The sequence below is a fragment of the Streptococcus suis genome (assembly GCF_019794615.1).
Lineage (GTDB): Bacteria > Bacillota > Bacilli > Lactobacillales > Streptococcaceae > Streptococcus > Streptococcus suis_AI.
Map to the genome: position 1 here is coordinate 1 of NZ_JAIMDU010000005.1, position 57,671 is coordinate 57,671.

Below are 57,671 nucleotides of genomic sequence, written 5' to 3' on the forward strand. Positions count from 1 at the left end.
TTTATAGCAAAAAATTTTGCAATCATAGAGAATATGATGAGTCGGAGTAATATTTTGAAATATATTTGATTTAAAGAGGAGACCTAGTATCAATGGTAACTTTTCTAAAGTAGTACAGATACCAAAAGATGAGGCACTTAATTTAGGGAAATGACCTGCTTCAAAAAGGTAGGTTTGATATTGAAGACCGAGCAATAGCAAGTTAGTGGGAGAGAATATGGTAAAATTTGAACTTGTTACATCAGAAAATGGCACCTATACTTATCATTATTATCCTGAAGGTGATTTTATATCAGAGCCAGGTGTCATTGAATTAAATTTAAAAAATGAGAGTATCTATCTAGTTAAGTTAGCTGATAGGGACTTTGAACGGTATGTTACTGCCGAGGAAAGAAATAGCCTGATAAAATCTCTCAATGATATGATTGCTGAGGAAGGCGGTAATGATTTTGAAGAATATGTTTCTGAGGGGTACACCAGAAGATTTTATGCAGATCAGGCTATCTCTGGTATTATAGACGGTTTAGAAAAAGGTAATCCACCAGAGAATGGCATGAGAGCTTGGTATTGAAAGTGGTACAAACTAAAAGGAGCATAAGACTCCTTTTTAGTTTGTAGAGTAGCTTTGTCTTTATTGTGACAAATTACTTGAGGAATGGTGTGAAAGTTGTCTTTTTAATTTTACAGTAGTAGCTCAAGCTTTAAGCCGTTTCTGCTTGACGTGGCAATCAGATAGTAACTCACTCAATTTATAAATTAAAGTTTTTCAGAACGTATAGTTGACAGAGGTGTAACACTTGTGTTAATATGAATGAGAGGTGATAGATGTGGCTACAGATAAAAATCGTATTATGATTAGTTTAGATGATAAGAATCTTGAGAAATTGGAATTGCTCATTGAAGATGCTCGTGATAGGCGAGGTATGAGATTGACAAAATCGCAGATTATTGAACTATTACTGAATACAGTTGATTATTTTGATGATATTATGGGAGCAATCTATTCAAAAAAATAAAATATATTTTATTTTTTTGAATATTGGTGTTGCACTAGTGATAAAAAGGTGTAGAAATGGTTGTTTATATAAAAGATAGCAGTAGATTAAGTGAAGTATCTATTAATAAGTATAATGCTCAAGTAGGCGCTCATTTATTAGGAGAAGAAGTAGTGTTATATAGTGATTTTAGTGAATTAGAAACTTTAACCCGTGAAGATCTCATTATTGACTATATTGCTGAGACGAGATTATTGTTGTCTTGGATGGGAATAGATATACCAGTTATTGACTACCCAGAGGAGCTTTCTGAATTTTATGGTCGCACTATCCGAGAGGGACTTATGGGAGAGATTGTCAATATTCCTGATAATTGGGGCAAATTTATTAAGCCCAAAGCTGGTTCAAAGGTTTTTACAGGAAGAGTAGTTAATGGGACCCGAGATTTGGTTGGTATTGGATTACCATTTGACTATCCTATTTGGATTAGTGATATTGTAGAATTTGTTGCAGAGTGGCGCTGTTTTATACTTAATGGAGAGGTACTGGATGTTCGTCCATATACAGGTGACTATCATGCCCAGTACGATGCCAGTGTTATTGACAAAGCGGTTGCTGCTTGGGGTAGTGCACCTAGGGCTTATGGTTTAGATATTGGTGTTACTAAGGATGGTCGTACATTAGTTGTTGAAGTAAACGATGGTTATGCTCTCGGAAATTATGGTTTATCACCTTTAAAATCCATTAAATTTTCTAGAGCTAGATGGGAAGAAATGGTTGAACCGTATTTTAGCAAAAATCCAGTTTTTGACTTTTCTTTGGTAAATAAATAGATATTTTCGTCAATATGAAAAGGAGTGTATGGCTCCTTTTTAGTTTATTGAGTAAACGGTCTTTAGGTAAACATATTTTCTGATGAGCTTATTGTTCTCGATAGGCTCAATATTGAATTGAATGTAGTGATCTCGGTTGTCTTCGGCATTATCCTCATTGAGCTTGAAGAAATTTATGAAAGCATATAAATAAGAACAGTAAATCGAACTGCTCCTATTTTTCTGCTAAATATGTTGTAGTTTTCTTATATGTATAATGGTAGATTAGCGGATTCTCATCTACGGTACTTACCTCAAATATGAAGAAGTGATCACGGTTATCTCTTGCCTTTTCCTTATTTAGGACAAAGTAATTCTTACGAGAAGTCGCCATTGTTTTGATGATATCATCAGTCAGGAAGGTCAATGGAATATTCATATTGGAGTAGCGGTAGAAGTCACGTTCAAAATCTTGGTAGCTCTCGCTGTAATAGTCCATTTGAAGGTGATTACGCTGAAACTCAAGCTGATTCATAGAGCACCTCCTCTACAAGTTCAATACTAATTATGTCGTTCAATTTCAAATTGATGTGACCTGTTGTAGTTTTTATCAAAATGAAATCTTTGTTCAGACTTGGTATTGTCCCAGTGTAGGAAACTCGCTTGTTTTTTTCAACGACATGAATGCGTGTGTGCAATTGCCCAGTGTACACTTGACTGAGGAGTAATAATTTCTTCTCTAGTGATAAATCAGACATATACGTTACTTTGTTTGCATCATCAGAAAGAGCAGATGTATGCTCAGATAGGAAAAATCCCATCCATTTTTGCATCTTAGTATCCTGGTACTCTCTTGCTGACTGAAATGGCAAGTATGAACGATCAATCATTTTAATCCCTCCAATCCACCAGCGGAATGACCGCCGATAAGTTTACTGCGTTCTATATTTCTGGAACCTTCGGTTAGGACGGTTCCTTTTTGAATAGCTAAAAAGCCAAACTGTTCTCTGACAACATCAATTGCTGTCTGAAGTCTATTTTCTTTTTCAATTTGTTCTACATCATCAAAAAGTGACAGTAGAGTAAAGTTTTCATCTACAAAGCCACCATAAGACACACCGATTTGCCTCACTGCACCAGAGGTGTATTTCTTTCGGAATAATTCAAGTACATGACCAACCATTGTTTTTGGAAGATTTGCTGGGTCAATTTTTTTCTGAGCATTAATTGATTTTTTCATCTCAGTTCTAGAATAGCCAATATGAATAGAAACGACAGTAGCTTTTTTATGTGCCGAGCGAAGACGGTTAGCAACTTGGTCAGCCATTTCAGCTAATACGATTTCAATTTCTCTTTGGGTTCTGTAATCTCTAGGAAGTACTTGAGAATTACCCAATCCTCGTGATTTTGGTTTATAGGGGTCATGGACGTTGCTCTCGTCAACTCCATTTGCGTGAAACCAAAGCTGAACTCCGACTTTACCGAATTCTTTTTTGAGAATATCGGGATTGAAATTGGCCAGTTCTTTGATTGAATGAATACCAAGTTTTTGTAAATGAATCTCTGTTTTATTGCCAATCCCCCAAAAGTCTGATAATTTTGGTATGGACCATACTTTGGTTTCTACATCTTGGTATGACCAGTTAGCCCTCATTGTAGCAGTTTTCTTAGCTTCATTATCTAGAGCTAGTTTAGCTAGCAGGGGGTTGGAATTGCTCATGCCTACAGTTGAGATAATACCTGTTTTACGGTAAATATCTCTCTGAATCATAGCGGAAACATTATCTAACTTATCTTTCCTTGACATTGACTTATCAGAAATAAAGTAAGAAAGTGAGCTAGTAAGGTCGATAAAACCTTCATCAATTGAATAGGGGAGAATGTCATCTGGAGCAGCATAGTCTTGAAAGATATGTTGAATCTCTAGATTCTTCTCAATATATCTGTCCATTCGAGGAGGAACGATGAGTGTACGCTTTGCCCAGTGTTCGATGAAAGATTTATACTTCGGTGTTACCTCAATGTCCTGCTTCCATGCATTCTGATAGCTGAATTTACGAGTGTTTATATCAAATGGCAAGTCGTAGGAACGCCCTACATTTGCTTTTCCAAATACTTTCTTAAACATGGGAGAAGAAGCTAGTATTAATCCTGCTGAGTTATCTGCTCGGCTCATGACACATAATGATGTGTAGAGTGGATGCAAACCTCTATCCACACATTCTACCGAAGCGTAGAAGGACTTCATATCGAGGAAGGCTATGTCACTTTGAGGTTCTATAGAGTAGTCAATATAGCCCATAAGATTATCTCCGTTTGAGTTTCTCTAGCTCTTCGATAAGTTCACCGATGTAATCAGTGATGTCGTATTCGAACTTATCAGGAGTGAAGATAATGCGTTCATCCTTTATGTAAATCATTTCTTTAACATTCATTGGAATTGTCATCCTCCTCAGTCATTGCGATCAAAATAGAATCCTCTATTAAAAAAGCGTAAGGATAGATTTTTGCATCCTCATTTTGAGGAATAAGAATTTCATCGAATCCTTCATTTTCTAGCCGCTCTTCAAAGTTGTCCATATTGAAAATTTCAACTTTACAATCAGGATTGAAACCGTATGTTCCAAGTTCTAAAATATCTTTCAATTTCATGACTATACTCCCTCGACAGGCATAAAGTGACCTACAACTAGACCAACAATTTTCGGCTCATCTTCATAAGGGATGAACTTTTCAGGATAGTCCTTATTCAGGGAAACCATTCTGAACCCATATTCTTCGCGGTAGAGTTTTTTGATATAAACTGAGTCATTCCATGATAATGCATAGACAGCTCCATCATAATCGAATCCGTTCGAGCGAATAAGCGCGACTTCACCACTCTTATAGACAGGCTCCATAGAATCTCCCTCAATCCAAGCTGCAAAGTCGTAACCGTATTGTTCCTCATCTGAGTAGACTGTTTCAGTTTCAAACTCGTCAAAGAATCCTTCTCCGAGACCAGCTGAGAGTTGGATATCTGATAGCACTTGGACTGAGAAGAGTGGAGTTACTTTAGAGGTTTGTTGGGAAAGAAGAAGCTCCTCTACAAAGTCTTCTGCCTTTATCTGATTATCAGGAGATAACTGAAGATAGTTATTGACGATATAGTATTCAGATTCAAAATAAGTGACAGGGACATCAAGGATAGCAGCGAGGGCAATGAGGTTTTTTTTGTTAGGGACGCTCTTTCCATTTTCCCAATTATGAAACGCAGTTCTATTAACTCCAATTTTAGAAGCAATTTCGGATTGTGATAACTTTTTTTCATTTCTTCGATTTTTCAGACGTTCTTTTGAAAACATAAAAACCTTCTTTGTTAAATTATAGATTAACAAAATTATAACAAATTTGGACAAAAAAGCAATAAGTAAAATAATTTGTATTGTATTTTAGATGATTGTGATAAAATACAAGAAATACACTCAATTGAATGGACTAAATAAAGGATAGGAAAGAGTTCTATGAGAAAGAAAAATGAGCTACCTTCTAATTTTTATAACGATATGAATGATATTCTGAAAAAATTTTCACACACGAACAATGTTGAGGATTGTAAAATTGCCATGAGAGATTACATACAACCTCACTGCCTCGATTGCTCAATTGAAAAACTAGATGAGGCTTTTAAACAAATACGTCGTGACTTAATTGAAGAACAACTACCAGAAGATGAATTGACTGCAAATTATTGGCATGAAATAGTGGATATATTAAATAAACCATTTGGAATCTCGAATAAAATTGAAGGAAACGGGATAAGTGAGGAGGATTTTGAAGAGATAGTAAAATATGCTAATATGCAATACAAAAATGCTTTTAAAAAATTGCGAAGTATCGAAAATTAACAAAAGAAAGTGGAAACTTCAATCGTTCGAAGTCTCCACTTTTTTCTATTTTTTTATTGCTCGATTACAATATCTTCTGCCACTAATGTTTCAAAGTTCACTATTTCCTCATTTAATAATTTTTCTGTGGATATTGGTAATGCATAGACATATACTTTGTCACCAACCTTAAATTTTATGTCACTGACTCTCATTTTTTTGCTGTACTGAATTTTGACTTCATTATCATTTTCATCTTTAATTTTAAGTTCAATCCAGATGGAATTGTTATTAACATTCATATTAATAACAGTTCCATAAACAAAAAATTTTGCAAAATGCTTTGGGAATGCAAATCCATTCGACTTTGATAGGTTGAAATAATTTGATATTTCCGTTTGCACTACAGTTAGATTATCAGCAAAATAATGTTGATTCTTAAATTTATTCGAATTAATAACATTGTTCAAATGTCCTTCGATGTAAACATTCGTACCTTTAATTGGATATAAAATATTTGGATCATATCTGAGTGTTAAATATGTATGTTTACGACCTGCACCATTTCGAATGAATAAGATAAATGATGGTGCGCAATCTTTATCGTTAATTTCAATAATTTTTCCTCTTGCGAAAATAGTGTTTCGGTTTATGTTTTGTAGATTATTTTGATTCCTCATATTATGTCCTCCATTACTTCAATATTCTACAAATACATTATGTCAGAAACAATAAATCAAAAAAATTGTTACAAAATGTAATTTGTTACAGTAACAGATAAACGCCAATGTGATAAATTTAAAACAGATACAGCCATTAGCGCTAAACGGTTATATTCGATTGGCATTCCAGAGGAAATAGCTTTTGATTTATTTGACCCACGCAGAACATAAAGTTCGTCGCGTAGGTCATAAATGAAGTTTCTACGCTGTTTTTCGTATTGACTTGGTGATTCATTTTTTAATTTCTGATGTCCTTCTTCCCATTTTTTGATTAGGAAATTTGAAAGTGTGTGTTTCATTTTTGGGTTTTGTTGAATCTTTTTAAGGTAGAAGAAGTAGCTATCTCTTGAATGTTGAGCACGTAGCGCATGTAAATTAATCTGGTTATTCATCTCTTCTTCTTTGAATACTAATTCGTTTTTCCCGATTCCTTGAAAAGTTTTCCTTACTATTTCAGCGTCTTTAGGCAATATATATTGCATCTGTTTCTTTCCCCCTTTTCCCCTTTTAACATAAACATAACAATTGCCATATTCATCTTCTTTAAAATCTGAACCAGTAAGGTGTTTGAGTTCGTTACGACGAATTCCAACGACTTTCTGAAAGTTTAAAAGGCGAGAGAAGCGAGAGTTCAATTCTTGTTTTTTCCCTTGTTCATTAGCCTCATGTTTTCGTCCTCTAACTATTTTATCGCTTGTTCGTTTTTGTTTTTTGATGCGATTGAGGTTGATTCCGGAAGCTTTTGCGATTGGAGCGAGGTATGTATGAATAGTTGCGGGAGTGTACTGTTTTGGATCTTGTTGAAGATCATCATGATATTTTTGAAGAACTTCTTCTGTAATATCAGAAATTTTCTTTATTCCATTAACCTTAGCCCATTTAGAAAAACGAGTAGCAGAACGTTTGTATGAAGTTCGAGATGTATTGTTTGTAACATTTTTAGTTGCTGAGACGAATATATCATGTTTCAAAGAATTCCTTTTTCTTGGCATTCTCTTTCTCCTTTCTTTCTTAAAAATGCTTGTTACTGTTAAATTGCCTCCCACCCTTTTTAATTACGAGCTGGGTATGCTCCGATAATTTTCGTTGAGGCTGTCCTTTTGGACTATCGTTTTCAATATTCTTCAGTAGCACCGTTGAATATCTCAAAAATTATCGTTAAGTCATTGAACTGGTTATTTTTATATCGAACTTTCGTAATTTACTTTGTATTAAACACTTTTTTCTGTACTATATTTTTTGATAAATGGTTATTCTGTACTCATTTCATTCGTAGAATAACCATTTATTTCACTATTTTTTCACATTCTCATTATGGTCAATGACACCCAATAACAAGAGAAGTCTGTGCATTTGAAATTTCATTTTTCACCGAGTCCAGTGTTGATAATCAAATGATACAGTATTCCACCTCCAATCTCTATTACATCAATTTTATTCAATAGTATTATGTCATTTTTTGAAAAAAATAAAAAAACGAGTAGATAATGTTCGCTCGCTTGCAAGTATGTTCTGCACGTTTTTTTATTTTCACGTGAAAGTGGCATAATATAGTCAAAATAGGAAGTGAGGTTCAGTTTATGAGTGGATAAAAATAACTAAATATAGCGAGGATTTAAGAAATTTAAAGAAAGGAAAGTAATGTATGAAAAAATTATTAGAATCTAATGAGGTACTCATTAAGCATATAAAACACGAAATATTTTCTGCAGAAGAAGAAGCTGCAGAAAATGGGAGAAGAACAGATTTTTCTTTGATACCGTACGTAACAGATGATTACTATGAATTACAATTAGAAAATGATGGTTCCAATATCGTGGTAAAGGTATTTGATGAAACAGAAGAATCAGATGCGCTTGTCATTATTGAAATGACTTATCCAGCTTATGACCCATCGATAACTTCTTTCTCGTTTTCAAATATGGAAAAGGATATTCAACATTTCCTAAATGCTCTGAAAGTTATTTTTACACATTATTGTAATGGTAACTGGTATGTTGCGATTTCAGCAATTCAAGCTTTGGGATTTGATAATTTTCTGGAAGGAAATAAAAAATCTATTTTATCATCTTAACTGCTTCTACTTGAAAACAAAATTAGTTAATATTTCAACTTGATTTTATTAATCTTGCTTTTTCAAATGAATGATCAATAAATTACAGTTATTCTTTAATATGATAATACAAAAACGCTCCAGTTTGATTACTAGAGCGTTTTATGTGTAGCAGGAGAAGAGACGATTATCTTCAAATTGTGAGGACAATAATATATTAGTTTATTGTGTAATCAATGTGTTTCGCTTTATTAAAAATATTTTTTTCTATATATAAATTCCAAGAATGTTGGACTATCACCCATGAAATTCGATAAAAACTATTATGAATAATTAAAGTTATTGAGAATTCAATCCATATATTATGAAAGACTATTTGTTGCTACAAATTTGAATAAAAAAATTTTTTATCAAGATTTTCATACGATTGTGGCATAATTGCTTTTGAGAAAAGAAAGTGGATTTTAATATGAATTCAAAAAATAATAAAAATCTGTATGAGATGAAATACAGTAACGGCAGTGGATGGGCTGATAAGCAAACTCTTTTAAAAATTTGGTCTGGATTATCAATACATACCTTGAATAGATGGCTACGTGAAATGAGAGCAAGTAAAAAATTTCGTGATGCCGTTATTAATCCTTCACATAAGACAATGTTTGTTAAAATTGATCGCTTTGAAGAATTTCTAAGATATAAACATCGAACGAAAATAAAACGATAAAGCAAAAAAAAGAAAAAAATGGTAAAATAGTTTGGTTAGCTATCTATTTTATCGTTTTTAAAGAAAGGAATAATATGTATTTAGAAACGAGAGTAGATAAAAATGGAAATGAAACCTATGTTGTGATAGAACGTTATACAGATCCGATTACAAATAAGATTAAAAGAGCTTCCGTTTCCTTTAAACAGAATAGTCCAAAGGCTATTCGACAAGCAGAACGTGAATTGTTGGACAAAATTGACAGAATCGTCAATGAATTAGAATCAAAATATAAATCGAAAAAAATAACTACGTTTGGAGAGTTAATTGAACATTGGTTTTCAACTTGGTCTACAACTGTCAAACCTAACACCGTTAAACGTGAAAGATTGGTATTAAACAGACTTTCCGAGATGCTTCCTAACGACATACTTTTAGAAGTTATTACTCCACTTTTAATAAGAAATAGTTTAGAAGAATATCGAGTTAAATATAATGCTAGTCATTCAACGATGCAACATATTAAATCAACCTTGAATAAAATTTTTGATTATGCAGTCCTGCATTCTGTTATTCCCTATTCTCCATCCAGAGTTATTAAACTTTATGCTTCAATTTCAGATAAGAAAGAACGCAAAGAACGTAAAGAAGCAAAGTTTTTGACAGAAGCAGAAGTCCAAGTTCTGTTTTCAGAACTAAATAAGCGAAGGAATAAAAATTACTTTGATCTAGCAATTTTTCTGGTAGGTTCAGGCTGTCGAATTGGAGAAGCCTCTGCGTTGCGTGAGACAGATTTTGATTTTGATAAACAAAGTGTTGAAATTTCAAAGTCACTACAATCGCATGACCTGAAAGTTGAAGATTTTTATGATGATTCAACAAAAACTACGGCTGGTGAGCGGACAATCTTACTTCCAGATTTTGTTATGGAGGCAGTTCAACGAGTTTCCATTCGTAATAAAGATTTTCAAACACATATGACAACCCATCCATCCGAGGCATTTTGGGAAAATGATTATCTTTTTAAGACAGAGTATGGTTCACCAATCACCTCGCAAAGTTTTCGAGCTATTCTGACACGAATCAATAAAGATTTACGAAAAAACTGTGAAGCTCGGTATGGTTTTAAATGGAACAAAAACGTTGTACCACACAGTTTCCGTCATATTCATATTTCAGCTTTGAGAAATAATAATGATGTACCATTAAAAGAAATTCAATTAAGAGTTGGACACGTTGAAGTAGAGACAACTAATGGATATACACATCTTGAAGTTGGGACTCAAGAAAAATCAGTTCAAGCAATCACAACTTATTTTAATAAGCTTGATTTTGCCCAATAACTGCCCAATTCTTATAAAAAATATCAAGTTAGGCTCATAAAAGCCCAAAGTAAAGGAGTTTTAATCCCATGGCAACAATTCAATGGTTCCCGGGCCACATGTCAAAAGCGCGCCGTCAGGTGCAGGAAAACATCAAGCATGTTGATTTCGTGACTATTTTGGTCGATGCCCGCCTGCCTTTATCCAGTCAAAATCCAATGTTGACTAAGATTGTTGGTGACAAGCCCAAGCTCATGATTCTCAACAAGGTCGATTTGGCTGACCCTGTTCGAACCAAAGAATGGCAGAGCTACTTTGAAGGTCAGGGCATTCGTACCCTTGCCATCAACTCAAAAGAGCAAGCGACGGTGAAAAAGGTGACCGACGCAGCCAAGAGTCTGATGAAAGACAAGATTGAACGTCTCCGCGAAAGAGGGATTCAAAAAGAAACCCTGCGAACCATGATTATCGGTATTCCAAACGCAGGCAAGTCCACCCTTATGAACCGTCTGGCTGGAAAGAAAATCGCCGTTGTTGGCAACAAACCAGGTGTGACCAAAGGTCAACAGTGGCTCAAGTCAAACAAGGACCTTGAAATCCTTGATACACCAGGTATTCTCTGGCCTAAGTTTGAGGACCAGGAAGTTGGACTTAAGTTGGCTCTGACTGGAGCCATCAAGGACCAACTTTTGCCTATGGATGAAGTGACTATTTTTGGTTTGGACTATTTCAAGGCCAACTACCCAGAACGCTTGCAAGAGCGGTTCAAGGGCATGGATTTGGAGCAGGAAACCCCTGAACTCATCATGGATTGGACCAAGAAATTGGGCTTCCGTGATGATTATGACCGTTTTTATAACCTCTTTGTCAAGGATGTTCGGGACGGGCGTTTGGGCACTTATACATTAGACAGGGTGAGTGACTTAGATGGCAACGATTAAGGAAGTGACTGCTCTGCTTGCTCAGGTGGACAGTTTAGACAGCTCTGTCTGGTTGGAACTAGCTCAGGATGATCGAGCTGGGGTTCAGGCTGCCATCAAGAAACGCCAAAAGGAGTTGGAAAAAGAAGCAACAGAAGACGCTCGCTTAGAAGCTATGCTATTCTACGAAAAAGCCCTTTATGAAAATGGGGTGGAGTTAATCGCTGGCATCGACGAAGTCGGCCGGGGGCCTCTAGCAGGTCCTGTGGTGGCTGCAGCGGTTATCTTGCCCAAGGGTTGCAAAATCCGCTACCTCAACGACTCCAAGAAAATTCCAAAGTCCAAGCACGAGGCTATTTACAATGAAATAATTGAGCATGCTGTAGCAGTCGGTGTGGGCGTCAAAGATGCAGCTGTCATCGACCAGGTCAACATCTACGAGGCGACCAAGTTAGCTATGTTAGAGGCTTTGGGAAAGCTGAACCAAGAGCCTGAACACCTCTTGATAGATGCAATGAAGTTGGATACCTCCATACCGCAAATCTCTATCATCAAGGGGGACGCCAATAGCCTGTCTATCGCAGCGGCCTCTATCGTGGCCAAGGTGACGCGGGACAAGATGATGGCGGATTATGACAAGGAGTTCTCAGGCTACGGCTTCGCAAAGAATGCAGGCTATGGAACGGCAGAGCACTTAGGAGGATTGAACAAGCTAGGCATCACGCCCATTCACCGCAAGACCTTTGAGCCCATTAAGTCTATGGTAGCAGGGGGAAACTAGTCTTGACAGTCTTTTTCTGCTTATTTTTAGCGGCGATCGGTTTGTTTGCTCTCGTCTATTTCTGGGAGCGGCGGTCAATTTTTATCTCACTGTTTGCCTTGAACATCCTCGTCTGGGCCTTGGCATGGATTATCTCAACAGGCATTCTCGAAAACAATGAAATCTTGCGCTTGCTGGCTATAGCCGTGGCGATGGTGCTTTTTTAGCCTTGTTAAGTGGTCCATTTGTCTTGCTTTTCACACTTTATCTAAATGGATTTCAGATTTTGAAGAGAGAAGGGGTTCGCTTCCATAATTTCCTATCCATGGGACTGGCGGTCGCCCTGACTTTCTATCTCTTCATCGCTCCCTTTGTGGTTCAATCCCTTTCAGGCATCAGCTTTTTCAATATGGTGTTCGTCTACATTGGTTTTTTGGTGTCCTATGCCATTATCATCAGCATGCTCTATACCACGTCTAGCTTTGTCAATTTGGTCAATCTCTTCTCAGGCAAGCTTGATTATGTGGTGGTCTTAGGTGCAGGCTTGATTGGTGACAAGGTAACGCCACTTTTGGCTTCACGGATTGAAAAAGGCATAGCGATCTACCAGAAGCATCCTGGCAGCAAGCTGATCATGTCAGGCGGACAGGGTCCTGATGAACTTCTGGCAGAGGGGCAGGCCATGGCTAACTATGCCTTGGAACAGGGTATTCCTGCGGAAGATATTGTGATAGAAAACCAATCAACCAATACCGAGGAAAACTTGAAATTTTCCTATGCCCTGATGAAACCTGGCAGTCGCTTTGCACTTGTAACCAATTACTATCACGTTTTCAGAGCTCTGCTATTGGCACGACAATTGAAAATCAAATGTATCGGCTACGGCGCAAAAACCAGATTTTACTTTAGCCTTAATGCTTTCATTCGGGAATTTGTTGGGTACTTGGTTATGAGCCGAAAGACGCATCTAGTTGTAATCGGTATTGTTTCAGTGATTTATCTGTTTGGAATGATCATCAGTTTAATGCATTAAAAAACAGCCTCTAGTTTTCTAGAAGCTGTTTTCTTATAACATAAAGTAGACAATGGCGATATATTGCAGTGCCGAAGCTAGTAGGATAAAGAGATGCCAAATCATATGGAAATAGGGCTTTTTCTTGGCGTAGAAGAGGGCGCCAATGGTATAAGATAAACCACCAGCTAGCATTAGAATTCCGAAAACAAGTCCAGTCTTTTGCAGAATAGCTGGCAGAATAAAGACAACCAACCAGCCCATAAAGAGATAGAGAAAAAGGCTGAATTTTTCATTGATTTTTTTGGCAAATATTTTGTAGAGAATACCAAAAATAGTTAATCCCCACTGCAAACCAACAATTAGATACCCCAACCAACCACCGACCAAGGATAGGGCAACAGGTGTGTAGCTTCCAGCGATAGCAATGTAAATCATGCTGTGGTCGATAATCCTTAGGATGTATTTGTGAGTAGAAGCGTAGGGCATGGAGTGGTAGATGGAAGAGGATAGGAACATGAGAAATAGGCTGATGACAAAGATAGACATGCCAACTACCGCTGTCACATTATAATCTTGAAAGGAATGAATAGCTGTGACAGGAAGCAAAGCAAGCATCAATAGAGCTCCAACCGCATGTGTGACACTGTTAGCAACCTCCTCTCCAAAGGATAGTTGCAGGCTCAATTTCAAACTAGGATTCATAGTTACTCCTTTCTAACTCCATCGTGAGTTGACGGGTTTTGTAATATAGTTTAACAGACTGGCAGGCATAACGAATGATGTCAGGAGTTTCATCGCTCTCCTCATTTCGCATACAGTCAACAAAATGATTGTATAAGGTTTCAGAGTTGTTCGAGTGGAGAAGAAGATTTAAGGTCTGACTGATTTCTTGAATGGAAAAGACATTTTTTAAGATAGTCAATGCTATCAAGCGGGCAACTTGCTGTTTTTGATATTTTTTCTTAACAGGTTTTTCAATCTGTTTGTGTTTGACATAGTTATTGATCATTGCAGCAGTTAATACCCTTCGAAAATCAACATTATCCCTTGTCAACTTGCCTTGATGAACCCCAGTTCTATCATCACCTTCGTTTCCTAGGCTACTGTAATATAAACTCTTCTGTTCAAGGCTTTCCTGAGAATTGACTACTTGATTGACATACAGCAGAACTTGGTCCAAATACAAATCTAAGTCAGGTAATTCATGCCAGTAGGGGAGGGTTTGTTTCATAATCATTTACTTTCTCTTATCTAGTATTCATAACTAGATTGTAAGACAATCCTTTTCTATTGTCAAGAAAAAAAGTATCTGCATTCGGAAATGACAGATACTTTTTTCTTAAGTTGGTACAACAATTTTTTCTGGCAAGGCCATTTTGTATAGCGAATAAGCGCCATCCAAATTTTTTACGGTGAATCCCATTTCTTTCAAAAGCCGTTCGGCAATATAAGAACGAAGTCCGCTGTGACAGCTGACGATGTATTCTTTTGCAGGGTCCAACTCATCAATTCGATCACGTAGTTGATCCAGAGGGATATGAAGAAAGTTCATGAATTGTCCATTTTGAAGCTCTGCTGGATTACGAACATCCAGCAAGATTTTTCCAGCAGCGAGCTCTTCCTCTAACTGGTGCCATTGGATGTTTTGGCTAATTCCTTCAGCGATATTCATGGCAGCATATCCAATCATATTGACTGGATCTTTGGCTGAGCCAAATGGCGGAGCATAAGTCAATTCTAATTCTGGCAAATCAAAAATAGTTAGACCAGCTTTGATAGCAGTGGCCAGTACATCGATTCGCTTGTCAATCCCTTTTTTTCCAACAGCTTGAGCACCAAAGATTTTACCATCAGTTGGTGAGAAAATGAGTTTTAGAACAATGTCTGTTGCACCAGGATAGTAACCAGCATGGTCTTTACCTGTTGTATGGACAACGGCATGTTTGTAACCTAATGCTTGTACAGCCCGTTCGCTTAATCCTGTTGAAGCAGCAGCAAGATCAAAGACCTTAACGATTGCAGTTCCGATTGAACCTCTATTCTTGCGAGGGAGACCTGCAATGACATCGGCCACTTGTCGCCCCTGACGGTTTGCAGGTGAGGCTAATGAAATTAAGGCATCCTGACCTGTGATTTCTTGTTTGACAATGATGGCGTCTCCAACAGCATAGATATGTTTTTGGCTAGTTTGATAGTTCTGATCAACTAGTATGCCCCCTCGAAGTCCTAGTTCGATTCCTGCTTGACTTGCTAATTCACTATCTGGTGCAACACCGACTGAAAGAATTGTAATATCTGAAGCTAAGGTTTGACCATTAGACAATTCTAAAATTTGTCCCTTATCATGAAAAGCGGTAACAGATTGACCTGTCATCACATGGACACCTTTTTCGCTTAACTCTGTCTCAATGTACCGAGCCATTTCCAAATCAAAAGTTGGTAAGACATGAGGAGCTTGCTCAACTAGAGTGACTGTCAGTCCTTTTAGGGCCAAGTTTTCAGCCATCTCTAAACCGATAAAACCAGCACCAATTACAACTGCCTTTCCTGAATTTATTTGTTCTAATTTTGCCATAATCTTATCTAAGTCAGGTACGTTCCGCAAGGTAAAAAGATTTTCAGCTTCAGCAATCCCTTTTAGTGGTGGGATGACAGGCTTAGCTCCCGGTGACAAAATGAGTTTATCATAGGATTCCATGATTTCACCATTCGATGTTTGAACGGTAACTGTTTGAAGGTCAGGATTGATGTTGATTACTTCGTGGTAGGGGCGGACATCTAAGTTAAATCTATTTCTCAAACTTTCTGGCGTTTGAAGTAATAAGCTATCGTGCTCAGCTATTTCTCCAGAGATATAATAGGGTAGACCACAGTTGGCAAAGGAGACAAATGGCCCTTTTTCAAAAACGATGATTTCAGCATCTTCCATGAGACGACGAAGACGTGTGGCAGCGGACATTCCACCTGCAACACCACCTACAATAATGATTTTCATTTTTTCCCCCCTTTAATTGCTCCATTCCAGGCATTCATACCACCCTGAATGTTAGTTGCTTGATAGCCTTGCTGCTTGAGAAAATCTGTCGCACGCTGACTGCGCATACCTGATTGACAGATGATAACATAATGTGTATCTTTATTACCTTTGAAAGAATCAAGTTGGCTCAATGGCATATTTTTCGCTTGTGGTATATGACCATTGATAAATTCGTCCTCTTCGCGAACGTCAAGTAAAATGGTGTTATTCTCTGTTAGTGTTTGCTCTAAGGCAGAAATTGGAATGCCTTCTCCTGTTGAAAACATTCCTGAAAAAATTTGTTTAAACATATCTACTCCTTTCCTACTCCTTTTCCATACCCTATAGGGTATATAAAATATAACAATTATATCAGTAGCTGTCAAGTATAATAATTGACAATTCCTAAAACTAACTGTACCATAGTTAGTATGAAAACAGAAAAAAAGAACATGATGAATCGTCTAAAACGAGCAGAAGGTCAACTTCGTGGTATCCAAAAAATGATTGATGAGGAGCAAGAATGTATTGATATTGTGACTCAATTGAGCGCTGTCCGTTCAAGTATTAATAGTATCATGGGGTTAGTGATTGCTCAAAAAGTACAAGCTTGTATTGAGCATCCATCTGATAATCCTGAAGAACAGGAAGCTCGGTTACAAGAAGCAATCAACTTGATTGTTAAAAAATAGGGGGATAGGGTATGCAAACTGAGAGAGAAAAAATGGTTGCTGGACAATTGTACATTGCAGCGGATTCAGAACTTCGACAAATGAGAACGTTGGCTCGCCAAAATATGCGGAACTTCAATAATGAATTAGATGGATCTATACGTTCTCAAATCTTGAAAAACTGGTTTGGAGCTACAGGTGAGCGCATTTACATGGAACCTAATTTCTATTGTGATTACGGAAGCAACATTCATGTCGGAGAGGATTTCTATGCTAATTTTAACTGTACTATGCTTGATGTCTGTCCGATACGAATCGGGAAAAATGCTATGCTCGGTCCCAATGTGCAACTACTGACTCCCTTGCATCCCTTGGACCCTGACGAACGCAATTCTGGCTTGGAATATGGCGCACCTATTACCATTGGTGATAATTTCTGGGCTGGTGGTGGTGTGACAATTTTACCAGGCGTGACCTTGGGCAACAATGTCGTTGTCGGTGCAGGTAGCGTTGTTACTAAATCTTTTGGCGATAATGTCGTATTGGCTGGTAATCCTGCGCGTGTTATCAAAGAAATACCTCAAAAATAATTCTTCCATTTGGGAGAATTTTTCTTTCCTTGCGAATAGTATAAGTGAGGTGAAGAAAATGAATAATTTTGAATTGTTTAAATGGAAAAAAGCAGGCTTGTCCAATCTTAATATTAATAAAGTTTTGGCCTATCAAGAAAAACAAGGTAAAAAATTAACTTTACGGAATATCGCTGTAGTATCTGAATGTAAAAATCCAATTCTTTTCATGGAAAATTATAAGAATTTAGATACTAAGGCTTGCAGGGAGGAATTTAATAAGTATCCATCTTTTTCGATTTTGGATGATATTTATCCCACAGCTTTAAAACAAATTTATAATCCACCAGTTCTCTTATTTTATCAAGGTGATCTTGAATTACTTGAAAAATCAAAATTGGCAGTAGTAGGTACGCGCAATGCCAGTGAAAATGGCATTCAATCTGTTCAGAAAATTATCAAAGAACTCAATAATCGCTTTGTTATTGTGAGTGGTATGGCTAGAGGGATTGATACAGCAGCTCATATTGCGAGTTTGAAAAATGGCGGACAAACCATTGCAGTGATTGGAACTGGATTAGATAAGGTATATCCTAAGGAAAACAAGGAGTTACAATACTATATTGGAAAACATCATTTAGTACTGACAGAGTATGAACCGAATGCCCAGCCTTTAAAATACCATTTCCCCGAGCGAAATCGCATTATTGCCGGATTGGTTGAAGGTCTGGTGGTCTGTGAGGCAAAAATGCGGTCTGGTAGCTTGATTACTTGCGAACGTGCCTTGGAAGAAGGAAGAGAAGTTTATGCCATTCCTGGTTCTATTGTGGATGGAAAATCAGATGGCTGTCATCATTTGATTCAGGAAGGAGCAAAGTGCATTACATCAGGCTTGGACATCCTTTCAGACTACCGATTTTAAAACAAGTTTTCCTATAGGAAAATAAAAATCTTGACACTGACTAAAAAATAGTATATTCTTTGTGAGATTAACAATATCAGTAAGGTAAAAGAATGGCTACAAAAACAGTTAGTAAGAAAAAATCAACAACCAAGAAAAATCTTGTGATTGTGGAGTCGCCTGCTAAGGCGAAAACAATTGAAAAGTATCTTGGGAAAAATTATAAGGTTGTTGCTTCAGTAGGACATATTCGTGATTTGAAAAAATCGAGTATGTCTATTGACTTTGACAATAATTATGAACCTGAATATATAAATATTCGGGGAAAAGGTCCACTGATCAATTCATTGAAAAAAGAAGCAAAAAATGCCAAACAAGTCTTTTTAGCGAGTGACCCAGACCGTGAAGGGGAGGCTATTTCTTGGCATCTAGCTCACATATTGGGCTTGGATGAAAATGACAAAAACAGAGTTGTCTTCAATGAAATCACAAAAGATGCAGTTAAAAATGCCTTTCAAGAACCGCGTGCTATCAATTTAGATTTAGTAGATGCCCAACAAGCGCGTCGTGTTTTGGACCGCATTGTCGGCTACTCTATTTCTCCCATTCTATGGAAGAAGGTTAAGAAAGGTCTGTCAGCAGGACGTGTTCAATCGGTTGCCCTCAAATTAATAATCGACCGTGAAAATGAAATTAGTAATTTCAAGCCAGAAGAATATTGGACAATTGATGCAACCTTCAAAAAGGGCAGTAAGAAGTTTCAGGCTTCTTTTTATGGCTTAGATGGTAAGAAGGTAAAAATCGAAACCAACGACCAAGTTAAGGAAATACTTGCTCGTCTGGATGGAGATGATTTCTTAGTAGAACAGGTTGAGCGTAAGGAACGCAAACGAAATGCACCTCTGCCTTACACAACTTCTACCATGCAGATGGATGCGGCTAATAAAATCAATTTCCGTACTCGTAAAACCATGATGGTTGCCCAACAACTTTATGAGGGTGTCAGTCTTGGCGCAGGTGGTACCCAAGGTTTGATCACCTATATGCGTACGGATTCAACACGTATTAGCCCTGTTGCCCAGGCGCAAGCTGCTGAATTTATTACAGAGCGCTTTGGTTCTAAGTATTCAAAACATAGCAATAAAGTCAAAAATGCTAGTGGTGCACAAGATGCCCATGAAGCCATTCGTCCATCGAATGTAAACTTAACACCAGAGTCGATTGCTAAGTACTTGGACAAAGATCAATTACGACTTTATACTCTTATTTGGAATCGTTTTGTTGCTAGTCAGATGGCTGCAGCAGTTTTTGATACCATGAGTGTTCGTTTGGGTCAAAATGGTATTGTCTTTGCTGCTAATGGTAGCCAAGTAAAATTCGATGGTTATATGGCTGTCTATAACGACGCTGATAAAAATAAAATGTTGCCAGATATGGAACAAGGTGACACGGTGGTGCGTGCGTCAACAAATCCAGAACAACACTTTACTCAGCCACCAGCTCGCTACTCTGAAGCAACCTTAATTAAAACATTAGAAGAGAATGGTGTAGGTCGCCCGTCAACCTATGCACCAACGATTGAAACCATTCAAAAACGTTACTATGTTAAGCTTGCGGCTAAGCGATTTGAACCAACTGAACTCGGAGAAATCGTTAATAAGCTGATTGTTGAATTTTTCCCAGATATTGTCAATGTCAAATTTACAGCTGATATGGAGCAAAAATTGGATGATGTAGAAATCGGGAAAGAGCAGTGGCAGAAGGTCATTGACGGTTTCTATCAGCCATTCAAGGTAGAATTATCTAAGGCAGAAGAACAGATGGAAAAAATCCAAATTAAGGATGAACCAGCTGGCTTTGACTGTGATGTTTGTGGACATGAAATGGTTATTAAATTAGGTCGCTTTGGAAAATTCTATGCATGCAGCAATTTCCCAGACTGTCGCAATACCAAGCAAATCACTAAAGAAATCGGTGTGACTTGTCCAGTTTGCCAAAAAGGGCAAGTGATTGAACGCAAGAGTAAACGCAATCGTCTTTTCTATGGTTGCGATCGCTACCCAGAGTGTGAATTTACTTCTTGGGACAAGCCAGTCGGGCGTTCTTGTCCGAAATGCGACCACTATCTCGTTGAGAAAAAAGTTCGTGGTGGTGGTAAACAAGTTGTCTGTCCAAATGGTGACTACGAAGAAGACAAGATTAAATAAGATTAAACTGCTATTCTCAAGGGAATGGCAGTTGTTTTTTATAGTCATGTTAGTTTATCTTAGCTTACTTCGACAAGCGAGGAAACTTCGTTTCCTTATTTTCAACTTTAAACGAGGCTGGTCAAAAAATTCAAAGTCAATTCTCAGTGCAGTGGTTGATTGGGTTTAACAGGCCAGTGGAGCGAAACTGTTCAGTGAACTGTTTCAGCTTTGAAAAAATGTTTAAAAAATTAAAAAAACAGGAGAAAAGTCTTGCATTATTGAAAATACTGTGTTATGATAATTGAGGTTTGAAAAAACTGACCTAAGACAGTAGGGGAGCTGGACTCATAAACATCCTACCGAGGCACAAAACGATTATTGAGATAAACGTATTTGTACTTTCGTGTCTAGGTTTAGGTGCGATTTTTTTGTGCCTAGCCCAAAATAAAAACGGAGGTAAAAAAATGAGTGAAGCTATTATCGCTAAAAAAGCGGAATTAGTAAATGCCGTTGCTGAGCAAATGAAAGCTGCAACATCTATCGTTGTTGTAGACGCTCGTGGTTTGACAGTAGAACAAGATACAGTTCTTCGTCGTAACTTGCGTGGTGCAGAAGTTGAGTACAAAGTTATCAAAAACTCAATCTTGCGTCGTGCTGCTGAGCAAGCTGGTCTTGAAGGTCTTGCAGAATTGTTTGTAGGCCCATCTGCAGTTGCATTCTCAAACGATGCAGTTGCTCCAGCTAAAACAATTTACGATTTCGCGAAAACTGCTGATGCTCTTGAAATCAAAGGTGGTGCTGTAGAAGGTAAAGTTTCTTCTAAAGAAGAAATCGAAGCACTTGCTACATTGCCAAACCGCGAAGGCATGCTTTCTATGTTGCTTTCTGTACTTCAAGCGCCAGTTCGCAACGTTGCATACGCTGTCAAAGCTGTTGCAGAAAAAGAAGACGCAGCTTAATGTGTCAGAGCGTAGCTGCTTAGTGCTACAAACTATTTAAAAACCTAAATTGGAGGAAAATCACAATGGCATTGAACATTGAAAACATTATTGCTGAAATTAAAGAAGCTACTATCCTTGAGCTTAACGACCTTGTTAAAGCTATCGAAGAAGAATTTGGTGTAACTGCGGCTGCTCCTGTAGCTGTTGCTGCAGCTGGTGGTGCTGCTGAAGAAGCTAAAGATTCATTCGACGTTGAATTGACATCTGCTGGCGACAAAAAAGTTGGCGTTATCAAAGTTGTACGTGAAATCACTGGTCTTGGCCTTAAAGAAGCTAAAGAGCTTGTTGACGGTGCACCAGCTATGGTTAAAGAAGGCGTTGCAACTGCAGAAGCTGAAGAAATCAAAGCTAAATTGGAAGAAGCAGGCGCTTCAGTTACTCTTAAATAATAGAGCAACTACTCAAGTAGCCTAAATATAGGAAAAACCGCTATTTTAAGGAGTAGCGGTTTTTTCATATTTTTACTTTTCATTTGTATAAAATGTGGTATAATTAAGAAATAATAAATTTTTAGAAAATTTTGAAGAATTGATCTAAAGGAGATACTTATGGCATATGTAGTGGCTGTCGTTGGTGCGACAGGTGCAGTTGGTGCGCAAATGATTAAAATGTTGGAAGAATCAACTCTTCCAATCGAAAAAGTACGTTTATTAGCTTCTGCTCGTTCTGCGGGAAAAACCCTTCAATTTAAAGGACAAGAGATTGTTATCGAAGAAACAACTGAAACTGCCTTTGAAGGTGTTGATATTGCGCTTTTCTCAGCTGGTGGTTCTACATCTGCTAAGTTCGCTCCATACGCGGTTAAGGCGGGTGCAGTTGTTGTAGATAATACTTCTTATTTCCGTCAAAATCCTGATGTTCCTTTGGTTGTTCCTGAGGTTAATGCACATGCTTTGGATGCACATAATGGAATTATCTCTTGTCCAAACTGTTCAACTATTCAAATGATGGTTGCTTTGGAACCAATTCGTCAGAAGTGGGGCTTGGAACGGATTATCGTTTCAACTTATCAAGCTGTATCTGGTGCAGGTATGGGTGCAATCCTAGAGACGCAGGCTCAACTTCGAGCTGTATTGAATGATGGTGTTGAGCCAAAAGCTGTTGAAGCAAACATTCTTCCTTCTGGTGGTGATAAGAAACATTACCCAATTGGATTCAATGCACTTCCTCAAATTGACCTCTTCACTGAAAATGACTATACTTACGAAGAGATGAAAATGACGAAGGAAACGAAGAAAATTATGGAAGATGATAGTATTGCTGTTTCTGCGACCTGTGTTCGTATTCCAGTTTTGTCAGCTCACTCAGAATCTGTTTACATTGAGACAAAAGAGATTGCTCCGATTGATGAAGTCAAAGCAGCAATCGCTGATTTCCCAGGTGCTGTTCTCGAAGATGATGTTGCCAATCAAATTTATCCTCAAGCGGTCAATGCGGTTGGAAGTCGTGATACCTTTGTTGGTCGTATTCGTAAGGATTTGGACAAGGAAAATGGTATCCATATGTGGGTTGTTTCAGATAACTTGTTGAAAGGTGCTGCGTGGAACTCAGTTCAAATCGCAGAAACACTTCATGAACGTGGTCTTGTTCGTCCAACAACAGAGCTGAAATTTGAATTGAAATAAGAACTGATTAACAGAAGTACACAAAAGACTGCGCTCAGCCTTTTTTAGCAACAAGAAGAGAGGAAGTACGATGTCTATTCAAGATTTACGTGATGTAAAAATTATCACAGCGATGATTACCCCTTTCAAAGAAGATGGTTCTATCAATTTTGACGTTTTACCAGAATTAATTGAGCATTTGTTGGCACATCATACGGAAGGTATTTTATTAGCAGGTACAACAGCCGAAAGTCCGACATTGACACACGAAGAAGAATTGGAGTTGTTTGGTGCAGTTCAAAAAATTGTCAATGGCCGTGTTCCTCTAATTGCTGGTATTGGTACTAACGATACCCGTGACTCAATTGAGTTTGCCAAAGAAGTCGCAGCTTTTGGCGGTTTTGCAGCTGGTTTGGCTATTGTTCCTTATTACAATAAGCCATCTCAAGAGGGAATGTATCAGCACTTTAAGGCCATTGCTGACGCTTCTGATTTACCAATTATCATTTACAATATTCCTGGACGTGTAGTGGTGGAAATGACTCCTGAAACCATGTTGCGTTTGGCTGAACATCCTAATATTATCGGAGTTAAGGAGTGTACTAGCCTTGCCAATATGGCTTATTTGATTGAGCACAAACCAGAAGATTTCTTAGTCTACACTGGTGAAGATGGTGATGCTTTCCATGCAATGAATCTGGGAGCGGATGGGGTCATCTCTGTCGCGTCCCATACCAATGGTGATGAGATGTACGAAATGATTTCCGCTATCGCCCAGCAAGATATCAAAACAGCAGCATCCATTCAACGGAAATTTATTCCGAAAGTCAATGCCTTATTCTCATATCCAAGCCCTGCACCGGTGAAAGCAGTATTAAATTATCTAGGATTTGAAGTTGGACCGCTTCGCCTACCACTCGTACCATGTCCTGTTGAAGATGCAAAACGCATCATCAAGGTCGTTGTAGACGGCGATTATGAAGCAACAAAAGCCACCGTCACAGGAGTAGTCAGACCGGATTATTAAAAACGTCCAGTGGACGTTTTTAACCCGAGCCTAGAAACTGGAAAGCGAGGAAAGTCAGGGGATACGAATAGTTCAGTGGAGTGAAACAGTTCGGGGGATACGAATAGTCCAGTGGACTATTCGTACCTGAGCCTGAAAAATAAAAAAGCGAAGTATATCAGCTGGTCACCAAGAAATACGAAAGTGACCACAGAGACCTGAGCCTGAAAAATAAAAAAGCGAAGTGTTTTAACCCGAGCCTAAAAACAAAAAATAAACAATGACTGTTTGTTTTCTGAAATTATTAGAAAGAACACGGATTTTTAAATCAGTAATTTGAAAATCTGTGTTCTTATTTTTTTCTTAGATAGACAAACATTAGAATGCACAACATTTCTAAAAATCATTTTTTATTCTCCATTTTCCAGTTGCAAGCCTTTCCATTCTTGTTAATTTCTTGTTATAATGACAAAAAAGGATGAAGGAGCAAGTATGAAAATTGTTATTATCGGAGCTTCATTTGCTGGGTTGAGTGCAGCTTTGGAGTGCAGAAAATTGTATAAAGATGCTCAGATTACATTGATTGATCGAGAAAAGGATGTTGCCTTTTTTCCAAATGCCTTAAACTGGAAATTGTCAGATCGCATGACTGAGTGGGAGGAAGCAAGGATTTCTTTGTACAAGGAACTATTGCAGACTACCATTACCTGTCTCTTTGAAACTGAGTGTTTAGCCATTAATCCTGAAACGAGTCGGCTTAAATTAAGACAGCAAAATGTCATCAGTGAAATAAGCTATGATCGTCTGATCTTAGCTATGGGTGCCAGTCAAACGTGGGAATGGGGCCAGGAAGAACTTCAAGACTACTTGATCCGGTCTAAGACCCTTACTCAAGCGCAAAGTAGTCTAGAAAAAATAAAGCAAGCAAAAACCATTGCAGTCATTGGAGCGGGTCAGATTGGATTAGAAAGCTTAGATGCACTGAGTCAAAAGAATCTGGAGTTACATGTGTTTGAGGCGCAAGATTCCCTGTTGGCGAAGTACCTTGATGAGGAGATGGTTGAGCCCATTCGTCTGGAAATGGAACAAAGAGGAATTCAGGTACATTTATCCGAAACTGTGAATCAGATTGAGATAGATGAGCAGGAAAAGCAACTTATTTGCCAGACTGTAAATGGAAATTATCGAGCTGATTTTGTTCTTCCATCAACGAATTTGATACCCAATATTCAGTTGGTAAAAAATCTCCTGAGAATAAACGTTGAAGGTACTGTTTGGGTAAATGAGTATCTTGAAACCAGCCAGATAAATATTTTTGCTGTGGGAGATTTGATTAGTTTACCAGTAGAATATTTTGGCCAAGCTTATCTTCCAATGATTCATCATGCTATCCGAACTGGAAGACTAGCTGCTCAGAACTTAGTGATGCAGAGTTTTCCATTGAAGAAAACCCAACGGATTGTATCGAGTCGCTTGTTTGGCTATTATGTGACTAGTATTGGGTTGACAGAAAGTGAAGCAAATTTATGGCTGAAGTGTAAGTCGATTCGGATGAGAAGTCCATACAGTCAATGGGAATTAGAAATGGCTGATTTTAAATTGATTGTAGATGAAAATGGACGAATCGTAGGAGGTCAACTCGTTTCTGTTGTTGATCATATTGAACAAATGGATGCCTTGTCACTTGCTATTTCAAAGGGTTTAACAGTATTTGATCTAGTCCAACAATCTTGGTTATGTCTTCCCGGTAAGACTCCCTTGGTGCCAATGATGATAGAAGCAGCTCAGGAATTTATTCGGCAAGAAAACCTAGCATATACGGAGGGTGACTATGCAGATTGATTCCCTATTGGAAAAACGCGAACGAGCTATTTATCAGTTGCTCCTGTTTGTGGAAAACAGAAAAGACGCTCCCTTGCTGAAAGATGTATGTCGCTATTTAGATCTATCAAAATCAACTTTATTGCGCTATATCGAATCATTTAATGAAGAGTCGCATGCCGAATTGGGTCTTGTATTTCACCTTGAGGAAGAGAAGGTTTCTTTACAAAAAGATACTCGACTAAGTCAAGAACAAATATTATCTTATCTTTTTCAGCCAAGTATCAAGTATCAGATCATTGTATTTTTATTGGATAAAGAAGATGTTTCTTTACAGACATTGTCTCAAGAATTACTAATTAGTGAGGCTACGCTCAATCGCCATCTTGCATCACTAAACCAATTATTGGCTGAATTCGGCATCGCCATTAAAAGCGGCCGGTTAAAAGGAAGCGAGCTCCAAATCCGGTATTTTTTACACCAAATCCTCCTCTTGACAACTGTGAATTCCAAATACCAAGCGGAATTTGCCAGTCGCCATTTGGACGCCTTATTACCCTTATTTGAACGCTTTTATCAGTCAAAACTCAATCCTAAACAGGCCTATCGTCTTTTATTATGGTTGATGATTTCACAACAACGGTCTAAGTTACAACAGTTGGATTTTAAGGCGCTGTATAGCCTTATGAGACCTTATCAGGATCATAAATTTTATCGACAATTGCGGAAGATGTATCTGACAGTGGGACAACAACAATCTGCTTCCTTTCAGGAAGGGGAGATCATGGCTTTATTTGCATTTTTGTTTAGTCATTTTATTTTAGAACCACATCAGTTGGAACAGGTTCTGGGCTTTGGGGGTCCAATTATGGAAGCAACGTCGCTTGCTTTGCACGTTTTTCGTTCACACCTAGGAGAGTCCTTGTCGATTTCAGAAGAGGCCCTGTATCATTTGAATCAGACCATGAGTCAATTGTATTTCTTTCGATCTACGCTTGAACTTGAAGTGGTACAAGAACTTTCATTTGAATACGAGGCAGCCCAATTATTAAAAAATGTCTTTAAAACAGCTTTTCATAGAAGTCTAGATGCTGATCAGGTAATGGCTGGCTATTATCCCAAAATCATAGCATTGTATGTATATTTTAGTCAGGTACAGCCGATACAGGTCAAAATTGGTTTCGCATCTTCTTTGCATGAGGTTCTGTCCTATCCTTTATTAATGCAGTTGAGAGAAAAGCTTGAAGGCAATCGTCAGGTGCTTATAGACCCTTATCAGAATGGAGAATCTTATGATTTCATTATCACTGACTACCTAAACGAATCGCCATGCCCTATTTATTATTTGGGAACTCAATTAAAAATGCATGATGTTGTACAATTGAAATCTATTATACAAGACCTGTACAATCAAAAGGCAAGACAATCAGAAAAAATTGCAACTCAAACACCTTTTCCAATAGAACATCGGTAACTGATTGAAAAAAATCTTTAGCAGGAACAAAAGTGTTGCTTGAAAAAATTTGATATATGTTGATTTGCTGGACTTTCTAGCTCACTTATATCAAATTTTTTTATTTTTTTAAAAAAATTGATAGGATACATTGCCGAGAATGGGTTAGAATAGAGTTACCAAGAAAACGGAAGCGTTTTCAACGAAAGTAAATAAACAGGAGGAAGACCTATGTCTACAGAAAAATACATCATGGCCATTGACCAGGGAACTACTAGTTCACGTGCCATTATCTTCAATAAAAAAGGTGAAAAAGTTGGCAGTTACCAAAAAGAGTTTACGCAAATTTTCCCGAAACCAGGTTGGGTTGAACATAATGCCAATGAAATTTGGAATTCTGTTCAGTCTGTGATTGCAGGGTCCTTTATCGAAAGCGGTGTTCGTCCTGATCAAATCGAAGGAATTGGTATTACCAACCAACGTGAAACAACAGTTGTTTGGGATAAGGAAACAGGCCTTCCGATTTACAATGCGATTGTCTGGCAATCTCGTCAAACAGCTCATCTTGCTGACCAGCTGAAGGCGGATGGTCACGCAGATATGATTCATAAAAAAACAGGCCTTGTAGTGGATGCTTACTTCTCAGCAACCAAAGTTCGCTGGATTTTGGACCAAGTCCCTGGAGCGCAGGAACGTGCTGAAAAAGGGGAGATTCTGTTTGGAACCATTGATACTTGGTTAGTGTGGAAGTTAACAGATGGCAAACAGCATGTGACAGATTATTCAAACGCAGCTCGTACCATGCTCTACAATATTGAAGAGTTGAAATGGGATGACGAAATTTTATCTCTTCTCAATATTCCAAAAGCCATGTTGCCGGAAGTTCGTTCAAACTCTGAAGTTTACGGCACAACAGCTCCATTCCATTTCTATGGTGCAGAAGTGCCAATCTCAGGTATGGCTGGTGACCAACAGGCTGCCCTATTTGGACAATTGGCATTTGAGCCAGGTATGGTGAAAAATACTTACGGAACTGGTTCCTTCATCGTGATGAATACAGGTGAAGAGATGCAGTTGTCACAGAACAACCTTCTCACAACAATTGGCTATGGTATCAATGGTAAAGTATACTATGCTTTGGAAGGCTCTATCTTTATCGCTGGTTCAGCGGTTCAATGGCTCCGTGACAGTATGCGAATGGTGACTACATCTCCTGAGTCAGAAGAGCTTGCTCGTAAGTCTACCAGCAATGATGAAGTCTATGTTGTTCCAGCCTTTACAGGACTTGGAGCTCCGTATTGGAACTCTGATGCGCGTGGCTCTGTTTTTGGATTGACACGTGGTACAACAAAAGAAGACTTCGTCAAAGCAACTCTTCAATCCATTGCTTATCAGGTTCGTGATGTTATTGATACCATGCAAATAGACACAGATATTGATATTTCTGTCTTGAAGGTTGACGGTGGTGCAGCAATGAACAGTCTCCTCATGCAATTCCAAGCAGATATTTTGGGTATTGAAATCGCACGCGCTCAAAACCTTGAAACTACAGCTCTTGGAGCGGCATTCTTGGCTGGTTTAGCAGTTGGTTTCTGGAAAGATTTGGATGAATTGAAAGAACTCAACGCTGTCGGCCAATCCTTCCAACCAACCATGAACGAAGCTCGTAAAGAACAACTTTACAAGGGATGGAAAAAAGCTGTCGCAGCAACTCAACTTTTTGCAGAAGTGGATGAAGAGCAATAAAGGACTTGTTATCGAGGGGAAAGAAGAATTTCCTCTTGCTAGACAGTCCTATTCGAAAGTTAGGAAGTGAATCGTATGGAATTTTCAAAAGAAACAAGACGCATAGCCATTGAACGAATGCAGGATCGTCAACTAGACCTCCTCATTATCGGTGGTGGTATTACGGGTGCTGGTGTGGCTTTACAGGCAGCAGCAAGTGGCATGGAAACAGCCTTGATTGAAATGCAAGACTTTGCGGAAGGCACTTCAAGTCGCTCAACTAAATTGGTTCATGGTGGATTACGTTATTTGAAACAATTTGACGTGGAAGTGGTATCCGATACCGTATCTGAACGCGCAGTAGTACAAAATATCGCCCCACATATTCCAAAGCCAGATCCAATGCTTTTACCAGTTTATGATGAGCCAGGTTCTACCTTCAGCCTCTTCCGTTTGAAAGTAGCCATGGACCTCTATGATCTCTTGGCTGGCGTCAACAATACTAATATGGCCAATAAGGTCTTGACCAAGGAGGAAGTCCTTGAACGCGAACCAAACTTGAAGCAAGAAGGATTGATTGGTGGCGGTGTCTATCTCGACTTCCGTAACAATGATGCCCGCTTGGTCATTGAGAACATCAAACGTGCAGCCAAAGATGGAGCTTTGATTGCCAGCCGTGTCAAAGCTGAGAAATTTATCAAGGATGAGTCAGGTAAAGTTATCGGCATTGTTGCTCGTGATTTGCTGACAGATAGCACCTTTGAAATTCATGCTCGTTTGGTCATCAATACAACAGGACCATGGAGTGATGAAGTGCGTAATCTGGGTGGCGAAGGTTCAGGCGTTTTCCAGATGCGTCCGACCAAGGGTGTGCATCTAGTTGTCGATAGCTCTCGCTTGTCTGTGCCACAGCCAACTTACTTTGATACAGGTCACGCAGATGGTCGAATGGTCTTTGTCCTTCCACGTGAAAACAAAACCTATTTTGGTACGACTGATACAGACTATACTGGTGATTTGGCAAATCCAATGGTAACCCAAGAAGATGTTGACTACCTGCTTGATATTGTCAACAATCGCTTCCCAGAAGCAAACTTGACCTTGGATGACATTGAGAGCGGTTGGGCAGGTCTTCGTCCCCTCTTGTCTGGAAATGGTGCTTCTGACTACAATGGTGGAAACAACGGTAAGCTCAGCGATGACAGCTTTAATAGCTTGATTGAAACAGTTAAAGGTTATTTGAACAATAAAAAGACACGTGACGATGTGGAGCAAGATTTGACACATTTGGAAGGCAGTGTTTCTGAAAAACATTTGGACCCATCTGCTGTATCACGCGGTTCTGCCCTTGATCGCGATGACAATGGTTTGCTGACTCTTGCAGGTGGTAAAATCACGGACTTCCGTAAGATGGCCGAAGGAGCAATGGAAAAGGTTGCAGACATCCTCAAAGAAGAGCATGGTCGTAGCTTCAAACTCATCAATTCTAAGACTTACCCAGTCTCTGGTGGTGAATTAAACCCTGCTAACGTTGCAGAAGAAATCGAACATCTGGCTCAACTAGGTGTGAAGAAAGGTCTTGTCTATGATGATGCGCTTTACTTGGCAAACTTGTACGGCTCAAATGCGCCAAAAGTCTTTGCCTTGAACCATAAAGTAGAAGCCGTTTCAGGCTTGAACAAGCGTGATTTGCTTTCCCTTCATTATGCTATGAAGGAAGAGATGACCTTGACTGCAGTTGACTATCTTCTCCGTCGGACCAACTACATGCTCTTTATGCGTGAGCAGTTGGATGCGGTGGCACCAGACGTTTTGAAAGAAATGGCAGCCTACTATGCATGGTCAGAAGAAGAAGTTGCTCAACAGGAACAATTGTTGGCAGATACACTTGTTAAGAATGATTTGACTTATTTGAAAGAAAAATAGAAAGAGGTGCATGATGACAAATGAATTAATCGGTGAAGTATTGGGAACCGCCTTACTTGTCTTACTAGGTAATGGTGTGGTAGCAGGAGTAGTACTAGATAAGAGTAAGGCCAAGGATGCTGGTTGGATTGTCATCACAATTGGTTGGGGTCTAGCAGTAGCCATGGCAGCTTTTGTGAGTGGTTTATTGGGACCTGCCCACCTCAATCCAGCTGTATCAATTGCCATGGCCTTTGCAGGAAATCTCCCATGGGCTTCTGTAGTTCCTTACATCCTTGCTCAATTTATCGGAGCCTTTATCGGAAGTATCTTGGTCTACCTCATGTACAAGGATCACTACGACGCTACTGAGGACAGAAGTGCTGTATTGGCAACTTTCTCTACTGGTCCTGCCATCCGCAACCTTGTTTCCAATACCATTAGCGAAGCAATCGGAACCTTTGTTTTGGTCTTGGGATTATTGGCTTTTGGACAGTATGATTTTCCAACAGGGCTTGGCACTTTAATCGTCGGCGGTTTGATTGTTTCACTCGGAGTTTCACTTGGTAGTCCGACAGGATATGCCCTAAACCCTGCGCGTGACCTTGGTCCTCGTATCATGCATGCCATTCTTCCATTGAAGCACAAGGGAGATTCGGATTGGGGTTATGCTTGGGTACCAGTAGTTGGTCCAATCATCGGAGGCTTGCTTGCGGCTGTCCTATATGGTCTCATTTTTTAAGAAGTATCCTTCTCTAATCAGCAATGGTTGGGGAAGTTTTTTTATTCCTTGGCTGTCAATTGTGAGCAAAATAGTTTAAAATATCAATAATTAGTGATAAAATACTTGTATCATAATCAAAGAGGTATTCTTATGAACAATACAGGTATTCATCACATTTCAAGCTTGGTTGGAAATATTCATCAAGCCTATCATTTTTATCATCATATTCTAGGTTTGAAATTAACCTTAAAGACGGTGAATCAGGACGATTCTTCTATGTATCATTTGTTTTTTGGAGATGCAGAAGGTCGATTTGGAACGGAATTCACTATTTTTGATATGCCGACACTAGCTCGACAACGGGAGGGGGCAAATCGATTGGAAAGAACCATTTTTCTAGTCAAAGATTTTGCTGCCTTGGAATTTTGGCAGAAAAGACTGACAGAGTTTGAAGTGGTAAATGAAGGAATTCAGGCCTTTGGAAACGGTCATATCTTGAATTTCCAAGATGAGGATGGCCAGTTGCTCGGTTTGACCTATCATGAATCCATAGGAGAGATGCTACCGGTTGAGACTAAGGACATTCCTGCGGCTGCAGCAATTGTAGGCATAGCTGGCATACAAATGCGGGTTCGTGAAGAAAAAGCTCTAATTGAATTACTTGAGGACCGTTTTGGTTTTGTGGAAGAATATCGATATAAATACCAAGGACAAGAAGTGATTTCACTAGTATTTGATAACGAGTTTCAACACCGAGTGCAGGTAATTGTCGATAAGGAATCAAAAATCAGTGTAATCGGTGTTGGTGGAATACATCATGTAGCTTTCGGCGTGCTTGATGAATCTGATTTAGAAGAAATGGTTGACCATTTGAACCTTCAAAATCGTCCACATTCTGGTATTATCAATCGAGATTTTATGCATTCCTTGTACTTCCGAGCACCAAATTATCTCATGTTTGAGGTTGCAACGATGACAGGAGAACGGAAAGCTACTATGCCGACTCAAAAAGATCAACTGGATGAAGTCGAGTTATTCTTGCCAAGTTTCTTTGAAGAAGACAGGCAGGAAATTGAAAAAACTCTCTCCCAACGTTATTAGGAGAAAATTTGAATGGATTATCGCTTTATCAAAGGGACCAGTCCCCGTCTATTGGTCTTTTTCCATGGTACGGGCGGCAACAAGGAATCAATGCTCTTTCTCCGCCAACAGCTAGATCCAGAAGCTTTTGTCCTTTCCTTGGATGGAAGTTGGGGTCAAGGCAGAGAAAGGCGTTTCTTTGCCCCGCTGATCGATGGTCAACTGGATCTTGTCGATGTTGAAATGCGCTTGTCGGCTTTTCTGGATTTTTGGCAGGACTTAGACATTCAGCCCTACCAGCAGATTACCTTTGTTGGATTTTCAAATGGTGCCAACTTTATCATGGGCTTGTTAACCAAGCAGTCAAACCTGGCGGACAATTATATCTTGCTCCACCCTTCAGCTTTAGATTATGCTTTTCCTATGGAAAATAGCAGAGCAGAGATTTTGTTTACACTGGGGCAGAATGACCCATATGTCGAACCAGTCGCTCTAGAAAATCTTGTAGATGACTGGCAAGCGTCTGCCTTTCCCAAAGCCAACCTAGCTCGTTTTGACAAAGGGCACTTTCTAAGTCAAGACGAATTGACCTATGTGAGAAATTGGTACCAAGAAAGAATAAACGAAAAGGCCTGAACCAATATGTTCAAGCCTTTAAGAGTTATTAGATTAAGGATTCTAATTTGTCAACCAATGAACCAACATAGGCGATGGTTTCTTTAAGAGGTTGATCTGTTGAAACGTCAACACCAGCGTGTTTAGCAAGGTCTTGGGCAGAAAGACTTGCACCTAGTGACAAGGTTTCCAACCATTTTTCAACAACTTCTTCAGGATGTTCTTCCAATTGCTTAGCCATAGCCGTACCGATGGTCAAACCAGCTGAGTAGGTATATGGATACAAACCAATATAGTAGTGTGGTTGACGCATCCAGATAAGACCTGCATCGTCACCGATTTCAAAGTCTTCACCCCAGAATTCCTTGATAATGTCTAGTTTGATTTGACAAAGAATGTCCCCATTTAGATATTCATCATTATCAAGGCGAGTGTAGACTTCACGTTGAAAGGCTGCTTCAAGCAAGTGAGTCACCATGTTGTGGAAGTAGGTGCGACTAATCAATTCACTAATCAAATAGGCTTGGAAACCAGGATCTTGATTGTTTTTCAAGAGTGTATTACATGTCAAGACCTCATTTGCAGTAGATGGCGCTTCGATGAAGTATAGTGATGGTTCATAGCTTAGCACACTTTGTTTCTTAGCCAATTGGAAATGACCAGCATGTCCTAATTCGTGAGCCAATACCAAGACCTCATTCATCAAACCTGTCCATGAAAGTAAGATGTAAGATGGTCCATCATATAAGGTAGCACAGAATCCACCTGTTGCCTTGCCTTCGTTTTGAGCAAAGTCAATCCAACGCTCATCAAATGATTGTTCAATCATTTTCACATAATCTTCACCAAGAATACCCAAGCAGTCAATCAAGAATTGTTTGGATTCTTCAGGTGTGATGCGTTGGTTATATTCAGAAGGCAGACTGATTTTCAAGTCAGCGTGTGTGATTTTGTCCAAACCATGAGCCTTAGCAACCAATTTCACATAGCGACGCATGTGAGGAGCCAATTCTTTCATGATGACATCAATCTGACGGTCGAAGAGGTCGCGGGAGACATTTTGACTGTGCAAGAGGAAGTCAATCGTATTGTCAAATCCACGCAAACGAGCTTCGATTTGTTCGTTTTTGATATGAGACAAATAAGTAGCAGCAGTTGTATTTTTGTATTTCTTCAAGGTTGAATAGAAGCCAGTAGCTGAATTGCGACGGATTTCGGTATCATGGCTGAGTTCATAATCATTTTCAAAGAGCACATAGCTGTTTCCAAGTGTTTCACCATTGGCTTCAAAACTATCAAAGGTCATATCTTCAAACTTGGTCACACCGTAATTGTTATAAGGCTGACCAAATGTTGGTGCAAAGTTTGCAAGAAGCTCTTCTTGTAAAGGATGAAGCTGGTATGGTTTTTGACGAATAATGTTTTGGATGTATGATTCCCACTGAGGTTGGTCAGCAATCACACTTTTCAATACATCTTGATCTAGTAAGCTCAGTTCTGTATGTAAGAAAGACAATTTTGGAATTGTGTAGGCAATTGTCAAGTCAAAGTCATTTGACAAACTGGCTAACTCGGTGTTCATTTTATCAACTTCAAGCGGTAGGAAAGCGTAGTGTGATAATTTACTCTCTAAAATGGCTAAGCCTTCGTATTCTTTTAGAGCAGAAACAATGGTTTCAAGTGTTGTTAATTTTCCTTTGTAACTTGCTTCAAAATTCTCAACTTGTTTTTTATAGGTTACCAAGGCATCTTTATAGGCCTGATTATCTGGAAAAATCAGATTGGTATTCCAAGTAAGTTGAACGTCAATTTCATGACGCTTTGGCATTGCATTCGACATGGTATTCTCCTTTATGTTGTAATATTGACATTATATCACAGAATGAAAAAAGAAACTTGACAAAACCGTGAAAAACCTAGATAATAGAAGTATGAAAGGGTTTACTGAAAACCAGAAAGGAGCTTTTATGCAAGTCATTAAACGTAGCGGAGAAATTGTTGAATTTGATCCAGAAAAAATTTATCAAGCTATTCTCAAGGCAGCCCAAACAGTTTATGTTATTGATGATACTTGGCGGAAGAATCTTGCGCAGGTAACCAAAAAAGTTGTTCTTGACTTGGAAGAAGCTCATACAGAGCGACCTACCATTAGTATGGTTCAATCTCAGGTTGAACATCGTTTGCTTGATGCGGGTTATATCTCAATTGCAGAACATTATATTTCTTATCGTTTACAACGTGATTTGGAACGTAATGGTTATGCTGATAAGATTATTGTACATTTGCGTTTTGAACAAGTACGTTAAGCTGAAACCTAGAGAAATCTAGGTTTTTTTGCATATCAGTAAATATATATATTGGCAAATATCAATTGAATTTAAAAAATGTGATATTCTGAGCATATATTTTGTAATCGGTAACATTTTTGGTGTATAATGAATCTCGTAAAAATATATTTCGAAAGTGAGATTTTTCTATGTCTAAAATCGTTGTTGTCGGTGCGAACCATGCTGGTACTGCCGCAATCAAAACTATGTTAACAAATTATGGTCAAGAAAATGAAATCGTTGTATTTGACCAAAACTCAAATATTTCATTCTTGGGTTGTGGGATGGCTTTATGGATTGGTGAGCAAATTGCAGGTCCAGAAGGTCTATTCTATTCAAATAAAGAAGAGTTAGAAAGCTTGGGCGCAACAGTTTACATGGAGTCACCTGTTACAGCTATTGATTATGAAGCAAAAACAGTTACTGCGCTTGTAAACGGTCAAGAGCATGTTGAATCATTTGACAAACTTCTTTTTGCAACTGGTTCACAACCAATCTTGCCACCAATCAAAGGAGCTGCCATCAAAGAAGGTTCTCTTGAATTTGAAGCAACTCTTGAAAACTTGCAATTTGTTAAATTGTACCAAAACTCAGCTGATGTTATCGAAAAATTGAAGAACAAAGACATCAACCGCGTTGCAGTTGTGGGTGCTGGTTATATCGGTGTTGAGCTTGCGGAAGCATTCCAACGTAAAGGTAAAGAAGTAGTCCTTATCGATGTTGTTGATACATGCTTGGCTGGTTACTATGACCGCGACTTGTCAGACCTTATGGCTAAAAACTTGGAAGACAATGGTATCAAACTTGCTTTCGGTGAAACTGTTAAAGAAGTTGCTGGTGATGGCAAAGTTGAAAAAATCATCACTGATAAAAACGAATATGATGTTGACATGGTTATCTTGGCAGTTGGTTTCCGTCCAAACACTGCATTTGCTGGTGAAGGAATTGAGCGTTTCCGCAATGGTGCCTTCCTTGTAAACAAACGCCAAGAGACTTCAATCCCAGGCGTTTATGCTATTGGTGACTGTGCAACAATCTACGACAACGCTACTGGCGACACAAGCTACATCGCATTGGCTTCAAACGCTGTACGTACTGGTATCGTAGCAGCACACAACATTTGTGGTACTGACCTTGAAGGTATCGGTGTACAAGGGTCTAACGGTATCTCTATCTATGGATTAAACCTTGTATCAACTGGTTTGACTCTTGAAAAAGCTACTCGTCTTGGATTTAACGCAGCAGTTACAGAAGTGACAGACAACCAAAAACCAGAATTCATGGAACATGGTAATTTCCCTGTAACTCTCAAGATTGTTTACGATAAAGATTCACGTCGTGTTCTTGGTGCACAAATGGCTGCTCGTGAAGATATTTCATTGGGTATCCACCTCTTCTCATTGGCAATCCAAGAAGGTGTAACAATCGAAAAATTGGCATTGACAGACTTGTTCTTCTTGCCACACTTCAACAAACCATACAACTACATCACAGTAGCTGCCTTGGGTGCTGAATAATCAATTTAAGTTGATAAATATGGCTCAGAGATGTTCTCTGGGCTTTTTTGCTTGCCATCTATCACATTGCAACTGCCTATTGAGAGTTTTTTTGGTATAATGGAGGGTATGATCATAACGAACCTGTATTCACAGTGTAGCACTTTCATCTAAGCCTAGTTTTTCAGCTATTTATCGTTAGTTTTTCCAAAAATACAGTCGGTATTTTTCAAAAAACTACCTTGATTAGCTATAAACGATTTCCTGTTTGAAAGTGGATCACTTGTAAATATATGTTCTAGGAAAGTAAGAGAAAATGAACCCATTATTAAACGGAATGAATGACAGACAGGCAGAAGCGGTACAGACGACAGAAGGACCGCTTTTGATTATGGCAGGAGCTGGTTCGGGTAAGACGCGAGTCCTGACCCACCGTATTGCGTATTTGATTGATGAAAAAATGGTCAATCCTTGGAATATCTTAGCCATTACCTTTACCAATAAAGCGGCGCGTGAGATGAAGGAGCGGGCCTATGCCCTCAATCCTGCAACTCAAGATTGTTTGATAGCTACCTTCCACTCCATGTGTGTCCGCATTTTGCGTCGGGATGCTGACCATATTGGCTATAATCGCAATTTTACGATTGTCGATCCAGGTGAGCAACGCAGTCTCATGAAACGGATTTTGAAAAATCTCAATTTAGATCCGAAAAAATGGAGTGAACGTTCTATCCTGGGAACCATTTCTAATGCCAAAAACGATTTGATTGATGACAAGGCATTTGAAGCCCAGGCAGGCGATCTATACACGCAGATTGTTGCTAAATGCTACACGGCTTATCAAAAGGAACTCAGACAGTCAGAGGCCGTTGACTTTGATGATTTGATTATGTTGACGCTCCGCCTTTTTGACCAAAATCCAGAGGTCCTGACCTATTACCAGCAGAAATTCCAGTACATCCATGTCGATGAGTATCAGGATACCAACCATGCCCAGTACCAATTGGTCAAGCTCCTGGCATCACGTTTCAAGAATATCTGCGTGGTCGGAGATGCGGACCAGTCTATCTATGGTTGGCGTGGGGCGGATATGCAAAATATCCTGGACTTTGAAAAGGATTATCCAGAGAGCAAGGTTGTCCTTTTGGAGGAAAACTATCGTTCGACCAAAAACGTCTTACAGGCTGCCAATGAGGTTATCGAAAACAACCGCAATCGCCGTCCGAAAAAACTTTGGACACAGAATGCCCAAGGGGATTTGATTACCTATTACCGTGCTCGGGATGAAAATGACGAGGCGATATTTGTAGCGAGTCAAATCGACCAGTTGTGCCGAGAAGGCAAGGCCTATAAGGATTTTGCGGTTCTCTACCGGACCAATGCTCAATCTCGTACCATTGAAGAAGCTCTGCTCAAGTCCAATATCCCTTACACAATGGTTGGCGGTACCAAGTTCTACAGCCGTAAGGAAATTCGGGATGTCATTTCTTACTTGAACCTCATTGCCAATCCATCGGACAATATCTCCTATGAACGCATTGTCAATGAGCCAAAGCGTGGTGTTGGCCCCGGAACGGTTGAAAAGATACGTGATTTTGCGACCAGTCATGGCATGTCCTTGCTAGAAGCATCACAAGATATTATTCTGTCACCAATCAAAGGAAAGGCAGCACAGGCAGTCTTTGACCTAGCTAATCTCCTCTATAATCTTCGTAATCAATTAGACAACTTGACGGTTACCCAAGTAGTAGAGGCTGTATTGAACCAAACAGGCTATATGGATGCCCTTGCAGCACAAAATACGCTGGAAGCCAATGCCCGCATTGAAAACATCCAGGAATTCCTTTCTGTTACCAAAAACTTTGATGACAAAGAATCAGAGGAAGAAGAGACTGGTCTTGATAGACTAACTCGTTTCCTACTTGACTTGGCCTTGATTGCTGACACAGATGATGGCGATAGCGAATCTTCAGAAGTGACCCTCATGACTCTTCATGCAGCCAAAGGTCTGGAATTTCCAGTTGTTTTCTTGATCGGTATGGAGGAAAATGTCTTCCCGCTCAGCCGTGCAGCAGAAGAAGAGGACGAATTGGAAGAAGAACGTCGTTTGGCTTACGTAGGTATCACACGGGCAGAGCAGACCCTCTACCTGACCAATGCCAATTCTCGACTTCTTTTCGGTCGCACCAACTACAACCAACCAAGCCGCTTTATCCGAGAAATTTCCAGTGACCTCCTTGATTACCAGGGGCTCGCTCGTCCAGCCAATACTAGCTTTAAGGCTTCTTATGTCAATGGCAGAGCGACACAGTTTGGACAAGGCATGAGCCTGCAACAAGCCTTACAAAGTCGAAAAGCAGCCGTACAACCATCTGCCAGGCTCGGAGGCAGTATGCCCTTCGCATCAAGCAACCAATCGTCAAGCTCAGGCACCAACTGGTCAGTTGGTGACATTGCAGTCCACAAGAAATGGGGACGCGGAACAGTCCTTGAAGTTTCAGGCTCAGGCAGCAATCAAGAACTTAAAATCAATTTCCCTGACATGGGACTCAAAAAAGTCTTGGCAAGCCTAGCGCCGATAAGTAAAGAAGATTAAATTTACTTAAAAAACAATTGCAGTAAGCTCGAAAATATGATAAAGTATTTTTGTAAAATTGAATAGAACATTTGGGGTGCCAAGAGGCTGAGATTATACCCATCGAACCTGATGCAGTTAGGACTGCCGAAGGGAAATGTGTATCAACAAATTTTGTTGACAAGTATTATATTTGTATTCTAGTACAGAATACTGTATTTACTGGTCATCAATCATCGTAGGTGTAACTCCATTTGATAAACCATCAGATGGAGTTTTTTCTATAGTCGAATGAAGACTTTCAGAAAAAGGAACTGGGAGCAGGTAGCTTGGCCAGCCTAGTGGCTGTTCTAGGTTGGAAATATGATATGCTCAACAAGTTTCTTTCGTAGAGTTTGACAAGGCGAAAGTGATAATAAAGCTAATACAATTAACAATATTTTCACAAATACCCTCAGCCCCTTCAATTTACATTTTCAACGAGAAAAGAGAAAGGAGATATAGATGAGCAAAATGGTCATTTGGTTTGACCTTGATGGAGTTATTTTTGATTCCTATGAGGTCTGGGATCAGGTGGTTCAAGGGATTTTGAAACATCACGGGGTTGCTTATACCCAGCAGATAAAGGAAGAACTTTGGCGGATTCCAATGGAAGATGTCAACGCGTATTTATTGCAACTTGTGGAAAATTCCTTAGAAGAGAATGAACTTGAAAGGCAAAAAATGAATCAACTGCAATCACTATATAGAGATATTTCCTTGATGGATGGTGTGCATGAACTCTTATCTACATTGAAGTCAAAAGGTGCAGTCATGTACGCAGTCACTTCAAACTATCTGGAGCTGGCTGAACTAGGATTGTCATCCCACCATCTTTCTAACTATTTTGTGAAACTATTTAGCAGTTTGGATCTGTTTGGAAGCGATAAAAATAGGGAGTTTTACCAATTCATCCTACATCAGGAAGGGATGGATCCAGCCAATATTGTAATGGTCGAGGATAATATGAACAATCTTCGTATTGGACACGAGTTAGGAATAGCGGGAGTTTATATAGAACATCCAAATTCCCCTTTTTCTGATGAGAATACAGGTATAGTTAGCATCAAGCAATTAAGTGAATTAATACCAATTTTGGAGGATAGAAAATGACATCTTTACATGTAGCATTATCAATAGCAGGAACAGATCCGACAGGCGGAGCAGGTATTATGGCTGATTTGAAGAGCTTTCAGGCTAGATCAGTTTATGGTATGGCAGTCGTGACGAGTGTCGTTGCTCAAAATACCAAGGGGGTGCAACTAATTCGTCATCTTGATCAGGAAATTTTAGAAGAACAATTGAAAAGTGTCTTTCAGGACATTGTTCCAGATGCAATAAAAACGGGAATGTTAGCACAAGTCGAGACCATTGAGCTCGTCGCAAGCTATCTTACAAAACAGAAGTGTCCATATGTCTTGGATCCTGTTATGGTCGCAACGAGTGGAGACCGTTTGATTGAAGAGGATGCCATCCAAGCGCTGAAAACAAAATTACTGCCTCTTGCTACCATCATTACACCGAATCTACCGGAAGCAGAAGTTCTAGTCGGTAGAACACTGAAAAGTGAAAATGACATCATGAATGCGGGCCGTTGGATCCGGAAAGAACTTGGGGTAAAAAATGTGGTCATTAAGGGTGGTCATTTGGCAAAGGTGGCATCTGACTACTTATTTTTAGAAGATGATGAGATCAGTATCATCAGTGCAGCACGCATTTCTACGAACCATACCCATGGTACAGGTTGTACCTATGCAGCAGTCATTACTGCAGAGTTGGCGAAAGGTCGGACAGTAGCACAAGCAGTCGAAACCGCCAAACGATTTATTACAGAAGCAATTCAGACTGCTCCAGAACTGGGTCATGGAAATGGTCCTGTCAATCATACCACCTACAGAGGAGAGTAACTAGATGTATTTGGAAAAATTACGTAGCCAAAATCCCTTGACCATTTGTATTACGAATGATGTAGTCAAAAATTTTACAGCCAATGGCTTGCTTGCTCTCGGTGCCTCACCTGCAATGAGCGAGTATCCAGAAGATTTGGAGGATCTACTTCCCTATGCAAAGGGGTTATTGATTAATACAGGAACCTTGACCAATGAAACTTGGGAACTATACAAATCTGCATTGGATATTGCTGAGAAATATGGTGTACCTACCGTCTTAGATCCTGTTGCGGCAGGTGCTGGTGCCTATCGCAAGAAAGTTGCCTTGGATCTGTTACATCATCATTCTATTTCACTCGTTCGTGGGAATGCAGGAGAAATTGCAGCCTTGATTGGTGAAAGAATTGAAACGAAAGGGGTAGATTCTGCTCAGATAGACAATGTTGGTGAACTAGCCCTCAGAGCCAACCAACAATTAGGAATTCCTGTAGTGATTACAGGAAAAAAAGATGCTATCGCTGTGAATCATGAGGTTCGGATTTTGGAAAATGGCAGTGAGTTAATGCCACTAGTGACAGGGACAGGATGCCTACTGGGAGCAGTTCTGGCTGCCTCTATTCACCTAGCCGATGAGGATTCATTATTGGATTGTTTGGAAGAGGTTCTATCGGCTTATTCGATCGCTGGAGAAATGGCAGAGCAGAAAACTTCACTACCAGGAACCTTCCAGATTGAGTTTATAAATAGCCTTTATGCAATTCAGTCAGAAGAGGTTGAAGAAAATAAAAAAGGTCATTCAGTATGAATAGAAAAATGCTTCAAGTTTACTTTATTTGTGGCACGACAGATTGTTCAAAAGGCAATTTTTTGGATGTCCTGGAAAAGGCATTGCAGGCAGGAATCACTTGCTTTCAATTTCGTGAAAAAGGTGAGCAGGCTTTAATAGGGTCTGAAAAACTATCGTTGGCAAAACAAGTTCAACACCTGTGTCACCGCTATCAGGTTCCATTAATCATCAATGATGATATTGAGTTAGCCCGTGCCATTGATGCTGATGGAATTCACCTTGGTCAGGGAGATTTGTCAGTAGTAGAAGCGAGACAGCTCTTCCCAGGGAAAATAATTGGACTATCAGTTGGAACAGAGGAAGAATACCTCAATTCGCCTATTGAACTAGTAGATTATATCGGAAGTGGACCTGTTTTTCCCACTTTATCTAAAGATGATGCTAGTCCAGCAATTGGAATGGATGGATTAAAGCAACTAAGGAGACTCAATTCCGATATTCCTATGGTTGCGATAGGAGGGTTATCTGCAAAAGATTGCAAGGATATTCTCCAAGCAGGTGCAGATGGAATAGCTCTTATCTCAGCCATTTCCCATGCTGAAGACCCCTACAAAGCGACCAAGATCTTGGTAGAAGGGATGCAAGCACTGTCTGGCTAAATTATTAATAAATATATATTATAGGTCTGTAATATTAATAAGGGGAGTTGAATCCTCTTTTTGCATTACTTGTGAACATGGACGAGTGATGTACAGTGTAAAGTTGCTAAATTTTTAGGCATAATATGGAACTATTGAACAGTAGATATGAAGATATTCAAAAGTTAGGGAAAAACTTCATACACAACACAATTTACGACTCAAAAAAGCTCCCTAAACGTTGATTTGACAGCGTTTAGAGAGCTTTTTTTATTTTTTAACTGATAAACTCGAAAAAAGTAATTTGTATCTATATAGAATTTTTGAGTTGAAGTGATATCATTAATTTTGAATCTATGCTTTGTATCGCAATTGACAGATAGATATTGTGACAATTTTAAGGTATAATATTTCTATAAATAAATTAGGGAATTTAGTAGAATGACTGCTCAAAATTTACATCTAAATATATATTCAAACTTATTGGATGAGATAGAAAAACTTGTACAAATACTTTCTAAAGATAGTGATATTAAAGAAATAGATGAATATCGATTAGAAGCATTAAGTAAGTTAGAAGGAATAATAAAAGAAGTTAAAGAAAATATCAAGTCACTTGAGATAAATTCTGAATGGTATAAATTTACAATTGGATTTTATGGTGAAACAAATGCTGGAAAATCTACACTTATTGAGACAGTTCGAATTTTATTAAAAGAAAAGACCAAAGAATCTGAGCGTGAAAGTTTCAAAAGTAAAAGATTAGAGCTTGATAAACTAGAGCAGCAACTTCATTCAATTGAGGTAGAAATTAATACTATAAACGAAAAGTTTTTTCAGCTTGTAGAGGCTCTACAATTTCAACTAAGAGATATTGAAAGTGAACATAATAATAAACTTTCTAAGAATAAAGTACAAATTTTAAAAATTGAAGACCTGCTTGCAAAAAATATTGCACAGGAAGAAATTATCTCACATAGTTTACTTCGGCTATATGTTGATAAGGATGAACTTGTACAAATTATTTTTAACAAGATGATTTCAAGTCCTTGGAATGTAGTAAAAAGTTGGTTCCATAAAATAAAGGAGCAGAGTGAGGTTGATTTGGTATCTTTGCAGATTACTGAATTGGAAAATACATTGGACGGTCTTCAGTCATTTACCGACCAATATGAAAAGGAAATTTTTGACTTAGCTAAGGAAAATGAGAGGATTAATAGTTGGTACTATAATAAAAAAATTGACTATGAAAAACAGCGAGTTGTTTTAATACAACAAAGGGAACAATTGCTGGAAAGATTAGTTAATCAATTGGGTTATGTGAAAGAAACTCGAACTCAAATTATTTCAAAATTAAAGAATTTGAGTGATGGAATAATAATAGGAGATGGACGTTCAGATTTTACTCAAGAAGTAAGAAGTTATGAATTTAATGTCGGTGATAAAGAATTTGTACTCCTTGATTTACCTGGAATTGAAGGAAAAGAAAATATTGTTCAAAAATCTATTAAAAGTGCTGTTGAAAAAGCACACGTAATATTTTATGTAAGCAAAAGTCCAACTCCACCACAAAAAGGTGATAATGGACCTTTAGGTACAATTGAAAAAATATCTAAGCAATTATCGCAACAAAGTGAAGTATATTTTCTATATAATAAGCCTATTCGAAACGTCAGACAGTTAAGAAAACCGCTGATAAATGAGAATGAAGAAGATAGTTTATCTATAGTTGATATAGAATTGTCAAAAATTTTTGAAGAAAATTATATCTCTCATTTCTCATTATCAGCATATCCAGCTTTTTTATCGATAGGGAATTTTTATGATAATAAATTTTCAAAAGATAAAGAAAAATTTTCTGAAAAGTTAGGAGATTCAGATATTATTTTTGAAATGAGTCAAGTTAAAGAGTTTGTTAATTGGATGACCGGAAAATTAGTTAATGACGTAATAAATAAAATTACTAGGTCAAATTTAAAGAAAATAAAAAAAACTTTGGAATGGACGACCACTGAAATCAAGGAAGTTAAAAACTCATTCAATAAATTAGAAGTAAAACTACACTCAAATTATAAATTAACTTCTCAAATGATAGATGAAGCTAGTGAAACCTTTGAAATGAACTTGGAAAACACTGTTTATAAATCTTTGAGATTTTTGAAATCAAATACCAGGAAAAGAATCTACTCCATTATTGATAATGGAATTAGTAATAAAGGATTTGAAAAAGAATTAAAGAAAATTGTTGAGAAAGAATTAAAATTTTTTTCAATTGATTTAAATAAAAATATAGAAAAACAAAGTAAAGATTTCAAGGATGAAATGTCAGAAATTGTCTCAACTTATCAACGTTATGTAGATGAATTAGTTGAACATTATGCTAAGTCAGTTAAGTTTGAATTTGATTTTCAACCAAATATAAAAATAAAAAGAAATATTAATATTGGCAATGTTTTGATGGTATTAGTTGGAGATATTATTGGTATTATATCAACTGTATTAAATATGTCTAATCCAGTTGGATGGGTTATTCTAGGTTTATCAGTATTAAGTACATTTTTCCATGCATATAAAATAGTGCGTGGAGCAATTGATAAAAACTTTCAAAAATCTCAACAAAGAAAAAATGCAGATGAAAATATTGAAAAAATAGTGAAAATTATTCAACAAGAATTAGGAAAATATTTAACAGAAACTATGAGAGAAGTTAATAAACATTTAGCTGAACTCACAAAAGTAATGTATGAGCCAGTTCGGCAAATAAAAACCATGTCAGAAACTTTTATTGAGGTAGAAAATGAAGTAAAATTTTTATCAAACGAGCTAGATAGAAAAGGAGAGGAATATTATGGAAACAGTTGAGCAGTTCAAACAACAGCAACTTAAGACGATTGAAATATTACAGCGACTTTTATCTTTTGTACAAAATGGAGAAAAATTTGGTGTAGACGGAAGTAATCTAATTGAAAAAATTTCAAAAGATATAACTGAAACTGAATCAAAAAAATTAAAAGTGGCTTTGGTTGGTGGTTTTTCAGAAGGTAAAACTTCGATAGTAGCAGCCTGGTCTAGTAATTTTGATTCTGAAACAATTAAAATAGATGCGTCTGAATCTAGTGATTCAGTGAATGTATATCATTTAAACAATTTTGATTTAATTGATACTCCTGGTTTATTTGGTTTTAAGGAAACCTCAAATCAAATAAAGTATAAAGATATTACCCGTCAATATGTTAGTGAAGCAAATCTCATACTTTATGTCATGGGACCAAGTAATCCAATTAAAGATAGTCATAAAGGTGAATTGCAATGGCTTTTTAATGATTTAAATTTACTACCCAGAACAGTTTTTGTAATTAGTAGATTTGATGAGGAAGTTGATATTGAGGATATCGAAGAATATACAAATCGTTTAGAGATAAAAAAAGTAAATATTTTGTCACGTCTTCGAGAATTTAAATTGATCACTGAAAGTCAAGATGTTCCCATTGTTGCAGTTGCAGCAAATCCTTTCGGAGAGGGTTTTACTTATTGGCTATCAAATGTAGAGGAGTACTATCGTATATCTCATATAAACGATTTACAAAGAGCAACCACGGAACAAATTAAAAAGTTGGGTGGATACGATGCCTTGGTCTTAGCAACTAGTCAAAGTATTGTAAAAGATATTATTCAGAGACAAATGCCAGTAGTACGAGCAAATATGTCATTGTTAGATGAGGAGACGATCAGTCTAAACAAAGCTCTAGCTGATGTTCAGAATGAACATAAAAAATTGAACCGTAGTATTAGTACAGCTCGTGTTGAATTAAAAGAATATATTTTAAGTTTGTTTACTGATTTGATTCTTCAACTTAAAGGAACAGATATCCAAACATTTGATGATTTTTTTGAAAAAAATATCGGTGATGAAGGATTAGTTCTTGAGACAAATATAAACAATGAATTTCAGCGTCGAGTAGGTACAATTTCATCTGAAATACAAAAGGTTCAAACACATTTTTATACTAGTGTTAATCATTACAACAGTATGACTGAGGATTTAGCAAAGCAAGGCATAAAATTAGGTGGCAATTTTCTGAAAAATGTTACTATATCCAACAAGACTATTTTGGCCGTTAGAGATTTTGTAATGCCCTCTTTTAAATTTAAACCTTGGGGAGCGATAAAGTTAGCTGGAAAACTAACAAAAGGTATTGCAATTTTTGGCAGTGTCTTGGGGTTAGGTGTTGAGGCATGGGAAAGTTATAGTGAAAAGAAACAAGAAGAAGAATTTTGTAAAGCAAAAAATCTAATAAAAGAAAAACTTGAAGAGCAAAGAAAATATTATATTGAATTTATTGATAATGAAGAGGAATTTAGTAAACAATTTTTCCCTGATTATTTTGAATTACTCGAGCAATTAAAAGATATTACTATTGCTGTTATTGATCGGCAACGACTTCAAGAAGAGTTTGAAATCTGGAAAAATGAAGGCGAAATCATTGAAGGAGATTTTGAAGTTCTTATAGAGAAGTATGAGAAAATGTAAAAAGTAAATCACTAATTTCACTTTACATCTGGACTATTTGTTATAAGATAAGAACATCATATTCTATACGAAAATATTATCATAAAAACACCGTAATTAATATTTTTGTTCATTTTCAAAGTTTTCAGTATTACCTTATTTCCTAAAATTGGAATTATTCTGTGATATAATATGCTCAATAAGCAAAAGGAGTTCACAATTGCACTACAAACATTTATTATTCGATCTTGACCATACTCTTCTTGATTTTAGTCGGGGTGAGGAGGTGGCTCTGACACAGTTTTTGGCTTCGATGGAGGTTGAGGATATTCAAGCTTTTAAAGAAGTCTATCGTCCGCTCAACCAGGGCATGTGGAAGGATTTAGAAAAAGGCCTGATCACAAAGAAAGAGTTGATCAATACTCGTTTTTCACGGACCTTTGCTCACTTTGGTCGTCAGGTTGATGGGACGGAGATGGCTTTGCGATACCAAGAGTTTATAGGACGGCAGGGTCAAATTTTTGCAGGAGCGGATAAGCTATTGCAAGAGCTGACCAAGCGTTGGTATCAGATTTATGCGGCGACCAATGGTGTGACCTATATTCAGGAAAATCGCTTGCTTCACTCACCGATTCAACCTTATTTCAAAGAAGTATTTATTTCAGAACAGATGGGAACGCAAAAGCCCTCGGCGGATTTTTATGAAAAAATAGCAGAGCAGATTGCAGGTTTTCAATTTGAACACGCATTGATGATTGGAGACAGCTTAACTGCAGATATCCAAGGAGGGAATAATGCTGGTATGGATACTGTTTGGTATAATCCTTCTAACCTGATAAACAACAGCAAGGCCATTCCGACCTATACAATTCACAGCTATCAAGAATTACTAGAAATGTTATAAAATAGACTATTTCTATCTAAATGGTTGAGAAAAATGTAGCAAAGGAGAAAGTGTGAAGAGAATATTGAAAGCTTTTCGACCCCAAAAATCACTGAAAGAATTAAACTGGCTAGATGTGTTTGTCCTGACCGCAATTTTATTTGGCAATGCTATTTATACCTCGACCATGCAATGGATTGCATCTTTTTCTGCGACAGAAGTAGTGGAAAATGGAGTACAAACCTTTACCGCAGCAGACAATTGGTGGGCATTGGCCAATCAAGGAAAACTGTTTTTGTTTGCCTTGGTTTATTTGCTGATTCGGAATTATGATTTCAAGCAACTAAAGGTAAAATTAGAATGGACCGTTTTACTCTGGGGACCACTGATTTTTATCGGTGCTGGTTTGATTAGTGACTTGGCATTTACAGCCTTCTCTTACCTTCCAGGGATTTCTGAAGGATATAACTATCTAGGTTATCTCCCTTATTATAATTGGGATATCACGACGGTGACAAATCGCTTCTTAGCGGTTGATTATAGTACAGTTGTTTATGCTTTGTTTAACGGCTTTTACGAAGAATTCTTTTTCCTAGGTTTATTGCTAAGTACAGATACAAAGAAACGCTCTCTCGTATTGCTTTTTTCAACCATTGTCCGAACCTCATTCCATACCTATCAAGGATTGGTTTCAGCCTTAGTAATAGGTGTGCCTTTTGGCTTGTTTTACTATTATATGTATAGAAAGAAAAATGATAATCTCCTGCCTTACTTTCTAGGACATGCTCTGGCAGATATGGTTGGTACTAGCTTCCTGTCCCTATTTATTGGGTAGTATAGTCATTTGAATTAGCTTTGATACTTCGTCACTTTCGTCTTACCGTACTCTACGAAAGTGACTTGTTTCTCAAGTCTTATTTCCAACCTAGAACAGCCTTTAGGCTGTTCTAGCAACCTGCGCCTCGGTTCCTTGTCTGAAAACTAATTCATTCGACTATAAATAGCATTCTTCGAATAATGAAAATCCCATGGAATTCCTCTTTGTTCCATGGGATTTTTATTATTCATTCCAGAATTTGCTTGCAATATCTTGACCTTGTTTGATTTTAGCCCATTGTTGTGGAATGGCCAATTCATTACCAGAGTCACATGAAGCAAAACCGCATTGGTGAGAAAGGTAAAGACGTTCTTTAGGGATGATTTTACTTGCTTCTTCTAAGAGTTTATAGACACGCTCTTCATCATCTAAATCGGTTGTCTTACTTGACAGAAGTCCAAGAACAACTTCTGCGTTTTTATCGCGTAAGCTTTCTAAGGCTTTCAAATCTCCAGCACGCTCATCATCCCATTCAAGGAAGAAGCGGTCGTAGTGCTGATCACGCAAGAATTTTTCAGCGATTGCCTCATAAGTCCCACCAGCGGCATGACGACTTTCGTAGTTACCACGGCAGTTGTGAGTCCAGACAGTAAGACCAAGTGAATGTGCATAGTCAACGACTTCATTATTTATATTGACAAAGGCCTCTGCTAAATCAGCTAGTCCTGCATTGCCTTCAGCAAAGAAACTTGCAGGATTACTTTCATCAAAAAGTTCCCAGAGACAGTCGTCGAACTGAATAATGGTGCCACCAGCAGTTTTATAGTCATCAAGGAATTCTTTATAAGCTTGAATGAGACCGTTTTTTAAATCATCGGCAGTTGCATATTCTTGACCTTCGCCATACAATCCATCAAAAACAGCAAGTTCAGTGTAGGCATGAGCTGGGCCCCATACAGTCAATTTTGTTTGCGTATCTTCAGCTAGCTCACTCACTTTTTTAAAGATTTCAATAAAGTGGTGGTTCTTACCAGATAATTCTTCAGTGATGCGGATACCTATGTCTTTTCTTGTTTCAAAGTGACCGCCATCATGGTCTTTAAAGGTATATCCATGATCAGCAATATACCGTTCAATACCTTTCAAGCCCCATACAAAGTCAAGGTGCCACATAGATTTAGAATATTCTCCGTCAGTTAGGATATCAATTCCTTTTTCTTTTTGTTCCTTCACGATTGATTCGATGGCTACTGTTTCAGTTTCTTGATATCCAGAGAAGTCATTATAAAAAGGATAATGGATATCATCTCTATGTTCGATTTGTGTCTTGTAGTCACGCAATTCTGCTGGACGTAGAAGGGAACCCACTAGTTGAAATCTTGATGTTGTCATTTGTAAATCTCTCTTTCACTTATTACTGAACTAATTCTACCCCAGTTTGCTTTATTTGAAAAATAGTTATTTTGAGTCAAAAGGTATAGTTGTTCGCTATATCTCATTTATGGATTTCTAAAATGCTTTTTCTGGGGGCAGAACTATGGTATAATTTTCTTTGCAGAAATCCGAACGTTTGGAAAAAGTTTAGGGGAGAAAAATGAAAAAACACTTCAGTTTTATTTTATTAGGGATTATGATGTTAGGTGTGGTAATGAGGGCACCCTTTACAGCCTTGCCAGCAGTCCTCACAGATATTGCCTTAGGGTTGGGTGTTGAAGTGAGTTCACTCGGCATTTTGACTTCGATTCCCTTGATCATGTTTGCACTGTGTTCATCAATAGCTCCACGCATGGCGGCAAAATTTGGCTTGGAACGATTAATGGCCATTGTACTTGTAATTATGGTTATTGGTTCTGGATTGAGGGTGTTCAACCTCCAAACACTTTTCATCGGTACCATGATGATCGGAGCTAGTATCGCATTTATTAATGTCTTGTTGCCTAGCTTAGTTGCTGCTAATTTCCCGCATAAGATTGGGCTTTATACAACCATCTACATTACTCTGATGGGGATCGCCGGAACAGTCGCGTCAATGGTTGCAGTACCAATTGTTTCAGCTACTTCTTGGAAATTTTTTATTTATTTAATCACTGGAGTCATCCTCTTAGCTTTACTTATCTGGTTACCAAATGTGAAGAACAATCATATGTTTGTGACTGGCAACCAATCAGAGAAAACAAGTTCTCTATGGAAAAATAAGTCTGCCATTGCCTTTCTTATTTTTGGTGGGTTGCAATCCGTCTTGTTCTACACAGAAGTCACTTGGTTACCAACCATTTCGCAATCTATTGGATTTTCAAAAGCAGAAGCTGGATTGATGTCTGGAATTTATAACTTGGCCGCCATACCAATGTCTTCAATCATTACAACTCTACTTTCGCGTCAGACGAAAGAATCTCGCAGGAACATCATGCTCCTCATCTCTTTGATTACATTAGTGGGCTTGGCCCTTATGGTTATCACTCCAAAAAACTTTTTTGCTTGGACAATTATTCATATCGTACTCAGTGTTTCCAATGCATCACTCTTTCCATATATGATGCTCAGCTTTACCATGAAAACCAGTAACAGTCAGGCAACGGCTCGCTTATCAGGTATGGTACAAACAGGTGGCTATCTCATTGCAGCATTTGGACCAGGTCTCTTAGGATATAGTTTTCCAATTTTTGGTAGTTGGTTACCCTTGATTCTATCATTGGCTATTGTAACCTTGGTGATGATGTGGACGATTGTTCTGATTGAAAAAGAAGATATAATCATTTAGTTACAATTTCCCACAATTCACTTGTTCATTTTGGGATATAATAAAAACAAAAAAAGCTGGACATTTGCCAGCTTTTTAATGTGCTACACGTTTACGTGCAGCTTTTTTACGATTTTCTTCAATGAAAGCTTCTTTCTTTTCTTCTGGTTCAATGATTGTTTTATGAACGGTGAAGACTGCGCCCGCTGCAAGAGCGACTGTAGAAAGAACACCTGTCAAGAAACCTTTACCAAAACCTTTAGCCATAGTTATTTCTCCTTTACTTGTGTTATAATAGATTTTAGCGAAAAAACAAAATATTTTCAAGGAAAAAGATGAAAACTAAAGTTATTGTGGTCATTGGACCGACAGCGGTAGGAAAAACTACCCTTGGCATAGACTTGGCCCAGCGCTACAATGGAGAAATTATCAGCGGTGATAGCCAGCAAGTCTATCGCAAACTGGATATCGGTACGGCAAAGGCTAGTCCTGAAGAGCAGGCTGCTGCGGTTCATCACTTGATTGATGTCCGAGATGTGACCGAGGGCTACTCGGCTTATGAATTTGTAGCAGAAGCCAAGGCTTTGATTGCAGGCATTACCAGTCGTGGCAAGTTGCCTATTATCGTGGGTGGGACAGGTCTTTACATCCAAAGTCTGTTAGAAGGCTACCATCTGGGCGGGCTGGTTGACCAGGAGCAAGTTCTTGCTTATCGGGCGGAACTCGACTGCTTGTCTGACGAGGATTTGGAAACAATGGCAGAGCAGGCAGGTTTGATGGTCGAGGGAAACAGCCGACGGAGAATCATTCGTGGGTTAGAGTTGAAAAAATTTGGCAAAAACTTAGAAAATACAGAGTCAGAATATGAGCCTCTTTACATCTGCCTGACGGATGACAGACAGGTTCTTTACGACCGCATCAATCAGCGAGTGGATAAGATGATTGCGGCGGGCTTACTAGATGAAGTTAGCTGGCTCTACCAAGAACACCCAGAAGCCCAAGCTGCTATGGGAATTGGCTACAAGGAGTTTTTCCCCTACTTAGCAGGTCAAATCAGCCTAGAAGAAGCAGTTGATAAGGTCAAGCAAAATAGCCGCCGCTTTGCCAAACGCCAATTGACCTGGTTCAGAAATCGGATGCAGGCCCCCTTTTACTCAGTAGGCGAGCCAGATTACAAGTCGCAGATTTTCACTGCCGTGGAGGAATTTTTAAATGATTGAAACGCAGAAAGAACAAGAACGTGCCCTCCTGGTTGGAGTGGAATTACAGCAGACAGATAATTTTGACATGTCCATGGAGGAGTTGGCAAGCCTTGCTAAGACAGCTGGCGCTCTGGTCAAGGGAGTCTACACTCAAAAACGAGAAAAATACGACAGCAAGACCTTTGTCGGCTCAGGGAAACTAGAAGAAATTGCCCAGATGGTCGAAGCTGATGAGATTGATACCGTCATTGTCAATAACCGACTGACACCCCGCCAGAATGTCAATCTGGAAGAGATTTTAGGTGTCAAAGTCATCGACCGTATGCAGCTGATTTTGGATATTTTTGCCATGCGGGCACGAAGCCACGAAGGAAAACTACAAGTTCATCTGGCCCAGCTCAAGTATATGTTACCGCGTCTGGTTGGTCAGGGGATTATGCTCAGCCGTCAGGCAGGTGGTATCGGCTCTCGTGGACCAGGTGAAAGCCAGTTGGAGCTCAACCGTCGAAGCATTCGCAACCAGATTCATGACATTGAGCGCCAACTCAAAACAGTGGAGAAAAATCGGGCGACTGTCCGTGAACGCCGCCTGCAATCAGGCGTCTTCAAAATCGGCTTGATTGGCTATACCAATGCTGGTAAGTCTACTATCATGAATGCCATGACGGATAAGCGACAGTATGAGGCAGATGAACTTTTTGCCACACTTGATGCCACGACCAAGCAGATTAACTTGGCAGACAAATTTAATGTGACCTTGACCGATACGGTTGGTTTCATTCAGGACCTGCCGACTGAGTTGATTTCTGCCTTCAAGTCCACCTTGGAAGAGTCCATGAACGTGGACCTCTTGCTCCATGTCATCGACGCCTCTGACCCCAATCACAGTGAGCAGGAGCAGGTGGTCTTAGACATTCTCAAGGACTTGGATATGCTGGACATTCCTCGCCTGGCCCTTTACAACAAGCTGGACAAGACCGATGACAGCTTTACCCCCAGTCAGTTTCCGCATGTCATGCTGTCCGCTAAGGATGAAAATGCCAAAGGCCATATTCAGATGATGGTCTTGGCCAAGATTAAGACTATGTTTGAACGATTTGAGGTCAGGGTTCCACTTGCTGAATCTTATAAATTGCATGATTTAGCAACTCTTGCCCTGATAGAAAATCGGACCTATGAAGAGGATGTGGAAGTGGTATCAGGCTATATCGCTTCCGCTAATAAATGGAAGTTGGAAGAATTTTATGACGGATTATCTTGATTTGGCAACCAAATACGGTGGCTTTACCAGTCTGGACAAGGTCTATCTGGCGAATAAATTAGCTGGTATGACTGACCAACAAAAACTAGATTTTATCACGCCACCGCCTTCAGTTATCAACGCTTATTTTGCGGAAATCTACCAGAAACAAGGAGCAGAAGAGGCGACGGACTACTATCTGACACTTTCTCAGCAGCTCTGCCTTTTTCCAAAAGAACCCAGCTTTGAAGAAGACAAGCCTTTTGTCCGCCTGAATTTATCAGGCAAGTCTTTCGGATTTGCCTATGTGTCAGCAGACGGTCTGGCTCAAGTTTTTTCGGAAGGAGAAGTGGAGATCACTGAAGGTCTGCTCTTTGAGATAGCTCAGGTCTTTCCCCATTATGTCGTTTTTGTAGAAGACGGCAAGATTTTCATGGAGACCAATGCCTTTGATGAGCGTCAGTTGCAAGATGAGGAAACAGATTTTCTGCTAACAGAGGTGGCTAGCTCGGCTGACTTGGTCAAAATTTCGGGTCTCAATCAGGAGGAAGTTGTAGAAGTAGCGGATGGTTATTCAGGTCAGCGCTATTTTGCCTGGTCGGGTCGCTCAGCTATAATATATCGATTAGAAAGTAAATAATGCAAATTCAATTTTTAGGTACAGGGGCTGGTCAGCCCTCCAAGGCCCGTAATGTGTCCAGTTTGGCCTTAAAACTGTTGGACGAAATCAATCAGATTTGGCTTTTTGATTGTGGCGAAGGAACTCAAAATCAGATTTTGGAAACCACTATTCGTCCTCGAAAAGTTGCTAAAATTTTCATAACACATTTACATGGTGATCACATTTTTGGTTTGCCAGGTTTTTTATCAAGCCGTTCGTTTCAATCGAGTGAGGAACAAACAGATATTGATATTTACGGTCCTATGGGGATTCGATCTTTTGTTTTGGCTAGTCTGAAAGCGTCTGGTTCACGCTTACCTTATCGCATTCATTTTCATGAGTTTGATGTTGAAACGGTTGGTCAGGTACTAGAAACAGACAAATTCACGGTATTCGCCGAAAAGCTGGACCATACCATTCCTTGTGTCGGCTACCGTGTCATCCAAAAGGATTTGGAAGGGACCTTGGATGCAGAGGCTCTGCGCGTGGCGGGTGTACCATTTGGCCCCCTCTTTGGAAAAATAAAAAATGGTCAGAATGTGACACTTGAGGATGGGACTGAAATTATCGCTAGTGACTATATTTCCCCTCCAAGGCCTGGTAAGGTAGTGACGATTTTAGGGGATACGCGTAAGTGCCATGCCAGTGTACGTCTGGCTGTAAATGCTGATGTGCTGGTGCATGAGTCAACCTATGGTAAGGGTGATGAGCATATTGCTCGTAAGCATGGGCATTCAACCAATATGGAAGCGGCTCAAGTAGCTAAGGATGCTGGTGTCAAACGACTCTTGCTCAATCATATCAGTCCGCGCTTTTTGTCCAAGGATATCAGCCAATTGCGTAATGATGCGAGAACTATATTTGAGCAGGTCCATATCGTTAAAGATTTAGAGGAAATTGAACTATGAGAACCATTTTAATAACTGGGGCATCTGGTGGTCTAGTACAGGAAATGATTCCTTTGCTAAAAGATGATTTCTTGATTTTGTTGGGGCGAGATGTAGAGAAGATAGAGCAACTCTATGCCTATCATGAAAAAAAGGCAGTTTTTAATGTGGATCTTCGAGACGAAGCCGCGTTAATTGCATTTTTTGAAGGATTAGATAGCCAGTTTGGTCAAATCGATATTTTAGTCAATAATGCAGGCTATGCAATTTATGATGACTTTGAAAATTTTTCAAGTCAGCAGGTTCAAGCTATGTTTGACATCAATACTTTTGCTCTGATGACCATGTGCCGTTTAGTGGGTAAACGGATGAAGGCTAGACGGAGCGGGCAAATCATTAATATTGTTTCGATGTCAGGTCTGATCGCTTCAAGCAAGTCTTCCGTTTATTCTGCAACTAAGTTTGCGGCTATGGGTTTTTCAAATACTATTCGCTTGGAGTTGGCCCAGTATGGTGTGACAGTAACAACTGTTAATCCAGGACCTATTGCGACTAGCTTTTTCGACCAAGCAGATCCTGATGGAAGCTATCAAGAAAGTGTCAAAGCCTTTCTCTTGCAGCCTGACTATGTAGCTAAGAAAATTGTGGCTGCCATGGGGACGAAGAAGCGTGATATCAATTTACCGTGGTCACTAGCTGCAGCTCATAAACTCTATACTCTCTTCCCAAGAGTATCAGACTACTTGGCCAGTACAGTATTTAATTTAAAATAGGCATAGAAAAAACGCTGAATTCTTGTTCGGCGTTTTAACCATCTCTCAAATAATGAAGTCATATTCTTTACATATTATACCTGGTAATGAGCACATAATAAAAGATTTCTTCTTTCTCAGCAAAATCTGTAACATGTATCTGTTTTTTATTTTTGAAACCTATATAAAATAGGTAAGTGTAAATAAATAAACATAGATTGTGTGGGAATGATGCATCATTTTAGTGGGATATTTGACTAAAATTTGATATAATAGTTGAAATTTGCAAGGGGGATGAAATGGAAAAGATTTGGAAGATTATTTATAGTCGAACATTTATTGTTCTTAGTTTGATTGCCTTAACAATTTTTGTTATTTTGTGGACAGTTGGTTCAGCGGCAACTTATTTTCCAGCGTTTTTGACGGTTATGCAACTTTTTTCACTAGTTGTAGCAGTTTCGATTATTAATCGGCCGATGAATGCTAGTTTTAAGTTAACCTGGATTGTCTTTGTTGTTGGAATCCCAGTATTTGGAGCACTGTTTTACTTTATTTTACAGTCAAATATTGAAACCAGACGGTACCGCAAGACTTTTCAGCGTCAAGCTGAAATATTGAGATTGTATGGGAAGACTTCTGAAAAAGTAATGAGAGGTTTGGCTAAGGAAGACCGTGAGCAACTTAAGTTAGCTCATTATATGAGTGAATATGTGGGCTATCCTTTACACACCAACACAGACGCAGTCTATTTTCCATCTGGAGAAGCGAAATTTGAGGCGT

59 protein-coding genes, 1 pseudogene, 1 riboswitch and 1 other annotated feature (1 of these 62 running past the window's edge) are annotated in these 57,671 nt (G+C 38.7%); of the genes and pseudogenes, 44 read left to right on the forward strand and 16 right to left on the reverse strand.

What is annotated here, in order from left to right; genetic code table 11:
• Positions 1–217: 217 nt before the first annotated feature.
• The 3 genes from K6V43_RS02275 (at position 218) to K6V43_RS02285 (ending at position 1,828) form a co-directional block, all read left to right on the forward strand.
• Positions 218–571 carry a hypothetical protein gene (locus K6V43_RS02275; protein WP_044678199.1) on the forward strand — a complete coding sequence of 118 codons (354 nt, stop codon included), beginning with the start codon at positions 218–220 and terminating at the stop codon, positions 569–571.
• A gap of 256 nt (positions 572–827) precedes the next feature.
• On the forward strand, positions 828–1,016 hold the full coding sequence (locus tag K6V43_RS02280) for a hypothetical protein (RefSeq protein ID WP_044678202.1): 189 nt from the start codon (positions 828–830) through the stop codon (positions 1,014–1,016).
• A gap of 56 nt (positions 1,017–1,072) precedes the next feature.
• Positions 1,073–1,828: an ATP-grasp domain-containing protein gene (locus K6V43_RS02285; protein WP_044678204.1), complete on the forward strand. Its 756-nt coding sequence runs from the start codon at positions 1,073–1,075 to the stop codon at positions 1,826–1,828.
• A 39-nt stretch (positions 1,829–1,867) separates the two neighbouring features.
• On the opposite strand, the gene K6V43_RS02290 is transcribed toward K6V43_RS02285, so the two are convergent.
• The 7 genes from K6V43_RS02290 to K6V43_RS02315 are packed head-to-tail and all read right to left on the reverse strand — an operon-like array spanning position 1,868 to position 5,151.
• Positions 1,868–2,032 carry a DUF5960 family protein gene (locus K6V43_RS02290; protein WP_221739391.1) on the reverse strand — a complete coding sequence of 55 codons (165 nt, stop codon included), beginning with the start codon at positions 2,030–2,032 and terminating at the stop codon, positions 1,868–1,870.
• 10 nt (positions 2,033–2,042) lie between these two features.
• A complete protein-coding gene (locus K6V43_RS02295; protein ID WP_024052923.1) occupies positions 2,043–2,342 on the reverse strand; it encodes a DUF5960 family protein in 300 nt (99 codons plus the stop codon).
• A complete protein-coding gene (locus K6V43_RS02300; RefSeq protein WP_024052924.1) occupies positions 2,329–2,697 on the reverse strand; it encodes a hypothetical protein in 369 nt (122 codons plus the stop codon). Before K6V43_RS02300 ends, K6V43_RS02295 begins: the two co-directional genes overlap by 14 nt.
• Positions 2,694–4,109 (reverse strand): Y-family DNA polymerase, encoded by a 1,416-nt coding sequence (locus K6V43_RS02305; protein ID WP_105117910.1) that lies wholly within the window; start codon positions 4,107–4,109, stop codon positions 2,694–2,696. Before K6V43_RS02305 ends, K6V43_RS02300 begins: the two co-directional genes overlap by 4 nt.
• A gap of 4 nt (positions 4,110–4,113) precedes the next feature.
• Entirely contained in the window at positions 4,114–4,242 is a 129-nt protein-coding gene (locus K6V43_RS11460) for a hypothetical protein (protein ID WP_014636309.1), read from the reverse strand.
• Positions 4,232–4,459, reverse strand: coding sequence for a hypothetical protein (locus K6V43_RS02310; RefSeq protein WP_044678207.1), 228 nt, complete (start codon positions 4,457–4,459; stop codon positions 4,232–4,234). The genes K6V43_RS11460 and K6V43_RS02310 overlap by 11 nt, the downstream gene beginning before the upstream one ends.
• A 2-nt stretch (positions 4,460–4,461) precedes the next feature.
• Positions 4,462–5,151, reverse strand: coding sequence for an XRE family transcriptional regulator (locus tag K6V43_RS02315; RefSeq protein ID WP_029170896.1), 690 nt, complete (start codon positions 5,149–5,151; stop codon positions 4,462–4,464).
• Between the two features lie 159 nt (positions 5,152–5,310).
• Between K6V43_RS02315 and K6V43_RS02320 the strand changes: the two genes are divergently transcribed.
• Positions 5,311–5,694, forward strand: a complete 384-nt coding sequence (locus K6V43_RS02320; protein ID WP_044678212.1) for a hypothetical protein — start codon at positions 5,311–5,313, stop codon at positions 5,692–5,694.
• A 53-nt stretch (positions 5,695–5,747) separates the two neighbouring features.
• Here K6V43_RS02320 and K6V43_RS02325 read toward each other — a convergent pair whose 3' ends face one another.
• Positions 5,748–6,353, reverse strand: coding sequence for a hypothetical protein (locus K6V43_RS02325; protein WP_044678214.1), 606 nt, complete (start codon positions 6,351–6,353; stop codon positions 5,748–5,750).
• A gap of 68 nt (positions 6,354–6,421) precedes the next feature.
• Entirely contained in the window at positions 6,422–7,387 is a 966-nt protein-coding gene (locus K6V43_RS02330; RefSeq protein ID WP_044678215.1) for a site-specific integrase, read from the reverse strand.
• A gap of 653 nt (positions 7,388–8,040) precedes the next feature.
• On the opposite strand from K6V43_RS02330, the gene K6V43_RS02335 reads away from it, so the two are divergent.
• The 7 genes and pseudogenes from K6V43_RS02335 to K6V43_RS11690 form a co-directional block, all read left to right on the forward strand.
• Complete coding sequence (locus K6V43_RS02335) at positions 8,041–8,469, forward strand: hypothetical protein (protein ID WP_044678218.1); 429 nt, start codon at positions 8,041–8,043, stop codon at positions 8,467–8,469.
• A 448-nt stretch (positions 8,470–8,917) separates the two neighbouring features.
• The gene (locus K6V43_RS02340; RefSeq protein WP_044678220.1) at positions 8,918–9,172 is read left to right on the forward strand and encodes a hypothetical protein; all 255 of its coding nucleotides are present in this window, start codon (positions 8,918–8,920) and stop codon (positions 9,170–9,172) included.
• A gap of 74 nt (positions 9,173–9,246) precedes the next feature.
• Entirely contained in the window at positions 9,247–10,494 is a 1,248-nt protein-coding gene (locus tag K6V43_RS02345) for a tyrosine-type recombinase/integrase (RefSeq protein WP_044678221.1), read from the forward strand.
• 68 nt (positions 10,495–10,562) lie between these two features.
• Positions 10,563–11,414, forward strand: a complete 852-nt coding sequence (gene ylqF / locus K6V43_RS02350) for a ribosome biogenesis GTPase YlqF (protein WP_002936502.1) — start codon at positions 10,563–10,565, stop codon at positions 11,412–11,414.
• The gene (gene rnhB / locus K6V43_RS02355; RefSeq protein ID WP_222381411.1) at positions 11,401–12,174 is read left to right on the forward strand and encodes a ribonuclease HII; all 774 of its coding nucleotides are present in this window, start codon (positions 11,401–11,403) and stop codon (positions 12,172–12,174) included. The genes ylqF and rnhB overlap by 14 nt, the downstream gene beginning before the upstream one ends.
• 2 nt (positions 12,175–12,176) lie before the next feature.
• The gene (locus tag K6V43_RS11685; protein ID WP_261311756.1) at positions 12,177–12,380 is read left to right on the forward strand and encodes a hypothetical protein; all 204 of its coding nucleotides are present in this window, start codon (positions 12,177–12,179) and stop codon (positions 12,378–12,380) included.
• Between the two features lie 239 nt (positions 12,381–12,619).
• Positions 12,620–13,186: pseudogene (locus K6V43_RS11690) on the forward strand (YdcF family protein); the annotation flags it as partial.
• A 33-nt stretch (positions 13,187–13,219) separates the two neighbouring features.
• Here K6V43_RS11690 and trhA read toward each other — a convergent pair.
• The 4 genes from trhA to K6V43_RS02380 form a co-directional block, all read right to left on the reverse strand.
• A complete protein-coding gene (gene trhA, locus K6V43_RS02365) occupies positions 13,220–13,870 on the reverse strand; it encodes a PAQR family membrane homeostasis protein TrhA (RefSeq protein WP_024397131.1) in 651 nt (216 codons plus the stop codon).
• Complete coding sequence (locus tag K6V43_RS02370; protein ID WP_222381502.1) at positions 13,860–14,399, reverse strand: DUF1836 domain-containing protein; 540 nt, start codon at positions 14,397–14,399, stop codon at positions 13,860–13,862. The genes trhA and K6V43_RS02370 overlap by 11 nt, the downstream gene beginning before the upstream one ends.
• Positions 14,400–14,507: 108 nt before the next feature.
• Complete coding sequence (locus K6V43_RS02375; RefSeq protein WP_222381414.1) at positions 14,508–16,163, reverse strand: FAD-dependent oxidoreductase; 1,656 nt, start codon at positions 16,161–16,163, stop codon at positions 14,508–14,510.
• On the reverse strand, positions 16,160–16,495 hold the full coding sequence (locus K6V43_RS02380; RefSeq protein ID WP_024397128.1) for a rhodanese-like domain-containing protein: 336 nt from the start codon (positions 16,493–16,495) through the stop codon (positions 16,160–16,162). The genes K6V43_RS02375 and K6V43_RS02380 overlap by 4 nt, the downstream gene beginning before the upstream one ends.
• A gap of 120 nt (positions 16,496–16,615) precedes the next feature.
• Here K6V43_RS02380 and K6V43_RS02385 point away from each other — a divergent pair, with 120 nt between their 5' ends.
• From K6V43_RS02385 to K6V43_RS02455, 15 genes are all read left to right on the forward strand, one after another.
• On the forward strand, positions 16,616–16,876 hold the full coding sequence (locus K6V43_RS02385) for a metal-sensitive transcriptional regulator (protein ID WP_171989405.1): 261 nt from the start codon (positions 16,616–16,618) through the stop codon (positions 16,874–16,876).
• 11 nt (positions 16,877–16,887) lie between these two features.
• The gene (locus K6V43_RS02390) at positions 16,888–17,445 is read left to right on the forward strand and encodes a sugar O-acetyltransferase (RefSeq protein WP_024392294.1); all 558 of its coding nucleotides are present in this window, start codon (positions 16,888–16,890) and stop codon (positions 17,443–17,445) included.
• A 58-nt stretch (positions 17,446–17,503) separates the two neighbouring features.
• A complete protein-coding gene (gene dprA / locus K6V43_RS02395; protein ID WP_222381418.1) occupies positions 17,504–18,346 on the forward strand; it encodes a DNA-processing protein DprA in 843 nt (280 codons plus the stop codon).
• Between the two features lie 92 nt (positions 18,347–18,438).
• Entirely contained in the window at positions 18,439–20,532 is a 2,094-nt protein-coding gene (gene topA / locus K6V43_RS02400) for a type I DNA topoisomerase (protein WP_222381421.1), read from the forward strand.
• Positions 20,533–20,817: 285 nt separating this feature from the next.
• Positions 20,818–20,952 (forward strand) — a sequence feature (ribosomal protein L10 leader region).
• Between the two features lie 26 nt (positions 20,953–20,978).
• Positions 20,979–21,473 (forward strand): 50S ribosomal protein L10, encoded by a 495-nt coding sequence (gene rplJ / locus K6V43_RS02405; protein ID WP_002936486.1) that lies wholly within the window; start codon positions 20,979–20,981, stop codon positions 21,471–21,473.
• Between the two features lie 65 nt (positions 21,474–21,538).
• The gene (gene rplL / locus K6V43_RS02410; protein WP_002936483.1) at positions 21,539–21,904 is read left to right on the forward strand and encodes a 50S ribosomal protein L7/L12; all 366 of its coding nucleotides are present in this window, start codon (positions 21,539–21,541) and stop codon (positions 21,902–21,904) included.
• A 159-nt stretch (positions 21,905–22,063) separates the two neighbouring features.
• Positions 22,064–23,140, forward strand: a complete 1,077-nt coding sequence (locus K6V43_RS02415; RefSeq protein WP_024392816.1) for an aspartate-semialdehyde dehydrogenase — start codon at positions 22,064–22,066, stop codon at positions 23,138–23,140.
• A gap of 70 nt (positions 23,141–23,210) precedes the next feature.
• Complete coding sequence (dapA, locus tag K6V43_RS02420; RefSeq protein WP_172019614.1) at positions 23,211–24,146, forward strand: 4-hydroxy-tetrahydrodipicolinate synthase; 936 nt, start codon at positions 23,211–23,213, stop codon at positions 24,144–24,146.
• 471 nt (positions 24,147–24,617) lie between these two features.
• Positions 24,618–25,967 (forward strand): NAD(P)/FAD-dependent oxidoreductase, encoded by a 1,350-nt coding sequence (locus K6V43_RS02425; protein ID WP_222381424.1) that lies wholly within the window; start codon positions 24,618–24,620, stop codon positions 25,965–25,967.
• Positions 25,957–27,420: an AcpB/EbpR/MafR family transcriptional regulator gene (locus K6V43_RS02430; protein ID WP_222381427.1), complete on the forward strand. Its 1,464-nt coding sequence runs from the start codon at positions 25,957–25,959 to the stop codon at positions 27,418–27,420. The genes K6V43_RS02425 and K6V43_RS02430 overlap by 11 nt, the downstream gene beginning before the upstream one ends.
• A 210-nt stretch (positions 27,421–27,630) precedes the next feature.
• Entirely contained in the window at positions 27,631–29,145 is a 1,515-nt protein-coding gene (gene glpK / locus K6V43_RS02435) for a glycerol kinase GlpK (protein ID WP_222381430.1), read from the forward strand.
• A 75-nt stretch (positions 29,146–29,220) separates the two neighbouring features.
• A complete protein-coding gene (gene glpO / locus K6V43_RS02440) occupies positions 29,221–31,050 on the forward strand; it encodes a type 1 glycerol-3-phosphate oxidase (RefSeq protein ID WP_222381433.1) in 1,830 nt (609 codons plus the stop codon).
• A gap of 13 nt (positions 31,051–31,063) precedes the next feature.
• Positions 31,064–31,771 carry an MIP/aquaporin family protein gene (locus K6V43_RS02445; RefSeq protein ID WP_222381504.1) on the forward strand — a complete coding sequence of 236 codons (708 nt, stop codon included), beginning with the start codon at positions 31,064–31,066 and terminating at the stop codon, positions 31,769–31,771.
• 132 nt (positions 31,772–31,903) lie between these two features.
• The gene (locus K6V43_RS02450) at positions 31,904–32,854 is read left to right on the forward strand and encodes a VOC family protein (protein ID WP_222381435.1); all 951 of its coding nucleotides are present in this window, start codon (positions 31,904–31,906) and stop codon (positions 32,852–32,854) included.
• A 12-nt stretch (positions 32,855–32,866) separates the two neighbouring features.
• A complete protein-coding gene (locus K6V43_RS02455) occupies positions 32,867–33,469 on the forward strand; it encodes an alpha/beta hydrolase (protein ID WP_261311758.1) in 603 nt (200 codons plus the stop codon).
• 28 nt (positions 33,470–33,497) lie between these two features.
• Here K6V43_RS02455 and pepF read toward each other — a convergent pair whose 3' ends face one another.
• On the reverse strand, positions 33,498–35,288 hold the full coding sequence (pepF, locus tag K6V43_RS02460) for an oligoendopeptidase F (RefSeq protein WP_222381438.1): 1,791 nt from the start codon (positions 35,286–35,288) through the stop codon (positions 33,498–33,500).
• A gap of 127 nt (positions 35,289–35,415) precedes the next feature.
• On the opposite strand from pepF, the gene K6V43_RS02465 reads away from it, so the two are divergent.
• The 11 genes from K6V43_RS02465 (at position 35,416) to K6V43_RS02515 (ending at position 49,427) form a co-directional block, all read left to right on the forward strand.
• Positions 35,416–35,754 carry an ATP cone domain-containing protein gene (locus K6V43_RS02465; protein ID WP_024391680.1) on the forward strand — a complete coding sequence of 113 codons (339 nt, stop codon included), beginning with the start codon at positions 35,416–35,418 and terminating at the stop codon, positions 35,752–35,754.
• Between the two features lie 170 nt (positions 35,755–35,924).
• Positions 35,925–37,292: a H2O-forming NADH oxidase gene (nox, locus tag K6V43_RS02470; RefSeq protein WP_222381440.1), complete on the forward strand. Its 1,368-nt coding sequence runs from the start codon at positions 35,925–35,927 to the stop codon at positions 37,290–37,292.
• Positions 37,293–37,587: 295 nt separating this feature from the next.
• Complete coding sequence (gene pcrA / locus K6V43_RS02475) at positions 37,588–39,867, forward strand: DNA helicase PcrA (protein ID WP_222381443.1); 2,280 nt, start codon at positions 37,588–37,590, stop codon at positions 39,865–39,867.
• Positions 39,868–39,929: 62 nt separating this feature from the next.
• A riboswitch (TPP riboswitch) is annotated at positions 39,930–40,019 on the forward strand.
• 331 nt (positions 40,020–40,350) lie between these two features.
• A complete protein-coding gene (locus K6V43_RS02480; RefSeq protein ID WP_222381446.1) occupies positions 40,351–40,998 on the forward strand; it encodes an HAD hydrolase-like protein in 648 nt (215 codons plus the stop codon).
• Positions 40,995–41,792, forward strand: coding sequence for a bifunctional hydroxymethylpyrimidine kinase/phosphomethylpyrimidine kinase (gene thiD / locus K6V43_RS02485; protein ID WP_024397173.1), 798 nt, complete (start codon positions 40,995–40,997; stop codon positions 41,790–41,792). Before K6V43_RS02480 ends, thiD begins: the two co-directional genes overlap by 4 nt.
• 4 nt (positions 41,793–41,796) lie before the next feature.
• Entirely contained in the window at positions 41,797–42,579 is a 783-nt protein-coding gene (gene thiM, locus K6V43_RS02490; protein WP_222381449.1) for a hydroxyethylthiazole kinase, read from the forward strand.
• Complete coding sequence (gene thiE, locus K6V43_RS02495; protein ID WP_222381452.1) at positions 42,576–43,220, forward strand: thiamine phosphate synthase; 645 nt, start codon at positions 42,576–42,578, stop codon at positions 43,218–43,220. Before thiM ends, thiE begins: the two co-directional genes overlap by 4 nt.
• A gap of 420 nt (positions 43,221–43,640) precedes the next feature.
• Positions 43,641–46,061, forward strand: a complete 2,421-nt coding sequence (locus tag K6V43_RS02500) for a coiled-coil domain-containing protein (protein WP_222381456.1) — start codon at positions 43,641–43,643, stop codon at positions 46,059–46,061.
• Complete coding sequence (locus K6V43_RS02505) at positions 46,048–47,730, forward strand: LeoA/HP0731 family dynamin-like GTPase (RefSeq protein WP_222381457.1); 1,683 nt, start codon at positions 46,048–46,050, stop codon at positions 47,728–47,730. Before K6V43_RS02500 ends, K6V43_RS02505 begins: the two co-directional genes overlap by 14 nt.
• Before the next feature lie 199 nt (positions 47,731–47,929).
• The gene (gene pynA / locus K6V43_RS02510) at positions 47,930–48,613 is read left to right on the forward strand and encodes a pyrimidine 5'-nucleotidase PynA (protein WP_222381460.1); all 684 of its coding nucleotides are present in this window, start codon (positions 47,930–47,932) and stop codon (positions 48,611–48,613) included.
• A 52-nt stretch (positions 48,614–48,665) separates the two neighbouring features.
• Positions 48,666–49,427, forward strand: coding sequence for a CPBP family intramembrane glutamic endopeptidase (locus tag K6V43_RS02515; RefSeq protein WP_222381462.1), 762 nt, complete (start codon positions 48,666–48,668; stop codon positions 49,425–49,427).
• A 225-nt stretch (positions 49,428–49,652) separates the two neighbouring features.
• Here K6V43_RS02515 and K6V43_RS02520 read toward each other — a convergent pair whose 3' ends face one another.
• On the reverse strand, positions 49,653–50,801 hold the full coding sequence (locus K6V43_RS02520) for a cobalamin-independent methionine synthase II family protein (RefSeq protein ID WP_222381464.1): 1,149 nt from the start codon (positions 50,799–50,801) through the stop codon (positions 49,653–49,655).
• 202 nt (positions 50,802–51,003) lie between these two features.
• On the opposite strand from K6V43_RS02520, the gene K6V43_RS02525 reads away from it, so the two are divergent.
• The gene (locus K6V43_RS02525; protein WP_222381466.1) at positions 51,004–52,170 is read left to right on the forward strand and encodes an MFS transporter; all 1,167 of its coding nucleotides are present in this window, start codon (positions 51,004–51,006) and stop codon (positions 52,168–52,170) included.
• A 75-nt stretch (positions 52,171–52,245) separates the two neighbouring features.
• Here the strand turns inward: K6V43_RS02525 and K6V43_RS02530 are convergent, their stop codons facing one another.
• Positions 52,246–52,416 (reverse strand): DUF3042 family protein, encoded by a 171-nt coding sequence (locus K6V43_RS02530; protein WP_012775205.1) that lies wholly within the window; start codon positions 52,414–52,416, stop codon positions 52,246–52,248.
• A 68-nt stretch (positions 52,417–52,484) separates the two neighbouring features.
• Here K6V43_RS02530 and miaA point away from each other — a divergent pair, with 68 nt between their 5' ends.
• The 6 genes from miaA to cls all read left to right on the forward strand — a co-directional run.
• Positions 52,485–53,369: a tRNA (adenosine(37)-N6)-dimethylallyltransferase MiaA gene (gene miaA, locus K6V43_RS02535; protein ID WP_222381468.1), complete on the forward strand. Its 885-nt coding sequence runs from the start codon at positions 52,485–52,487 to the stop codon at positions 53,367–53,369.
• Positions 53,362–54,612, forward strand: a complete 1,251-nt coding sequence (gene hflX / locus K6V43_RS02540) for a GTPase HflX (protein WP_172016231.1) — start codon at positions 53,362–53,364, stop codon at positions 54,610–54,612. Before miaA ends, hflX begins: the two co-directional genes overlap by 8 nt.
• The gene (locus K6V43_RS02545) at positions 54,596–55,231 is read left to right on the forward strand and encodes a cystathionine beta-lyase (protein ID WP_222381470.1); all 636 of its coding nucleotides are present in this window, start codon (positions 54,596–54,598) and stop codon (positions 55,229–55,231) included. The genes hflX and K6V43_RS02545 overlap by 17 nt, the downstream gene beginning before the upstream one ends.
• Positions 55,231–56,160 (forward strand): ribonuclease Z, encoded by a 930-nt coding sequence (gene rnz, locus K6V43_RS02550; RefSeq protein WP_222381473.1) that lies wholly within the window; start codon positions 55,231–55,233, stop codon positions 56,158–56,160. Before K6V43_RS02545 ends, rnz begins: the two co-directional genes overlap by 1 nt.
• Positions 56,157–56,912 carry an SDR family NAD(P)-dependent oxidoreductase gene (locus K6V43_RS02555; RefSeq protein WP_160864488.1) on the forward strand — a complete coding sequence of 252 codons (756 nt, stop codon included), beginning with the start codon at positions 56,157–56,159 and terminating at the stop codon, positions 56,910–56,912. Before rnz ends, K6V43_RS02555 begins: the two co-directional genes overlap by 4 nt.
• A gap of 278 nt (positions 56,913–57,190) precedes the next feature.
• Positions 57,191–57,671, forward strand: partial view of a cardiolipin synthase gene (gene cls / locus K6V43_RS02560; protein ID WP_222381476.1) — the start only. Its footprint extends 1,067 nt past the window's final position; 481 of the gene's 1,548 nt are visible here — the first part of the coding sequence; its start codon is at positions 57,191–57,193; its stop codon lies off the right edge, out of view.

Coding starts and splice junctions, on each gene's coding strand:
- K6V43_RS02505 (WP_222381457.1), top strand. CDS start 46,048: ATGGAAACAGTTGAGCAGTTCAAACAACAGCAACTTAAGACGATTGAA.
- glpO (WP_222381433.1), top strand. CDS start 29,221: ATGGAATTTTCAAAAGAAACAAGACGCATAGCCATTGAACGAATGCAG.
- dapA (WP_172019614.1), top strand. CDS start 23,211: ATGTCTATTCAAGATTTACGTGATGTAAAAATTATCACAGCGATGATT.
- K6V43_RS02415 (WP_024392816.1), top strand. CDS start 22,064: ATGGCATATGTAGTGGCTGTCGTTGGTGCGACAGGTGCAGTTGGTGCG.
- K6V43_RS02315 (WP_029170896.1), bottom strand. CDS start 5,151: ATGTTTTCAAAAGAACGTCTGAAAAATCGAAGAAATGAAAAAAAGTTA.
- K6V43_RS02445 (WP_222381504.1), top strand. CDS start 31,064: ATGACAAATGAATTAATCGGTGAAGTATTGGGAACCGCCTTACTTGTC.
- K6V43_RS02545 (WP_222381470.1), top strand. CDS start 54,596: ATGACGGATTATCTTGATTTGGCAACCAAATACGGTGGCTTTACCAGT.
- thiE (WP_222381452.1), top strand. CDS start 42,576: ATGAATAGAAAAATGCTTCAAGTTTACTTTATTTGTGGCACGACAGAT.
- K6V43_RS02425 (WP_222381424.1), top strand. CDS start 24,618: ATGAAAATTGTTATTATCGGAGCTTCATTTGCTGGGTTGAGTGCAGCT.
- K6V43_RS02300 (WP_024052924.1), bottom strand. CDS start 2,697: ATGATTGATCGTTCATACTTGCCATTTCAGTCAGCAAGAGAGTACCAG.
- hflX (WP_172016231.1), top strand. CDS start 53,362: ATGATTGAAACGCAGAAAGAACAAGAACGTGCCCTCCTGGTTGGAGTG.
- K6V43_RS02450 (WP_222381435.1), top strand. CDS start 31,904: ATGAACAATACAGGTATTCATCACATTTCAAGCTTGGTTGGAAATATT.
- dprA (WP_222381418.1), top strand. CDS start 17,504: ATGAATAATTTTGAATTGTTTAAATGGAAAAAAGCAGGCTTGTCCAAT.
- K6V43_RS02345 (WP_044678221.1), top strand. CDS start 9,247: ATGTATTTAGAAACGAGAGTAGATAAAAATGGAAATGAAACCTATGTT.
- nox (WP_222381440.1), top strand. CDS start 35,925: ATGTCTAAAATCGTTGTTGTCGGTGCGAACCATGCTGGTACTGCCGCA.
- K6V43_RS02340 (WP_044678220.1), top strand. CDS start 8,918: ATGAATTCAAAAAATAATAAAAATCTGTATGAGATGAAATACAGTAAC.
- K6V43_RS02325 (WP_044678214.1), bottom strand. CDS start 6,353: ATGAGGAATCAAAATAATCTACAAAACATAAACCGAAACACTATTTTC.
- K6V43_RS02530 (WP_012775205.1), bottom strand. CDS start 52,416: ATGGCTAAAGGTTTTGGTAAAGGTTTCTTGACAGGTGTTCTTTCTACA.
- rnhB (WP_222381411.1), top strand. CDS start 11,401: ATGGCAACGATTAAGGAAGTGACTGCTCTGCTTGCTCAGGTGGACAGT.
- pepF (WP_222381438.1), bottom strand. CDS start 35,288: ATGTCGAATGCAATGCCAAAGCGTCATGAAATTGACGTTCAACTTACT.
- K6V43_RS11460 (WP_014636309.1), bottom strand. CDS start 4,242: ATGAATGTTAAAGAAATGATTTACATAAAGGATGAACGCATTATCTTC.
- rplJ (WP_002936486.1), top strand. CDS start 20,979: ATGAGTGAAGCTATTATCGCTAAAAAAGCGGAATTAGTAAATGCCGTT.
- rnz (WP_222381473.1), top strand. CDS start 55,231: ATGCAAATTCAATTTTTAGGTACAGGGGCTGGTCAGCCCTCCAAGGCC.
- K6V43_RS02320 (WP_044678212.1), top strand. CDS start 5,311: ATGAGAAAGAAAAATGAGCTACCTTCTAATTTTTATAACGATATGAAT.
- K6V43_RS02295 (WP_024052923.1), bottom strand. CDS start 2,342: ATGAATCAGCTTGAGTTTCAGCGTAATCACCTTCAAATGGACTATTAC.
- K6V43_RS02520 (WP_222381464.1), bottom strand. CDS start 50,801: ATGACAACATCAAGATTTCAACTAGTGGGTTCCCTTCTACGTCCAGCA.
- K6V43_RS02430 (WP_222381427.1), top strand. CDS start 25,957: ATGCAGATTGATTCCCTATTGGAAAAACGCGAACGAGCTATTTATCAG.
- K6V43_RS02380 (WP_024397128.1), bottom strand. CDS start 16,495: ATGTTTAAACAAATTTTTTCAGGAATGTTTTCAACAGGAGAAGGCATT.
- K6V43_RS02335 (WP_044678218.1), top strand. CDS start 8,041: ATGAAAAAATTATTAGAATCTAATGAGGTACTCATTAAGCATATAAAA.
- thiD (WP_024397173.1), top strand. CDS start 40,995: ATGACATCTTTACATGTAGCATTATCAATAGCAGGAACAGATCCGACA.
- K6V43_RS02370 (WP_222381502.1), bottom strand. CDS start 14,399: ATGAAACAAACCCTCCCCTACTGGCATGAATTACCTGACTTAGATTTG.
- K6V43_RS02555 (WP_160864488.1), top strand. CDS start 56,157: ATGAGAACCATTTTAATAACTGGGGCATCTGGTGGTCTAGTACAGGAA.
- K6V43_RS02285 (WP_044678204.1), top strand. CDS start 1,073: ATGGTTGTTTATATAAAAGATAGCAGTAGATTAAGTGAAGTATCTATT.
- K6V43_RS02305 (WP_105117910.1), bottom strand. CDS start 4,109: ATGGGCTATATTGACTACTCTATAGAACCTCAAAGTGACATAGCCTTC.
- glpK (WP_222381430.1), top strand. CDS start 27,631: ATGTCTACAGAAAAATACATCATGGCCATTGACCAGGGAACTACTAGT.
- K6V43_RS02385 (WP_171989405.1), top strand. CDS start 16,616: ATGAAAACAGAAAAAAAGAACATGATGAATCGTCTAAAACGAGCAGAA.
- topA (WP_222381421.1), top strand. CDS start 18,439: ATGGCTACAAAAACAGTTAGTAAGAAAAAATCAACAACCAAGAAAAAT.
- K6V43_RS02455 (WP_261311758.1), top strand. CDS start 32,867: ATGGATTATCGCTTTATCAAAGGGACCAGTCCCCGTCTATTGGTCTTT.
- rplL (WP_002936483.1), top strand. CDS start 21,539: ATGGCATTGAACATTGAAAACATTATTGCTGAAATTAAAGAAGCTACT.
- pcrA (WP_222381443.1), top strand. CDS start 37,588: ATGAACCCATTATTAAACGGAATGAATGACAGACAGGCAGAAGCGGTA.
- K6V43_RS02310 (WP_044678207.1), bottom strand. CDS start 4,459: ATGAAATTGAAAGATATTTTAGAACTTGGAACATACGGTTTCAATCCT.
- trhA (WP_024397131.1), bottom strand. CDS start 13,870: ATGAATCCTAGTTTGAAATTGAGCCTGCAACTATCCTTTGGAGAGGAG.
- K6V43_RS02525 (WP_222381466.1), top strand. CDS start 51,004: ATGAAAAAACACTTCAGTTTTATTTTATTAGGGATTATGATGTTAGGT.
- miaA (WP_222381468.1), top strand. CDS start 52,485: ATGAAAACTAAAGTTATTGTGGTCATTGGACCGACAGCGGTAGGAAAA.
- K6V43_RS02500 (WP_222381456.1), top strand. CDS start 43,641: ATGACTGCTCAAAATTTACATCTAAATATATATTCAAACTTATTGGAT.
- K6V43_RS02330 (WP_044678215.1), bottom strand. CDS start 7,387: ATGCCAAGAAAAAGGAATTCTTTGAAACATGATATATTCGTCTCAGCA.
- ylqF (WP_002936502.1), top strand. CDS start 10,563: ATGGCAACAATTCAATGGTTCCCGGGCCACATGTCAAAAGCGCGCCGT.
- K6V43_RS02275 (WP_044678199.1), top strand. CDS start 218: ATGGTAAAATTTGAACTTGTTACATCAGAAAATGGCACCTATACTTAT.
- K6V43_RS02390 (WP_024392294.1), top strand. CDS start 16,888: ATGCAAACTGAGAGAGAAAAAATGGTTGCTGGACAATTGTACATTGCA.
- K6V43_RS02375 (WP_222381414.1), bottom strand. CDS start 16,163: ATGAAAATCATTATTGTAGGTGGTGTTGCAGGTGGAATGTCCGCTGCC.
- K6V43_RS02465 (WP_024391680.1), top strand. CDS start 35,416: ATGCAAGTCATTAAACGTAGCGGAGAAATTGTTGAATTTGATCCAGAA.
- thiM (WP_222381449.1), top strand. CDS start 41,797: ATGTATTTGGAAAAATTACGTAGCCAAAATCCCTTGACCATTTGTATT.
- K6V43_RS02480 (WP_222381446.1), top strand. CDS start 40,351: ATGAGCAAAATGGTCATTTGGTTTGACCTTGATGGAGTTATTTTTGAT.